The sequence below is a fragment of the Agarivorans sp. TSD2052 genome, from assembly GCF_023238625.1.
Lineage (GTDB): Bacteria > Pseudomonadota > Gammaproteobacteria > Enterobacterales > Celerinatantimonadaceae > Agarivorans.
In genome coordinates this window covers 261,484-319,154 of record NZ_CP096670.1, presented here as the reverse complement: position 1 = coordinate 319,154, position 57,671 = coordinate 261,484, and the positions used below count along the sequence as shown (strand labels likewise).

Here is a 57,671-nt window from a genome sequence, read left to right as displayed (position 1 = left end):
CAGCAAGACAGCGCCCATTGCCTGCATCCCTTTACTAACTTTAAAGAGTTAAATGAGAAGGGTGCGAAGGTTATTGAACGCGGCGAAGGTATCTTTGTATACGACAGTGAGGGCAATAAGTTGCTCGATGCGATGGCTGGCTTGTGGTGTGTTAACTTGGGTTATGGCCGTCAAGAGTTGGTTGATGCCGCAGCCAAGCAAATGCAGCAGCTTCCTTATTACAATTTATTTTTCCAAACTACCCATAAGCCAGCGGTAGAACTGTCTACTCTGCTCGCTGAACTGACCCCTGAGGGGCTAAATCATGCCTTCTTTACTGGCTCAGGCTCAGAGTGTAATGACACGGTAGTTCGCATGGTTCGTCACTACTGGGCAAGCAAAGGCCAACCTGAAAAGCTCAATATTATTAGTCGCAATAACGCCTACCACGGCAGCACAATGGCTGGCGCGAGTTTAGGAGGCATGGGCTTTATGCATGCTCAAGGCGGTTTACCCTTACCTAACATTTGTCATATCGACCAGCCCTACTGGTTTGAAGAAGGCCAAGGACAAGATCCTCAACAGTTTGGTGTAGAACGCGCCCGCCAACTAGAACAAAAAATTCTCGAATTAGGTGAAGATAAGGTGGCTGCATTTATCGCCGAACCTATTCAGGGTGCTGGCGGCGTGATTATTCCACCTGATAGCTACTGGCCTGAAATTCAGAGAATTTGTGATAAATACCAAATTTTATTGATTGTTGACGAAGTCATTTGTGGCTTTGGCAGAACCGGCGAATGGTTTGCCAGCCAAACCTTTAATATTAAGCCCGATTTATTGTGCATGGCCAAAGGCATTACTTCTGGTTATTTACCGCTAGGCGCAGTCATGGTATCAGATGAAGTCGCCAATGGCTTAATTGAGGCCGATACCGAGTTTGCTCATGGCTTTACCTATTCAGGCCACCCAGCCGCTTGTGCAGTGGCAATTGAAAACATCCGCATTATGCAGCAAGAAAACATTGTGCAAAACGTCCGCGAAAAAACGGCGCCTTATTTGGCGAAACGTTGGCAAGAACTGGCCGAGCACCCGCTGGTGGGAGAAGCAAGGACTAAAGGCCTAGTGGGTGCCTTAGAGTTAGTGGCAGATAAAACCACTAAGCAGCGCTTTGCTAAAGATCTTAGTGCGGGCTCGGTATGTCGAGACCACTGCATAAACAACGGACTCATTATGCGGGCTTGTGGTGAAACCATGATTATTTCACCACCGCTAGTAATCACAAAATCAGAAATAGACCAGTTAATCACACTGGCGAAAAAGAGTTTGGATGACACTCTGCAGGCATTGAGTTAATCCGGGTAGCAGTACGAGTAATCACCTCAAGGAATTGGAGAACACAAATGAACAAAGCAACACTGAAGTTTACGCTCGCTTCGATACTAACTGCCACAGCGATGAATCTGCAGGCAGCTGAAGAGAAAGTACTAAACGTTTACAACTGGTCTGATTATATTGCTGACGATACTATCGCCCAGTTTGAAGCCGAAACCGGCATTAAAGTGGTTTATGATGTTTTCGACTCGAATGAAGTACTCGAAGCGAAAATACTTTCAGGTTCAACCGGTTTTGATTTAGTGGTACCGACATCAGACTTCCTAGCTCGCCAAGTACAAGCTGGCGCGTTTATCAAACTGGATAAGTCTAAGTTACCTAATTACAGCAACTTAGATCCTAAAATCATGTCAATGTTAGATGAAACATCCGACCCAGGTAACGAATATGCGGTCCCTTACCTTTGGGGAACTACCGGGCTAGGTTATAACGTTAATAAGGTAAAAGAAGTTCTGGGTGATGATGCACCTCTAGATAGCTGGGATTTAGTTTTCAAGCCTGAAAACATGGAGAAACTGCAACAGTGTGGCGTCGCATTTTTAAATGCACCTACTGAACTATTTGCGGCAGCTTTGCATTACTTAGGCGAAGATCCTAACAGTGTAGATATTAAAGATTATAAAGATGACTCTGAAGCCTTCAAACTGTTAAAATCGGTTCGTCCTTACATCACTTATTTCCACTCTTCGCAGTACATTAACGACTTAGCGAATGGAGATATTTGTGTTGCTGTGGGGTGGTCAGGCGATGTATTACAAGCATCAGATCGTGCTGCTGAAGCAGATAACGGTGTTGAAATTGAATACGTTATTCCTAAACAAGGCGCATTAGCTTGGTTTGATTTGATGGCAATTCCAGCCGATGCACCACATAAAGAGAATGCTCACGCATTTATTAACTTCTTGTTACAGCCAAAAGTAATCGCAGAAGTCTCTAACTATGTTTGGTACGCCAACCCTACCCCTGCATCAAAAGAGTTTATTGATCCAGAGATCATCGGGCACCCAGGTATTTATCCGACCGATGAAACACTGGCGAAACTGTATGGTTCTAAAGTCATGCCAGCTAAGGTCTCTAGAACAATGACCCGCTCTTGGACTAAGTTTTTACAAAACTAGCTTGTACGCTTGTCACCCGCGAGGGTGACAAGCGCGTTTTTGTTTCTTTTTGGAGGGCCTTCGATGGCGGCGGTATCACAAATTTCAACGGCACCCGTGTCTGACAAACCTGACCCGGAACCCTTACTGTATATCGAAAATATCAGTAAAGACTATGATGGCGCGATAGCAGTAGATAACGTTAGCCTTACGATTAATAAAGGCGAGATATTTGCGCTGCTGGGTGCGTCTGGTTGCGGTAAGTCCACCTTACTGCGAATGTTGGCAGGTTTTGAAAAACCCAATGCAGGAAAAATCATCTTAGATGGCCAAGATGTAATTAACGTTCCTCCGCATAAACGCCCAGTAAACATGATGTTTCAGTCTTACGCGCTATTTCCCCATATGACGGTCGAGCAAAACATTGCTTTTGGCCTTAAACAAGACAAACTGCCTAAATCAGACATACAAGACACCGTCGTTAACATGCTAGAGCTAGTGCATATGAAGGCTTATGCAAAGCGTAAACCTCATCAACTCTCTGGCGGACAACGCCAACGCGTAGCGCTTGCTCGAAGCCTCGCTAAACGGCCAAAATTGTTGTTACTTGATGAACCCATGGGTGCTTTAGATAAAAAGCTTCGCGGCCAAATGCAGCTAGAAGTGGTAGATATCTTAGAAAAGGTAGGAGCTACCTGTGTCATGGTAACTCACGATCAAGAAGAAGCTATGACCATGGCGAGTCGTGTGGCGATTATGAATCGTGGCCAATTTATACAGGTCGGCGAACCAGAAGAAATTTACGAATACCCCAACTCTCGCTTTAGTGCCGAATTTATTGGCTCGGTAAACGTATTTGAAGGCGTCGTACGCGACAATGACAACGACAGTGCCACTATTGATAGCCCTGAACTTGGCTACCCAATTAATCTAAACCATGGTGTATCAGCCGCACCAGGGGTGCCATTCATGATTGCTGTTCGCCCTGAAAAAATGAGCATATTTAAAACCTTGAAAGGCCGAAATAGTAATGTATGCCAGGGGATTGTTGAAGACATCGCCTATCTGGGTAACCAATCTATTTACTATGTGCGACTCGCCAGTGGTAAACGCGTGACCGCGGCGATGCCCAATAGCAGTCGCCACCGTAATAATATGCCCACATGGAACGACTCCGTTTATTTATGTTGGCAAGCAGACAGCTGCGTGGTGCTAAAAATATGACCACTATCCCTATATCAAAAACCAAGCAGCGTATTGCTAGGTTAATTCCCACCGGACGTTGCATGGTACTCGCCGTGCCGTACTTTTGGCTGTTACTGTTCTTTTTAATGCCATTTTTTATCGTATTTAAAATCAGTTTCGCCGAGGCGGTAATAGCTATTCCACCTTATACCGAGCTATTGAGCATGGTGGATGAGCAAATCCAAATACTGCTCAATGTAGGTAACTATTACTATTTAATTGATGATGGCCTGTACTTAAGTTCATATTTACAGTCTTTGCGGATCGCCGGAATTTCAACACTACTGTGTTTTATCATCGGCTTTCCGATGGCTTGGGCAATTGTTCACTCCAGCCCAGCCAATCGCAACATTTTACTGATGCTGATTATTTTGCCCTCATGGACCAGTTTTTTAATTCGGGTTTACGCTTGGATAGGCATTTTGAAAAACAACGGCTTTCTCAACAATATTCTTATATATACCGGTATTATTGATGAGCCTTTACGTATCTTACATACCGATACAGCGGTTTATATAGGAATTGTTTACACCTATTTACCGTTTATGATTCTACCTCTGTATACCGCCTTAATGCGCCTCGATTTCTCGCTGATTGAAGCAGCGCGCGACTTAGGGGCATCAACCGCCACGGTACTATTTAAAATACTGCTGCCATTAACTAAAGCAGGTATTATCGCCGGCTCAATGTTGGTATTTATTCCGGCGGTAGGAGAGTTTGTGATACCCGAACTACTGGGCGGTCCAAATTCAATTTTAATTGGTAAAGTGCTTTGGCAAGAATTCTTTAATAACCGAGATTGGCCAGTAGCTGCTGCGGTAGCATCGGTAATGCTACTATTGCTAATGGTGCCAATACTGTTCTTCCACCGCTATCAGAAACGTGAACTGGAGGCCGGCTAATGGACGCAATACCGGTTTATAAAACCAAATGGAAATGGGCAATTTTAGGCTTGGGCTTCTCCTTTCTCTACTTGCCAATTCTTAGCCTGATTATTTATTCATTCAACGCTAACCGTTTAGTAACGGTATGGAGTGGCTTTTCTACTAAGTGGTATGGGGCGCTGTTTCAAGACGATTTGCTGATGAATGGCATTAGCCTTAGTTTAACCATTGGCTTTTTGTCTGCGAGTGCCGCGGTTGTGCTAGGCACATTGGCAGCATTTGTGCTTACTCGCTTTGGTAAGTTTAAAGGCGAAACCAGTTTTGCCTTTATGATTACCGCTCCGCTGGTGATGCCAGAAGTGATCACCGGTTTAAGTTTGTTGTTGCTGTTTATTTCTTTAGGTCAGGTGTTTGACCTATTTAATCAGCGCGGCATGCTCACCATTTGGATAGCCCATGTTACTTTTTGTACGGCTTATGTCTCGGTAGTGGTCAGTTCGCGACTGCGTGAACTAGACCAAAGTATCGAAGAAGCCGCCATGGATTTAGGGGCGACGCCGCTTAAAGTCTTTTTTGTGATCACTCTACCGACTATTTTACCTGCGATTGTAGCTGGCTGGTTATTAGCCTTCACCTTATCGCTAGATGACTTAGTCATTGCCAGTTTTGTATCGGGGCCAAGTGCAACCACTCTACCGATGGTGGTGTTCTCGAGTGTGAGATTAGGCGTAAGTCCTAAAATTAATGCCCTTGCTACATTGATAATTGGTGTAGTATCTGTCGCTACTTTTATTGCTTGGTGGTTGATGGCCAGAGCAGAGAAACGCCGCTTACTCGAATTTAGAGCCAGTAACGCTGGCTAATCGACGTAGATTAAGGAACAAATTGTAATGGATGTTGGCAAACGACTAAAAAGTATCCGTTTAATGCGTGGGATTTCGCAACGCGAACTCGCCAAATTAAGCGGAGTAACCAACAGCATGATTTCGCAGATTGAACAAAATCAGGTTAACCCTTCAGTTGGCTCGATGAAAAAAATCTTGGATGCTATTCCAATCTCTATGGGGGAGTTTTTCACCCTAGAAATGGAAAGTGAAGACAAAATATTTTATACCCCTGAAGAGCTAACCGACCTTGGAGATGGGGTGGTAAAAATGCTATTGGTAGGCAGTAAACATACTGGCCGACAATTGGCTATTCTGCGAGAAGTCTATCCCCCCGGCGCGGATACCGGCACCGAGTTTATTCAACACGAAGGGGAAGAAGGCGGCATCGTTATACGGGGAGAAATTGAAATCACCGTAGGCAGTAAGTCTAAAGTACTTAAAGCCGGCGATTCTTACTATTTCGAGACTCGCAAACCACACCGCTTCCGTAATAAAAGCAAGGAAGAATGTGAGCTGATTAGTGCGGCTACCCCACCAACCTTTTAGGTGTATCACCGTTGATTAAAAAAAGCCGCTTCCTTGATGAAGCGGCTTTTTTGTTGGCCATCATGTATTAGTGAGCGACGGTAGGTTCCCCAACCGATGGGATTTTGCGTTTACCTTTGGCAATTAATGAAAATACCACTGGCACAAAGAAGAAAGACAGCATGGTGGTTAATACTGTGCCGCCTGCAATGGCAACAGCAAAAGGTGGCCAAAAACCACCACCGGCTAAAATCAGCGGTAAGAAGCCCCCCACGGTGGTAATAGTGGTAGAGCTAATATGCCGAGTACAACTTAATACCCCAAAGCAAATCGACTCACTATCACCCGCACAGGCTTTAGCATCAGATTTAAGCTCGGCGACAATCACAATCGCAGCGTTAATGGCTAAACCAATTAACCCGAGTAAACCAATAATCACCGTAAAGCCAAAGGGATAATTACCTAAAAATACGCTTAATAGACCCAAACCCGCCGCTTGAATAGCGGTAAACATGATCAAAAAGCTCAACCTAAATGAGTTAAATGAAAGCACCACTACCGTCACCAGTAACACCGCAATAATGCCCACACTGGCTAATAGGTTGCCAACGGCTTCATTACGCTCGGCGCCTTCCCCGCCAAACTCCAAAGTGTAACCGGCAGGTAACGGTATGTTTTCTTCTATTAGGCGCTCTCTAAACACCTCTAAAACTTGCTCGGGTAAAATATCGGTAGTGAGGTAACCCTCTACCACATTAATCCGCTTACCATTGCGGCGAGGAATCTCTCCTCGGCTTGGTCGAATATCAAACTCGGCCAAAGAAGCCAAAGGAATATTTCCGGCAATCTCGCTGGTTAAGGTGATATCCCCTAAGCTAGCTAACTCTTTACGTTGTTCATCGGCTAGGCGGATCCTTACCGGTAGCGACTCACTGGCCTCTAATACGCTGCCATTAATGCGTCCTTCTAAATTAGCCTGTAATTGCCCCGCAACTTGAGTAAGGGTGACCCCACTCAGGCGTGAAGCATCCTCATTCATTTTCAACCACACTTTAGGAGTCCCTGCTAATAGGGTTGCTCGAGTGTGAATAACATGAGGGATCTCAGCCAATATCCGTCGGTATTGGTCACCTAGTTCTTTAAGCTGATCTAGATTAGGACCATATACCCTAAGTTCGATAGGCGCGTTAAAAGGAGGGCCTTGTTCTAGCTTGCGCACCAAAATTTGCGCTTCAGGGTAGAGTGAGTCTAACTCTGATTGTAATAAGGGAATCAGCCGGTTAGCCGCTCTAAAATCATCGGTAGTAATCATTGCTTGGGCATAGTTTTTTGCCCCTTGTTGACGCAGCATTAAGTTGTAATAGAACGAGGGGGCATTATTGCCGACAAACCAGCTCACTGACTTAATCCCCTCTTTACTGTAGAGATGTTCAGTCACACTCTCGGTTAAGCGCTCAGTGGCATAAATACTGGCTTGAGGCGCCATATACACTTCAATTTGGAACATATCTCGATCAGACGGCGGGAAAAATTGCTCGGTGAGGCTTCCGGCACTATAAAAACCAAACATCGGTAGCGCAGACACCAATAAAATAGTGATTTTAGGATAACGTAAACTGGCTCGTAAGCAGGCATGAAAGCCATTACTTAAGCTGGCTAATTGAATGCCTTTTTCATACCAATGATCAGCGGTTTGCTGCGAAGGTAGAAAATGCCCAGAGAAGGTTGCCACTAGGGTATGCGAGATAAAGTAAGAGCCAATAAGTGAGAAAATAACACTTAAAGCGATGCCCCCCACAAACTCACCAGCGGGGCCTGGCATCAATACGATAGGTAAAAAGGCCAGTATGGTGGTTAAAGTTGAGCCCAATAACGGCAGCCAAAGGTGTTTAATTGACTCCGTTACCGCCTGCAGCCCTGATTTTCCTTGCTGGCGTTTTTGCGCGATGGTATCGGCCATAACAATGGCATTGTCCACCATGATCCCCAATGCCACCACTAAGCCCGTGACCGACATCTGATGAATAGGTAAGCCGTAAAACTTCATGCATGCCAAGGTAAACATTACCGTTAGCGGCAGCGATAAACCTACAATCAATGCCGAGCGCCAACCTAGGGTCAGCAGTAATACCGCGACGATAATGGCAAAACCGATAAGTACGTTAACCACCAGCTCACCCAGTCGCTTAGAGGTATAACCGTCTTGTTCAAAAATGATCTCAGCATTCACGTTACTAGGCAAAATACTGCGAAATTCATCCAAAGTTTTGTCGACGCGCGCGCTCCATAGATCAACGCGGTATTCAGCTAACATTCTGATGCCAACCACTACTGCAGGTTGACGTTCAACGACGGCTATCTGCTCAGGCGGAGACTTAAGCTGTCGGCTAACTGTCGCCAGATCACCCAAGCGATAGACAAAGCCATTTTCAGCACTACTAATGGGGATATCTTTAATGCGTTCTAGCGAGTCCAACTCGCCCTCTAATTCGAGCTGCATTCGGGTGTAGTCGTTGCTTAACTCACCGGCTGACACTTTAGCATCGGCTCCGGCAATCATTTGCGAAACTTGCTCGGTGGTAAGTTTTAACGCGGCCGCTTGGTAAGGTTCTATTTCAACCAGAATTTCTTCTACGCCTTGCCCCTGCAAATCTACAAAATCTGTACCAGAAACATTACGTAAACGGTTTTGTAACTCTTTGGCATAACGGCCTAAAATAGCTAGATCTGCCTCACCGGGCCCTACCCAGCGTAAGGCAACCAAACTGGTAAAGGCATAACCCCGATCGTCATCAACCACCGGCTCAGAAGTGCCCGCGGGTAAAAATGGCGGTAACTCTCCGACTAAGTCTCGAACCCTTGCCCAAATGGGGACAACATCAATCACGTCATCGTTCAGCTCCACTTGCAACACTGAAAACCCAGGACGAGAAGAAGACTGCACGCGTTTAATTTCGGGTAATTTTCTGATTTTGTTTTCAATTAGCTCAGTCACTAAAGCTTCGACCCGCTCAGCTGAAGCGCCAGGGTACTGAGTAACAATGCTAGCAAAACGGCTGGTTATTTTAGGATCTTCACTGCGTGGTAAGGTACTTATTGCTCCTAAACCCGCCACCACTATCAAAGTGATCAGTAGGGCGATAAAACGACCGTTGTTATAAATAGCAGCTATCATTACTGGCTAGCCTCATCGCTAATATTGCTAGGGTTAACCGTTTGACCGGGTACGTAGCGGTGCATGCCGGTGGCAACTATCGCCTCGCCAGGCTTTAACGCTCCGCGGACAAAGGCTTTATCTTCAGTGGCATAACGTACACTCACATCACGCCTCTCTAACTCATAATGACCATCGTCTTTTGCGACTATCGCGTAGATATTCCATAAACCTCGAACACCATCGGTAATGGCGCTAACCGGGATCCAATAGCCGGGTTCATTCACCCGTTCAATGACATTTAGATAAGCCAGTTGACCGCTAATCAAACGGTCATTTTCAGGCAAAGCAAAACGCAATTGTACAGTACGAGTTGCTGGGTCTACTTGCCCCCCCGAGGCGACCAAATCAACACTGTAATCGCGCTTAGCCACCGTGACAGATTTAGGGGTAAGCATGTCTACATGCTCTAGTAGCCGCACTGGCACACCCACTTTAATTTCATTAGCGCCAAGCTGAAGTACCGTAAGCACAGGCTGAGAAGCGCCTATTACCGCCCCTTCAGAAACGGTACGGCTGTCGATAATACCGCTGTAGGGCGCCAGCAGTGTAGACTTTTCAATGCGTGTTCTATTGGCTTTTATCGATGCATCGATACGCGCTTTATTCGCCCGTAACGATTTTTGTTGAGCGATCAGTTCATCAACACTTTGCTCGGAAGCATAGCCTTCAGTTTTCAAGGACTGAACCCGTTTAAGATTGGCTTTTACCAGTGAAGCATCGGCAGCGAGCTGTTGTAACTGAGCTTGTAAATCAATGAACTCGATCTCTAATAGCTCAGTATCTAGCTGCATTAATATATCACCTTGCTCGACCCGCTCTCCTTCATCAACGAAAATTTGCGAGATTTTACCCGCCAATTCAAAGCCAATATCAGCCCGTTGTTTAGCGATAACTTGACCGACAAACTGCCGTTCAACGGAATAGCTTTCACTTAAGACCGGTACAAAACTTTTAACTTGTGCCACGTTTTTTGCCTCCGCAGAATTAACCGCAGCGTCTTGTGCCACGACAATCAGAGGGATAAACAAAAAAGTGAGAGAAAATAGTGACCTAAGCATAGTAACGTCCAATGTAACCAATCTAATGAATGCATTACTCAGTGTAGAAAGAGTGTGCTTGAGTGTCTAGTGTTTGCCCACTCAATCGACAAATACTTATTAAGCTGCCCAACAGCGCACTGATTAGTTTGCCGCTAAATATCGTGCCCAGTGATAGCCACATAAGCATTCTCTCGTGCTCGGTCTTAGACTTAACAAGCTTAACTATAGACCGTTGTTAGCTTGATTAAGCTGAATACGAGGCTAAATAGGCCTTTAGCACTATACTTAAAGCAAGCAATGTGGAGGGCAAACGATGAGTGATTGTAGTTTATTGCCTAAAGGCACCGACTTAGTGAGAGCGGTTAAATACATTGGTGAGCATCATTGTCATGATTATCGCTCGTTAAATGAAGTGGCGTTTCGCTTTGATCTAAACCCCTTGGATCAACAATTTATTTTGGACCATTTTTATGAGGCGCCCAAGCCCGAAGGCTTGGACAAATAGGCTTACTGGCCCACTACGTTAAATCTATCCAGGTAGATTTGAGCTCGGTATACTTATCCAAAGCGTGTAATGACTTGTCGCGGCCATTGCCTGACTGTTTAAAACCGCCAAATGGCATAGTCATGTCTCCACCATCCCAATTATTAACAAACACCGTACCCGCTCGCAAAGCTCGAGAAGTGCGAACCGCTGTATTGAGATCCGCAGTCCATACACCCGCCGCTAAACCAAAGTCGGTATCGTTGGCTAAGGCTATGCCCTGCTCTAAGTCATCAAATACTTGCACCACTAATACCGGGCCAAATATTTCTTGCTTCACAATGTCGAGGCTGGCATCTACATCGTCGAAAATTGTAGGCTGTATATAGAAGCCGCCTGTGTGTTGTAGGGCTTGCTCGCCACCACACAGTAATGTTGCACCTTGGCTTTTTGCTCCTTCAATAAAGCCAAGCACCCGTTGCATCTGCGCTTCATCCACCATGGCTCCCATACTTGTTGTTGGGTCGAGAGGATTACTAGGCTGCCATTGCTCGACTAAATTTAGCATTTTGTCGAGCAATAATTTATGGATACTGCGATGTACAATTAACCGTGAGGCTGCAGTACATACTTCACCTTGGTTATAAAAGATCGACGCTACCGCGGTTGCCGCGGCTTTATCGAGGTCAGCCACATCGGCGCAGACTAAGTTTGGGCTCTTGCCACCACACTCCATAAAAGCGCGCTTAAGGTTAGATTGACCAGAAAACTCTACTAGCTTTTTACCCACCCCAGTTGAGCCTGTGAAGGTAATACAGTCTACATCCATGTGCAGCGCTAAAGCTTGGCCAGCCGTATGCCCATATCCTGGCAGTACGTTAAACACACCATCAGGAATGCCCGCTTGTTGAGCCAATTTAGCCAACATTAATGCACTCAATGGTGATTTTTCAGAAGGTTTAAGAATGACCGAATTACCAGTAGCTAAAGCTGGACCAATTTTCCAAGACGCCATCACTAAGGGAAAATTCCACGGTACGATTGCCGCTACCACCCCTAAGGCTTCTCGGGTCACTAGGGCTAAGGCATCACGGGTGACAGGGGCAACTTCATCATAAAGTTTGTCGATAGCTTCGGCATTCCAAGCTATGCAACGAGCCGCTGCCGACGCATCGTAAGATAGCGCATCAGCGATAGGCTTGCCCATGTCTAAGCTTTCTAACAAGGCTAATTGTGAATGGTGCTGATCGATCAAAGCAGCAAATTTTAGTAACACGGCTTTGCGCTCGGCCGGGGCTTTATTTGACCAAACACCTTGGGTATAGGCATCACGGGCCGCCTTTACCGCAATCTCTACATCGGCGGCATCACACTCGGCAACGCTGGCTAATCGCTCACCGTTCGCCGGATTGATGCAAGCAAAGGTCTTACCAGAAACAGCATCTACGAACTTCCCGTTAATAAATGCTTGTTGCGGAAACTCTAATTGAAGAGCCTGTTGCTGCCAATACTGCACATCATGTTGCGTCATGTTACCTCCGAGTAAACCATCACTGTCATTCAATAATTAACAAAACTACACAAATATTAATTATTATTCTAGGGTTGATACAATTTATTTAACAGTTTATGTTTGAAGCATTGTTTATTTTAGGAATCCAAAGATGCAGATTGCTATTCTTAACTGCGATCGAGTAGACCCGCATTTAGCCAAAACCTTTGGTGAATATCCCGATATGTTCATTCACCATTTATCGGCGCAGGACTCTCGCTTAAGTTATCAAATATTTAACACCCTAGAAGGTGAGTTACCTGAACTGGAGGACTTTGATGGCTTTCTGATCACCGGCAGCCGACATAACGCTTATGATCAGCATCCATGGATATTGCAATTGCAAACTTGGATACAGCAATGCCACCAGCTAAAACGCCCCTTAGCAGGTATTTGTTTCGGCCATCAAATAATCGCCCGAGCACTAGGTGGTGCGGTTAGTAAATCAGATAAAGGTTGGGGTTTAGGCGTTGCTCAAAATAGCTTAACTAAGCCCCCTTCATGGTCTGAGCTAAGTAGCGAAAGCTTTAATATTTTAGTCAGTCACCAAGATCAGGTCAGCCAATTACCCGATGCAGCAGTGCTGTTAGCCAGTAGTGACTTTTGCCCCTATTTCATGTTTCAGATCAGCGAACATATCTTTGCTATTCAAGGACATCCTGAATTTGATAAAGACTACGCCGCAGCGCTAATTGATAAAAGACAACTGATCTTATCGCCCAATCAGTTCGTTTTAGCTAAGTCGAGTCTAAATCATACACTTAACGCAGAGCTGGTGTTTACTTGGATTTTGCAAATGTATCGTCAAAATGTCTGACAAAAAAATCAATTATTCGGCTTTTCTGTAAAGATTGTGTAAAAGCGCGGCATTGGCTATCGACAACACGCTATTGGCAACGTTAAATAACGCTAATAAGGATATTCAATTTAAATAGGGATAAAGATGCAGCGGCTGTTAAGGGCGTGGATCATATTAGGGAGCACGCTGCTACTAGGATGTAGTATGACCGATACTCCTAATCACAACGAGGTTCCTGAAGTTTCAGCCCCTAGTTGGACCAGCAGCTATCAATCAGGCAGCTTTGTTGACCAACGCTTCGAACAAGCCCTGCCTGTCCCCTTGCAAGAGTTAGTCACAGAAGCGCTAAGCAGCAATCCCGCGCTGCGACAAGCTGGTTATTCGCTAGACCAGCAGCTTTATCAGATACAAATTGAAAACGCCCAACAATGGCCTAGTGTTAATGCTTTTGTTAGTGGGCAACGCAGCGGCGCGAATAGCAGCTCAACCTCTCAACTCAGCTTAGGTGTTGATTTCAGCTGGGAGATTGACTGGTTAGGCAAACTCGATGCTCGCCAACAAGCCGCGGTGCTTGATGCAAAAGTCAGTTTTGAACAATGGCAACAACAGCAAATTGATTTAGCGGCTACCACCGCACAACAATGGTACAACGTGCTTGAAGCTCAGCAGCAGCTGGCCTTGATTAACGAGCGTTTTAGCAATCTCAAAGCCAATTTGCAGATTATTGATGAGAGTTACCAAAGTGGCCTTAATAGTGCCTTAGATGTGTATTTAGCCCGAGCCGATTTAAGTGCAGCCCAAGTACAACAAAATAATCGAGTCAACCAACTAAGCCAAGCGCAAAGAGAGCTAGAATTGCTACTAGGGCGTTATCCCAGCGGCACCATTTTAGTCGAGGGTGAGTTAAACGTTCCTTTAGACACCCTTCCTGCCGGTGTACCGTCTGAATTACTGCAACGTAGACATGATATTAAGGCTGCCCAATACCAATTAGCCGCAGCCGACCTGCGGGTGTATGCCGCCTATCGCGATCGCTTTCCTAGCCTCACGCTAACCGCCAGCGGTGGTAGCCAGAGTGAACAACTTAATCAGTTATTAAATGGTGATTCAGTTGTGTGGTCATTATTTGCCGGTATTACAGCGCCCATATTTGACGCCAACCGCCGAGAAAACTTGCAATTACAGCAATATGCCCGCGCTCAATCACTCAACGCAGCCTATCTAGAGCAAGTATTAAGCGGTTTTGCCGAGGTAGAAGAGCGCTTAAATCTTGAACCCAGCCTCTATCAAAATGCCCAATTGTTAGCGGCCGCAGCTGAAGACTCAAAACAAGCGGAAACCCTCGCCTTTGAAAACTATTTAGCGGGTTTAAATGGCTACGTAACGGTACTCGAGTCTCAGCGACGCGCCTTTGACGCTCGAAGCAGCGCGATTAGCGCACTCAATTTACAGTTACAAAACCGTATCGCGCTATACCTAGCCTTAGGTGGCAGCTTGAATCAGCCACAAACTACCCGTGAGGCCTTTGCCTCAGAACCACTATTTGAACCTGGAGCTTAGCCTACAATGGCCAAATTACTGAGATTGAGTTTGCCGTTAATCGTTATCATCATCGGCATTGCGGTTAGCCAATATATCAAAGCAAATAAACCAGAGGCGCAACGCAAGCCCAAGGCACAAATAGCTAAATTATCGGTAGAAGTCAGCCCGCTTCAAGCACAAGACTATGTTGCTAAAGTTAATTCTTACGGCAGCATTCAAGCTCATACCGAAGCTAACTTGATCTCTCAAGTTGCTGGCAGTATTACCTATGTAGCAGCCAACTTTCGTGAAGGAGCCTTTTTTGAAAAAGGTGAAGTACTACTAAAAATTGATGCCAGAGACTATCAGAACGCGATTACCATTGCCGAAGCAGAACTACAGACCACCCAACTGCAATTAGCAGAAGAGTCAGCCAAAGTAGAACAAGCATTGCGTGATTGGAAGCGTTTAGGCAAAGGTAAACCGGCCAATGACTTAGTATTACGTAAACCCCAACTGGCAGCCCAACAGGCGGCTTCAGCCTCGGCAAAAGCTAAGTTAACGAAAGCCAAGTTGGACTTAGAAAGGACCATTATTCGCGCGCCTTACGCCGGTAGAATCATCGACAAAAATGTAGAACTGGGCGAATACGTCAGCAGTGGAACTAAGCTGGCCAGCAGTTATGCCATTGACTACCTAGAAATACGTTTACCGTTAAGCTCACGTGAACAAAGTGTATTAAGCATTCCTGAAAACTACCGCCAACGGGACAGCTCAGAGGCTAAACCCGAGGTTCAAGTCAGTACTCAGTTTGGTAATAAGCAATTTAGCTGGCAAGCACAAATAGAGCGCAGTGAAGCGGCGTTAGACAGCAGCAGCCGACAGCTGTTTGTAGTGGCACAAATTGATGATCCTTATGGCCCAGCAAATGAAGATAAACCACCGTTAAAAATTGGCCAATTTGTTAGTGCAAGCATCACCGGCAATACCCTCAACAATGTGTTTGTAATACCCCGCAGTGCACTTTACTCAGACCAACAAGTCATTATTCTTGAAGATGGATTACTGCAACGTAAAAGCGTGGATGTGGTTTGGCAAGACCCGCAACACTTCATCATTGAAGGCGGCATTGAAAATGGGCAGGTACTGGTCACAACGCCACTGGGCAGAGTGATCAGTGGCACCCCAGCACAAGCGGTAGGAGAGTAAGCCATGCACGGAATGATTGCTTGGTTTACCCGCAACCATGTAGCGGCCAATTTACTCATGGTGCTCATTGTTGGCCTGGGTTTGTACTCGGCTAAATTTCGCTTGCCGCTTGAAGTGTTCCCAGAGTTTGAACTGGACATGGTAAACGTAAGCATCGCCTTACCGGGCTCAAGCCCAGAAGAAAGCGAAGAGAGCCTAGCAATTCGCATCGAAGAAGCGATTAGCGATATCGAGGGAGTCGAGCAAATTTCCTCAGTCTCCCAAGAAGGGGCTGCTCGCGTCAGCGCTGAAATCAATTCACGCTATGACACTCGAGATGTAATGAGCGACATTAAGTCTCGAATCGACGCCATCAATACCTTTCCCAGTGATGCCGAGCGCCCAGTCGTGAGCCTAAGTCAAAGAAAGCGCGAAACGATTACCGTTGCCATCTCTGGCGAGCTGAAACACAAAGAATTACGACTCGTAGCCGAATCTATTCGTGATGAATTGTTACAATTACCTGAGCTAACCCAAGTAGAACTCGATTCGGTTGCCCCTTATGAAATATCCATTGAGGTGTCTGAACAAAAGCTTCGTGAATACGGCTTAGAACTGAGTAAAGTAGCCGAAACCATCCGCCAAGCTTCTCTGGATTTGTCCGCTGGCTCGGTAAAAACCCAAGGTGGTGAAATACTGTTGCGCACCAAAGGACAAGCTTACATTGGTGGTGACTTTGACGATCTGGTGATTATCAGTCGAGCAGACGGTACTCGAATTAAACTGTCGGATATAGCCACAGTTGTGGACGGTTTCGAAGAAACGCCTATCGTTAATCGCTTTAATAATCAGCCTGCGGTAATGATTGAGGTTTACCGAGTGGGTGACCAAAGCGCAATTGCTATCTCAGAAGCGGTAAAACAATACATCGTCGACAAGCAAGCCTTTCTGCCCCAAGGCTTGTCACTCAACTATTGGCGTGATAGTGCCAAGATTGTTAAAGCGCGTCTCAATACCCTCAAAAATAGCGCGATCCAAGGCTGTATATTAGTGGCTTTGCTATTGGCTATTTTTCTGCGCCCAGCCATTGCGGTTTGGGTATGTATAGGTATCCCAATCAGCTTTATGGGTGGCTTATTACTGATGCCAACCCTAGATGTCACCATTAATATTATTTCCTTGTTTGCCTTTATTATGGTGCTGGGGATCTTGGTTGATGATGCGATTGTCACCGGAGAAAATATATACACCCATCTTAAGGCCGGGGAAGAGCCCCTTCACGCTGCAATTAAAGGTACTCAAGAAGTTGCGGTTCCGGTTACCTTTGGGGTATTAACCACCGTGGCCGCTTTTTTACCTTTGATGATGATTGATGGGGTTCGCGGCAAAATTTTTGCGCAAATCCCGCTGATTGTGATTCCAGTGTTGTTATTTTCTCTCGTCGAATCAAAATTGATTCTGCCGGCTCACTTAAAACACATAAAACCGGTAGATCCAAATAAACAGGGCCGTTTTAGCTATTGGCAAAACAAAATTGCAGATGGTTTCGAAAATGCCATTTTGCGCTTTTACCGCCCACTACTAAAACGGGTGTTATCTAGACGCTTACTCAGTGCCAGTGTCGCCATTAGCATTTTCATCATCATTTTATCTTTAGCAACATCAGGCTGGGTGAGGTTCATTTTCTTCCCTAGAGTACCTAGCGAAACCGCGAGAGCAAGCTTAGTGATGCCGGCAGGAACCGCTTTTAATACCACCGACAACTACATCAATCGCATGTTAGATGCGGCCTTAATCCTGCAAGACAAATATCGCGACCCTGATGGCGGTGACAGCATTATTTTAAATATCTTAGCAACCAGTGGTTCGAGTGGAGGCTCAGGTAGCGGTCAAAGTAATGTTGGCCGAGTCATATTTGAGATTGAGCCCCCAGAGTCGCGCACCGACAACGTTACTAGCAGTCAATTAGTCAAAGAATGGCGTCAATTGATCGGCGGCTTACCCGGCGCTGAAAGCCTCACCTTTCGAGCAGAAATTGGCCGCGGAGGATCGCCCTTAGATGTGCAACTAAGCAGTAACGATTTTGCCGCTATGGCACAGGTGGCTAGCTTAACCAAACAAAAGCTGGCGGAGTATCCTGCAGTGTTTGACGTTGAAGACAGCCTCGCCAATGGCAAACTTGAGTTACAGCTAAATATTAAGCCACAGGCACAAGCCTTAGGGTTGAGCCTAAACGACTTAGCACAGCAAGTACGTAGTGCTTTCTTCGGCTACCAAGTACAACGAATTCAACGCGGCAAAGAAGATGTAAAAGTGTATGTTCGTTACCCTGCCAGCGAACGGCGTTCACAGTACAATTTAAATACTATGCTAATTCGAACGCCCACCGGAGCGGAGCTTCCATTTAGTGAAGTGGCCACCATTACGCCTTCGCAAAGCCCGGCCACCATCACCCGTATTGATCGCTTACGTACGCAAAACATTCGTGCCGACGTTAATAAAGCACAGGCCAATATCGAAGTAATAAAAAGTGAGTTACAACAATGGCTAAGTGACACCTTAGTGGCTTATCCGCAGGTTAATGCCAGCTTAGAGGGCGAAGCCAAAGAGCAGCGTGATTCTTTTTCAAGCTTAGGCTTGGGTTTGATATTTGTGCTGTTTGTGATTTACGGACTATTGGCGATACCGTTTGGCTCTTACTGGCAACCTTTAGTTGTGATGTCGATTATTCCCTATGGCGCGGTGGGCGCTGTAGTCGGTCATATGATCATGGGCATGCCATTAACCATTATGAGCATGATGGGGATGCTTGCCTTAACTGGGGTTGTAGTTAACGATAGCTTGGTGTTAGTTGACTACATAAACCGCCAACGCGCTAAAGGTGTCGAATTGCTCACGGCAGTGACCAATGCTGGAGTGGCCCGCTTCAGAGCGGTGATTTTAACGTCTTTAACTACCTTTGCCGGTTTAATGCCGTTAATTTTTGAGAAAAGTACCCAAGCTCAATTTTTGATTCCTATGGCGGTATCCTTAGGCTTCGGTATTCTCTTCGCCACCATGATCACTTTATTGATAGTACCAGTGAACTATTTACTGCTAGAAGATGCGAAGCGCGGTTTACATGGATTAAAAGCGTGGTGGCGACAAGGATTTGAAAAATCAGCTAGCTAAACCCAAGGTAGATAGTGCCTCTAGGTTTAGATGAGCCTAATGAGGCAAAATGTGGATATAAAAAAGGGCTTAGGCAGCCCTTTTTTAAAACAAGATGTATGTCTGCTTAAACCACACTGGCAGAGACCATGTCTTCGGCTTGCTCTAATGCTTCCTCAACAAATAGAGTGGCATTATCTTTATTGAGGCCAACTAGCTCACATAACGGAGCCGGTAAGTTGCTGCATACCATCTCAGCACTTAAACCTGCATCAAGCGCATGATGCGCGAAAATAGCCAAACGAATTAATACCGCAGGTTGAGAAACCTCATCATAATCCATCGGGTTAAGTTGCTGTTCGATCGCATCGGTGACTAAAGGAGAGAAATTCCAACGATGGGCTAACTCACCGCCAATTTGCGCGTAGTCTAAGCCCAAGGTTTGCCTTTGCGCCGATACCCGGGTTTCGCCACTCTCAAGGCATAACTCTATTAAACCAGCCTCTTCAGGTGTGGCACTCGCGATCAGCAATTCACCAAAGTTATGCAACATACCGCAGGTAAAAGCGGTGTCAGGGTCAACCTCGGTACATTTGGCAAGGGCCTGAGACAGCAAGGCTACGTACATAGCTTGTGACCAAAACTGCTGCTGGTCGAAGCCTTTAGTTGGCATCATGCCATTTAAACCTGCGGCAACAACGATAGAGCGGACCCGCTTTAAGCCCAAACGGATAGCGGCGGCTTCTATAGAATCAATCTGCTTCACCCCTCGAAAAGCAGCCGAGTTTGCCATTTTAAGTACGTTTGCTCCCAACGACTGATCAGTGGCTAGCTTTCTTCCTAAGTGGTGAAGATCAACGCTATCATCATTTATGCTGGTTAATAATTCCTGCATGATTTGTGGCATCACCGGAAGTTTTTTAACTTGCTGGAAAAAGGCTTCCAGTTCCATGGGTAACTCTCCTAAAAATATTGTGTGAAGCAAATCTGGCTTTGGCACACAAAACGGTCAAAAATTAAGCACCACTTCACAATACGACAAGTCATGAATTAGCTTTTTGCTTAATTGACCCACACTAAAGATGTATTCGGAATAGTTTGACCTTATAGGCGCGGAAAATACAGTGACGATCGCACAAAATGACAGGAAATCTTGGCCCAGCTGTAAACCTATCACTCAAGGTTTGTCTGAACAGGTACTGAAAGAATTAATTCTAGGAGACGAAACCTTAGATTATGGTTCTTGGCTTCACTGCTTAGGCGCAGAAAAACTGGTAGACGCACAAGAATACCCAAGTACCAGTCAAGCGCATATGATCAGTGACGCACTAGCGTAAAAACTGCGTCGGCACTGCCTGCTTTAGTACCAACTCACGAAGTCTATCTAGCATAATTTGATACCAGGCAAACTGATGGTGCAGCTCTTCGGCAGTAATGCCAATGGTTCCAGCCATGAAATTTCTAGTAAAACCATATAGGTAAAGACAAACACTGGTTAAGGCTTCATCATCCCAGTTAGAGCCATTCTGCCTAAAAGAGGCTTTGGTATGCTCGATGAGAATAGAACGGTGCCAATTTTCAAGGGCTTTAAAGTCTTTGTCATGCGTAAATAACTCGTGAAAGCTTACCAACATCACTTCTGTTTCAGCTAAAGCGTTAATTTTAATCTGACCACTATTAGCATAATCAACAATGTTACCCACCGCTTGCTGAAAATTTGACTCTTCAACAACCCGTTGTACTTTTTTAAACCAACGATGAGCCAAGGCGAAAAAAATGGCTTCTTTGTTTTTAAAAAAGCGGTACAAAGAAGCAATATCAATAGCGCAACTTTGGGCGATCAGATTAGTATTAACGGCGGCTAGGCCTTGTTCCTTTATTAACACGAGAGTGTTATCTAAAATGTCTTCAACTAGTCGTCTAGTGCGCTCTTGGCTCGGTTGGTTACGCATGGCCAAATGGTCTGGGACAACATAGTTCTCCATATTTACCTCTAGAAAATTAAAATTACCTATCAAACCGTTGATTTGATAAAAATTAAATGACGCGGTCATAAAATAACACAGCATGCTTATACGCTACCTTGCCGCTGTAAACAACTCCCAGCCAAAGAGCAATGCTATAATCATCCGCTTATCGAGAAAATTAACACTCGACAATATTGTAGACTATGCAACAATATCACTATATTTGACTTTTTAGTCGAATCTAACAAATAGTTATTCACGGAGAAGACATTGGACCGCTCTGCCGAAGATTTAGTCAGCTGGTTTCGCCAGTCTGCCCCCTACATAAATGCCCACCGCGGCAAAACATTTGTTGTCATGTTAAGTGGTGAAGCGAGTAGCAGTGACAATTTCAGTAATATTATCCAAGACATTGCCCTACTAAAAACCTTAGGGGTAAAAATTGTCTTGGTTTGTGGGGCTAGGCCACAAATTGATGCCTTGCTCGCCGCTCATCAACATAGCTGCCTATTCGCCGGGGAGCAACGCATCACCGATGAACGCAGCCTAAACATCATAAAACAAGCTGTTGGCCAGATTCAAATGGATATCGAAGCCCAGCTTTCGATGGGCTTAGTTAACTCTCCTTTGCACCAAGCCCATATTAACGTCGTGCGTGGTAACTTCGTGGTTGCTCAGCCTATTGGTGTTGAAGACGGCATTGATTTTTTGCATACCGGAAAAGTAAGGCGTATCAACCATCAAAGTATTCAACGTCAGTTAGAACATGGCGAGATTGTCATGGTATCGCCGATAGGCGTATCAGTTACCGGCGAACTATTTAATATTTGTTCTGAAGACATCACTACCGAGATTGCTGTATCGCTAAAAGCAGACAAGGTTATCTATTTTTGCCCAGAGCAAGGTATTCATGATCAACATGGCCAACTGGTTAGCGAACTACTCCCCGACACCGCCAATCAGTTAATGCGCTCAGAGCAATTCTTAAGAACCACCGATAAAGACACATTGCGGTATTTAAGTGCAGCAATACAATGTAGCGACCGCGGCATAGAACGTTGTCACTTAGTCAGTTATCAGCAAGATGGTTCGTTACTTCAAGAACTGTATACTCGTGACGGCAGTGGTACGCAATTAGTTCAATATAGTTATGAACGGGTGCGGCTAGCGAGACTGGATGATATCAACGGTATTATTGAATTAATAAGACCCCTAGAAGAAGAAGGGATCTTAGTTCGTCGCTCACGAGAACTGCTGGAGATGGAGATTGAACGCTTCACCATTGTAGAACGAGATGGAATGATTATTGGCTGCGCAGCCCTTTATGCCTTCGCTGAAGAAAACATTGGTGAGCTAGCTTGTTTGGTTAGCCACCCCCAATATCGCCAAGCAAGCCGAGGCGATCGCTTGCTACAAGCCATCATCAAACGCGCTCGCCAACAAGGTTTAGGCCAGCTATTCGTTCTTACCACCAAGAGTATTCACTGGTTTAGAGAACGTGGCTTTTCACCCGCTGATTTTGAAGATTTACCCACCGAGAAACAAGCTATATATAACCTACAGCGGCGTTCTAAAATTTTGCTGATGGATATTGAGAGCTAAGAACCCCATCAAATAAGAGTGAGAACGAAGGAAGGTTAAGGCCTTCCTTTTTATTGGCAGGCATGTGGTGCAAGCGACCAACAAAAAGCCAGCTCTAGGCAGAGCTGGCAAAAAACAAACATACGCAGAAATAAACAAACACACTAAGTTAGGCACTTAGTGTGTAATACACCCAATTAGAAGTCATAACGAGCCGCGAAGTGCAACTCGTTTTCGGCATCATCGATGTTGTTAAGTTGGTAAGCCGCTACGATACGCAGTTGCTTAGTGAGGTCGTAGCGACCTTCGATGGTGTAGTAATCAACATTGTCATACTTATCGCCATCTTTTGGATCAAGCTCTGATTTGTTCCACATGACTTGGGCACGGAAGGCCTTGGTGAACTTGTAACCCGCCACTAATTCATATCCGGTGTAATCACCTTGTTTATCAGCAGAGTGTTGCTTGAAAGCTTTGTTGTTAGTACCCGTTGAGTAGTTCGCTGCCGCGTAAACACCGTTTGCATCGTAGTTAACGCCAACTAAGGCCATTTTGCTATCGTCAATACCGTCAGCATTACTCGCCATGTTGTAACCAGCACCGAGACCTAAACCGAAGTCAAAAGTGTAAGCCAAGGCCAAGCCATAAGCCGAGTTATCTTGGCTGGCGCCAGTCTCGTCTTTCTGATTATCGTTAAACTTGTAAGAAGCATGAATATCAAAACCACTGAATTCGCCCGCGTACTTTAATACGTTATCTGAACGACCAATGCCTTCTTCACGGCTAGAGCTAATGCCAATCGCTGAGTTGCCGTAAGGGTTAACATAACTTGAGTCTGTCCAATCAGCGATTAACTCTAAAGCGCCGTAGTTACGACCAAAAGTGACCTGGCCAAAGTCGCCGCCAAACCCAGCATAAGCTAAGCGCGCCTTAGTGGCAGAGGTATTATCACCTTCACCGTTATTCTCCATTTGCAGCTCATAACGGGCTAAAGCGTAATTTGACTCACCGAAGTTAGATTTAGCTTTAGCGCCAAAACGAACATATTGATCTGCACCAAAATTATCTGACTTACCAGCGTCATCACCCGCAGTATAACCCGCATAAACACGACCATATAAATCAACAGCGTGTTTTTCGTCTTGATATACTTTAGCGGCTTGAACCGAACCGGAGGCGGTAGCAACCGCTAGCGCAATAAGAGTAAGCTTTTTCATTTGAATCCCTAAAAAATGTGAACTACATCAACTAAATAAGTTGAGCAAATTCTAGGGACGAAAAATGACAGTTAGGTGACTGAATCATTAAAGATTAATGACAAAGGAACTTTATGAAAATCACCATAAACACATAATTAATAAGCATTTTACTTTTTCATAAGTTAATCAATAACAACTTAAAAAAGAATAAAGATGCATTATAAACAGAGGCTAAAAGCGGTAGTTTAAACCCAAATTCAAACCCAGTTGCGACCAGTAACTGCCTGTAAATGTGACTTCACAACCGGGACCACATTGGATCTTGGTGCCTTCGTTGACAAAGGTGCTATAAAGACGCCCCTCCAGTTTTAAATCTAGGTTTTTGCTTAGATGATAAAAATACCCCCCACCAATACTAATAGAGAAACGTTGCTTATCGCTGCCAGGGCTTGCCGCAAAGTGTGTCATTCCGGCCCCACCGCTAGCGAAGGTCTCAAAGTTTTCATAATGCCAACGACGAGAAGCCGTTAGGTGGGCATAAACAACATCAACATCGGTTGACTGCTGATCGTCCATCTCGGTGTTTTGCCACGACACTAAAGCGCCAACGTAATTATCGAAGCTTTCTCGTTTACGAGTTTCGCCAGAATTAGTAGCAAAATCGAAGGCAGCCATATAGGAAGGAGATGAACGGACGGAATAGGTTTGTTCAGTATTTAGGTCATCCATTTCGCCACCAAAGGTGTAGCCGGCTCCCACACTCACATCTGCTAATGCGGGTAACGATACCAATAAACCGAGAAACAAAAATCCTTTTTTAAGCATAAGTCACCTCCAGTAGACACGGTATCAGTGTCTACTATTCAGTAACTTATGCCAAGTCTAAATAAGCTTAACTTGGAATAACCTAAGCCTCACTCACCTAACAGTCGCGCGTTTTTCAATAATCCCAGTAGCCGCTATATGGCTTTAAACTGATTGGTGATTACATCATAGTGGTAACCAATGGTTTCTAGCCGGCGAGACAATGAGCGCTCTTCAAAACCGAATGTTAGCGCCAAATCTTCTAGACTGTCGCATTCTAGGCGTAGCTTTTCATTGACGATCCCCAAAATAATGCTGGGCTCTAAATTAAGTAAATAACTCGCATCCATCATCCGCTCCTCATGTAAATGGTCACACCATCTCATTTCAGCTTAGTTAAGATTTTTCGATTAATGGAATTATTTTAGGCTGATAGCTCAGTGCTTATTTGTATTGTTTAGTTTACTAGAAACAGCAAAGCCAGACCGGAGCCTGGCTTTGTTGTTAACAAAAGAGAGTACTTAGATATCGAACTGTTCGCGCATTAGGGCTTCATATTCGGTGCATCCACCTACGTGCGCTTCATCGACAAAAATTTGCGGTACCGTTTCCACTGGCTTGCCTACGGTTTTTTCTAAGTCAGCTTTAGAAATACCCTCAGCATGAATATCCACATAACGGTAGTTATAATCTTCATGGGCGGCACTCAATTGCTCTGCAATTTGCTTAGCACGAACACAATATGGGCAACCAGGACGACCAAAAATTACTGCAAACATTATTACACTCCAAGGGAATTAAACTGGTTCTACTATAACGGCTAATTAAAAAATTAAAAATCGAATATGTCGTTACTTGTAATAGGCGCTACCTATCAAAGTAAGCTGAATCACTTCAGAAATAACTAATCTGCTCGTGAATCTGATAGCAAGGCTAATAGCTCATGGCGAAACGAATCGATAAATCGACGGCGCATACTGGCAGATACTCCCGGCGCTACGCAATTGAGAGTGATAGACAATTGATCGTTAACCGTTTGCGCCCCCAGCCAAAAGATAGAACCAACCACATGCTGCGCGGCGGTAAAATAATAGTGTCGCAGCGTTAGGTCGCCCTCAGTCAAGTTAAATAGATGACTGATATTACCCAAATTGGATAGATGAATGGCATTAAAACGCCCTTGGCATTGAGCAAAATCATCGCCTAAGCGGCGCGGTGGTTGTGCCTTCCACCAATCATCATTGCAACTCGCAAGGTGAAGCCCTGAAGCCACTTTTTGTTGATAGCCCGCTTTCACTTTAGCGGCCCGTTGCCAAACGTTATCAGATAAATCAGCGTCAACCGTAAATGAAAACATCGAGACGAAGCAGGCGAGCTCTTGCTCAGTAACAGGGGGCTCAACCAGTGGGCGAACATTAGCATTACCACCGGCACTAAGGTGACTGGGTGGGTATTCAGCTAAAGCCAAAGCAACCCCCAAAGCCACGCTGTACAGCACAATATTTAGGCTAAACCCACGCTGACGACAAAGCACCAATAATTGCTGAGTTTGCCGCTGAGAAAAATAGCACAACTCTAGACAGTTTATGGCCTCGACCAGCGGTTCTGATTCAAGGGGTGCATTTAACCATGCCAACGCATCTTTAGTACTAATTGGCACGCAAAAAGGACTATCATCAACGGAGAAATCAGGTGGATTAAGGCTTGCGTGTAAGCCTTCTCTGATAGCAAACCTGCTCGGCGACGCGCAAACATCTTGCTTTAACTGGTTATATCGCTGGATCCATTCCCCTAGCAAAGCAGCCGCAGACAAGCCATCGCAAATACTGTGATGAATGCTAATGATTAACGCAGATTGTTCAGCGCCATTTAACACACTAACCCGCCAAAGAGCCCCACCAAGCTTTAGTGGGGTATTACACTGAAGCTGCATTATTTCGCCCAGCTGCTGCTCAAACTCAGCGGGCTTAATATCTGCCTCTAATACTTCTACCAAAGGCTCACCACTCGCTTCAATCCAGTTCCATTGCAGTGCCGTTTTACTTAGGCTTACATTGAGTAAGGGGTGACGTTGCTGTAATAAACCTTGGATCTGGGGAATAAGGCCAGTATCTATCTTTCCCTTAATGCTGGCGGCATTAACCACCAACATCGCTCCGCTGACAGTGAATTCAGCAAACAGACTTTCGGTAACCCCCAGTGGACGATACATTTTGTGCACTCCATAACTGCGCAATACAGCGGCTAACCTACAACAAAAACAATGCCCTTATCATTGCATAGAATACACTTTCACTTTTAGCGCTTGGATCACTATGTTTAGTGCTAATCCTATCCCCATCAGCATAAATATGATCGCCATCGCGCTAGGGCTAGGCTCCAATAATGTAGTCAGGCCTGCAATTGCCAGTGCCGTTAAGGTCATTTGCGTGGTGCCGCTTAAAGCTGAAACCGTGCCAGCTTGAGCTGAAAAATAACGAAATAAACCAGACTGAGAAACAGGGTAGATCGCACCGACACTGACACTAATAAGCACCATGGCCAACATCACCATCGCTAAGGACTGACCCCAATTAAGCAATATCAAACTAGATATTATCGGTAAACACCCCGCCAGCATCAGTAGTTGTTGCTCGGGTAAACTTTCACCAAAACGCCGAGTAAATGCACTACCGAGTGCTAAACCAGCAGCCGGAATAATCATAATGAGGCCAAAATCATCGGCGCTCAAACCAAAACCACGCTGTAGAATAAAAGGAGCGCTAGTAATCATATACATTAAGCCAATACTGGCTATCCAAGCAAAACTAGCATAACGAATAAAATTGCCATCGATCGCCAGATTCATGTAGCGAGTAATCACCCGCTTGGCTTGTAAAGCTTGGCCCGGTTCAGTTTGCGTTTCAGGCAATAGTTTAGCCGCCACGATCATCAGGCCAGCGGCTGCAACACCAATGATAATAAATAGATAATGCCAGCCCCAATAGGCTGTAATTATCCCGCCGATCACCGGACCCAAGATGGGTACCACAGAGGCCGCCATGCCCAACCAAGCAAATCCATGCCTTAAGTGGGAGCCTCGGTAACTATCACTGAGCAAACAACGCGCTAGAATTTGATTACTACCAGCACCTAGACCTTGGATAACGACCCCCGTTAAAAGGATATTTAGGTTATTAAAACCTAAAAAAGTCACTACGTTACCGACTAAAAAAATGCTTTGTCCTAGCCAAAATACCCTACGCCGCCCATAACTATCCGCTAGAGGGCCATAGAACAACTGTGATACCCCTAGGCCAAGGATAAAGCCAACGATAAGCTGCTGAACCAAATGTTCATCCACGCTAAAGTGCAGCGCCATTTCGGGCAGTGCAGGGGTGAGTAAACCATTGGTTATTTGCGAACAGGCAATGAAGGCGATTGAGAAAAACAATGGAATGCGCGAATCAGTCACTCATAACCTCCAAAAGGGAAACGGGCTGTATTGTAAATTAATCACAAAAGAAGATAATCATTCATCAAAGACACGCTTTATTTCCCAACAGGAAACAATCTTAAGGAATACCCATATGGATTGGCTAAACGCAGTTCAAACCTATGTGGCGGTGGTAGACAGTAATAGCTTTGTACAAGCAGCGACACATTTGGATATCACCACCTCAGCTTGCAGTAAACGAATCTCCTGGCTAGAGTCGCAACTACATTGTCAATTGTTATTGCGCACGACTCGGCGGATCCGCACCACCGAGCAAGGCCAGCAGTTCTATTTACAAAGCCGAGATTGGCTCAGTCAGTTTGCTAGCATGCGCCAACAACTAAGCCCTTCCATTCAAGGTTTAAGCGGAAGTCTAAGTATTGGCGCGCCAGCAGTATCAGGTAGCTTGTTTGTAACGCCACTGATTGCGTCTTTTCTACCTAAGCATCCTCATTTAAGAGTTGAACTGCATGAAGTAGACCCTGGAGTCATCCCCGACCTATCTTTAGATATTGTAATAAGTCGCCAAATCGATAATTTTGATAGCACCAGCTATCGAATGCTGCATTTGTTTGATTACGCGGTTAAGTGTTTCGCCAGCCCTCAATTTTTAGCCAGTCATGGGCCTGTGCAAAACGCAAAACAACTAAAGAACTTGCCATTACTGTTAGTGCAAGGACAAATAAAAGCTGGCGGGGTTAAATTTAATGAGGGGACCGTGCTCAACCAAGCATCTCGTTTTATTACTCACGATCCGCTGGCTGCGATTCAAGCAGCCGTTCACCACATGGGGGTGGTATTAGTCTCTGAGGATTTAGTTCAGCAACAACTATTAGACGGGAAATTAATAGAAGTAGTGCCGGGGCTATTATCAGAGCAACGCAGCGTATGTGCTTATTATCCGGCGCAACGTTTTGAAAACCCCAACCTCAGCGCATTTTTGACACATCTTCGACAACAGATTTAGGTATAAAAAAACCGCTAACCAAGTGGCTAGCGGTTTGTGATGTAACAAGCGTAAATTAAGTCGCGAGTTATTAAAGGCAACTACAGAGGTAGTTTACTCGGCCGCTTCAACATCTGATTCACATTCTTTTGCTTCAATTTCTTCATTGATAGGTAGGCGTACAAAAAAACCTTTACCTGTGGCAAAACAGCGCATCGTTTGCTTTTGTTCTTGTTCCATTTGGATAGTTCTCCTAAGTTGTTGCAAGTATAAAAAAGTTCGATTTTTTCGTTTTTCTTCGTCATAGCCACTTGCGTAAGTAAGGCTAGCTAGTGAATAAAAATTGCACAAGCCATTATCGGCGAAAAGTACTTTTAGCTGATAATTTCTTGATCTAGCTCAGTCTTGCGGGGAGTAATTTATAGGCTTTTTGCCAAAATGTGAAGTACTAATTTACTACTTTGGAGGCAGCCCCTAAAAACCAATAAAAAAATAACCTTAAAAAACAAAGGCTTAACAAATACCAAAAACTTACTTTTATTAGATATAGCCAAGTATTCTAGCGCTGTGTTGCTTGGGAATTTGCCATTGAATACGCTAAAAATAACCCAGAAAATAAAAACTATTGAATCAACTACTTAGCGTAGCGCTTTAGACCATTGTCTATACACGCATAAATATTCAATTAAACCATTAAAAATAAATGAGTCATTATGAGATTGCAGCTACAGCCCTTTACTGATAAGGCTTAGCGCTTTTTCATCTTAGTAATGTCTAGTAGAACCCATAGACCAACAATAACTGCTGATACGGTGACACCATACTCAAGGTAAATGTGGATATATCCTAATAAGAAGCTAACAAACGGGAGAGCGAAAACCAGTAAAAAGGCCAACAACAAATAGCCCACAATGATTCCTTATGAAGTTTTTGGCTATTATACCTAGGGTACAGCAAACGAAACAGCTTATTCGAAATAAGATTTCAACTGTAATTGCACGTGACCGTCTTTCCAAACAGTGGTATCTAAATGTGTTTTGCAAATTGCACATAAAAATTTGGTAGGTACCGTTAAATGACCAGACAGTCGGTTCCCTTTCACTTTGAACATTAAGTTCTTCTGCGCTTGCCAGTTCACCCCACCACGCCAACTTGAGCGCCATTGAGGTACTTGCTGATATTGTAGAAAAGCACTGTTGTTATTAAGGTTTGAAGTTGAAATATCGGAGTCTGTAGGCGAGTGGCTAGGTGCTAGCTCTTGATCTTGTAACCAATTAATATCACTAAATAATTGCTTAGCCGCTTGAGGCTGTCGCAACTCATTATCTACACTAAATTCCAACTTTAGGGCTGGCTTTGCTTGCACACTACTCACCCCAAATAACATGGCAACGATTAATGATAAATAAATCCCCATAACAAGCTCCTCACTCGTCGATTATGCATCAGGCTACTTCCCCTTACTTAGCTGATAGTGAACCAACGAAATATGCGAATTAGGCATATACCTAATATAAAGAGTAGTAGATACTCTTACTTGTAGCTATTTACGTGCCAGATCTTGAACAAGCATTCGCACCCTTACATTTCACTAACCAAAACACACATCGAACTAACCTATCACACCAATAATCTTTACAAATTGGTTTGACCATTAGAAATAAGCGATACTTTTTCCCAAAGTTACTTGACTGTTAGGCCGTAGTTATCTTTCATATCACACCAAATGCATAAAGTTGGCTTTAGATGTCTGGCTAACATTTATGTAATAAACAGAAAGTGTTGTCTAAATAGCAACTCAACATAACCACCATTAGCAGGAACACACTATGCAAATCGGAATACCTAAGGAGATCTTCGATAAGGAGAGCCGGGTAGCCGCCACCCCAAAAACCGTAGAGCAGCTCTTAAAAATGGGCTTCTCTGTGGCAGTGGAAAGCGGTGCAGGAACAGCAGCCAGCTTTAATGACGAAGCTTACGTTGAAGCAGGCGCTGAAATCGTCACTAAAGAGCAAGCTTTTCAAGCTGACCTCATCTTTAAAGTTAATGCCCCTCTTGATGGCAGCAACGATACCACTGACGAACTCGCTCTAATAAAAGAAGGTGCTACAGTAGCCAGTTTTGCATGGCCCGCGCAAAATCCTGAACTACTTGAAAAGTTCAAAGCCGCTAAAATCAACCTACTCGCCATGGACATGGTGCCACGTATATCTCGCGCTCAATCGCTGGATGCGCGTAGCTCATTAGCCAACGTAGACGGTTACCGTGCAGTTATCGAGGCCGCTAATCACTTTGGTCGTTTCTTTACCGGTCAAATTACCGCCGCAGGTAAAGTCCCCCCCGCAAAAGTACTTATTATTGGTGCTGGTGTAGCAGGTTTAGCCGCCTTGGGTACCGCCGGCAGCCTTGGCGCAATTGTTCGCGCCTTTGATACTCGCCCAGAAGTAAAAGAACAAATTAACTCTATGGGTGCTGAGTTCCTTGAGCTTGAATACGAAGAAGAAGACACCGGCAGCGGTGATGGTTACGCCAAAGAAATGAGCGCAGCCTTCATTGAAGCTGAAATGGCCTTGTTCCGCGAGCAAGCGAAAGAAGTAGACATCATCATTACTACCGCGTTAATTCCTGGTCGCCCAGCGCCTAAGCTGATTTTGGCTGACATGGTTGAATTAATGAAGCCTGGTAGTGTGATTGTCGATTTGGCTGCCGCCACTGGCGGTAACTGTGAATTAACCGAGCCCGGTGAAATTGCAGTAAAACACGGCGTAACCATTATTGGTTTAACCGACATCTCTCGTCGTTTGCCAGCGCAAGCGAGCCAACTTTACGGCACTAACTTAGTTAACTTACTGAAGTTACTATGCCCAGAGAAAAACGGCGAAATCGACATCAACTTCGAAGACGAAGTATTGCGTGGCGTCGCCTCGGTGAAAGACGGTGAAATCACCTTCCCACCACCTGCTATTCAAGTAAGCGCCCAACCGAAAGTTGAAGCGCCTGCTGCGGCACCCGAAGTGGTGGTAGAAGACAAGCCGAAGAAACCATGGGTAAAACCATTAATTGCGGCAGCGGGTTTAGCCGCTTTTGCTTGGGTCGCCGATGCTGCACCGAGTGACTTCTTACAACACTTCACCGTATTTATGTTGGCCTGTGTTGTAGGTTACTACGTGGTATGGAACGTCAGTCATTCGCTACATACTCCGTTAATGAGCGTCACCAACGCCATTAGTGGCATCATTATTGTGGGTGCCTTAGTACAAATGAAAGCCGACACCTCCTGGGTAGTATTACTGCTTTCAGGGATTGCCGTGCTTATCGCCACCATCAATATAGCCGGTGGTTTTACTGTGACTCAGCGGATGCTGAAGATGTTCCGCAAAGACAACTAGGAGAAATAGTCACATGTCTCAAGGTATTGTATCAGCAGCCTATTTAGTGGCTGCGCTATTGTTTATTTTTAGCCTCGCAGGCTTAAGTAAACAAGAAACCGCTCAACGCGGAAACATATTTGGCATTATTGGTATGGCCATTGCGGTCATCGCAACGCTCGCTAGCACTCAAGTAACGGGTGGTAGCTGGATCATCACCCTAGCGATGGCTATTGGTGCAGCCATTGGTATTCGCCTAGCGCTTAAAGTTGAAATGACCGAGATGCCTGAACTAGTTGCTGTTCTACACAGCTTCGTAGGTATGGCAGCGGTACTAGTCGGTTTCTCTAGCGCTATCGACCACAGCTCGTTAATGGATGCGGTGACCGGTCTTATCGACCCAGTCGCTAAAAACATTCATGACGTTGAAGTATTCTTAGGTATTTTCATTGGAGCGGTCACCTTCACCGGTTCAGTTGTCGCCTTTGGTAAGCTTCGTGGCATCATCAGCAGTGCCCCTAAAGCGCTCCCAGGAGCTCACTGGCTAAACTTAGCCATGATTGTGGTATCTATCTACTTAGGCAGCATGTACATGGACAGCGGCTCTATGTGGCCACTGATCTTTATGACGCTAATTGCCTTTGTATTTGGTTACAACCTCGTGTCGGCCATTGGTGGCGCAGATATGCCTGTAGTGGTATCTATGCTTAACTCATACTCTGGTTGGGCAGCAGCAGCGGCTGGTTTCATGCTAGGCAACGATTTACTTATCGTTACCGGTGCACTAGTAGGTAGCTCAGGGGCGATTCTGTCTTACATTATGTGTAAAGCCATGAACCGCTCATTCATCAGCGTAATCTTAGGTGGTTTTGGCGCAGAAGGTGGCACAGTTGTCGCCAGCGATGTTGACCAAGGTGAACACACTGAAGTACAAGCTGAAGACGTAGCCGAAATGCTAAAAGACGCAAACGAAGTCATTATTGCCCCAGGTTACGGTATGGCGGTTGCGCAAGCCCAATACCCGGTGGCAGAAATTACGCAGAAGTTACGTGATAAAGGCATTAAGGTTCGCTTTGCGATTCACCCTGTTGCCGGCCGTTTACCTGGCCACATGAACGTGCTGTTAGCCGAAGCCAAAGTTCCTTACGATATCGTAATGGAAATGGACGAAATTAACGAAGACTTCGCGTCTACCGACGTAGTGCTAGTCATTGGCGCCAACGACACGGTTAACCCTGCGGCTAAAGAGCCAGGCAGCCCAATTGCCGGTATGCCAGTGCTTGAAGTATGGGATGCGAAGAAGGTGGTGGTGTTTAAACGTTCAATGGCGACGGGTTATGCTGGTGTTCAAAACCCATTATTCTTTAAAGAGAATACTGACATGTTGTTTGGTGATGCTAAAGAAACGGTTCAGAAGATCCTTTCTCATATCTAAGCAGATAGCTTGTTAAATATGAAAGCCGCTCCTAGAGCGGCTTTTTTGTGTGAGGATTGAAGTTATTCTCTATACTGCGCTACAACTCTATCCGCATCTTTCTCCGCAGCCCCAGACGCTAACAATACCTCTTTATGTTTGGCTAAAGTACCGTAAGGAGTAATAGGTTTAACTATCTTTTCGTCTGTTTTTGATAACCTAGAAAACCAAGATTTCCAGAATAGAATGTACAGACCGGACAATATTATCGCTGATATAAAAGGACCCAGTATTGGTCCCCAGCCAAAAAACACATTTAAAAACCATTCAAAAGGAGCTGGAACTCCCCAGTCACAGCTCACAACAGTGTTCTGTCGTTTACTCAAAATAAAACTACTGCAGATCGGGTTAAATACCTCAAGCACCAGCCACGATATAACCTGGTAACACAATAAGTAACCGATAAAAGAAACTATCGGGTGCTCATCAATAAACCGACTAAACCTTTTCATGATTCAACACATTATGACTTCTATTGGGAATTACTTACTGGTTATAACAAAGATTGAAATCGAACGCTGTTAGAGAACGGGTTTATGAAGGATTAACTATACCTTTAAGCCCGATTTCGCCCTGACGGCGACTCCATTTTTCTTTGAACAGCCAAAGAAAAGTAGAGGAAAAAGAAAGGCTGCCCCAACATCATCTTCTTCCTCCGTTGCTCACTCACTGCGGCGTCAAAACAACTCGCTACGCTCAAACAGGTTTTGCCTTTATCCGCCGCTCGCTTGCGCTACTCGGCGATGATGAGGGGAGTGAAGTTCAAGAGCCTACACTGACTGCTCTGTGCCCCATCATTCCCGCTGAGTATCGCAGTAAATCAGCGAATAAGCCGAGGACTGTTTGAGCGAAGCGAGTTTCCGTAGGCGCGTTGATTTATGAGAAACGCAAGATTCAAGGGAATGCGGGGTGGCCTTTCTTTTGTGTCCTTTTCTTTGGCCAAGCAAAGAAAAGGACATCGCCAGCAAGGCGAAATCATTATGAACAACAAACACTGGCGTAAAGTGGAGCAACAAGGTCAGCAACTCTCGCGATTACATTCTCAAACATTTAAGCCCTAGCGCTAGCTTTACTTGCAGATTTCGCCCTGACGGCGACTCCATTTTTCTTTGAACAGCCAAAGAAAAGTAGAGGAAAAAGAAAGGCTGCCCCAGCATCATCTTCTTCCTCCATTGCGCACTCACTGCGGCGTCAAAACAACTCGCTACGCTCAAACAGGTTTTGCCTTTATCCGCCGCTCGCTTGCGCTACTCGGCGATGATGAGGGGATACCAAGATCAAGAGCCCACGTTATTAGTTAAATTACTAATTCACCACTCCTACTCTTTGCTCTTTGCTCTTTGCTCTTTGCTCTTTGCTCTTTGCTCTTTGCTCTTTAGGACCATCACCTCCGCCGAGTAGCGGAGTAAACAAGGGATTAAACCGAGGACTGTTTGAGCAAAGCGAGTTTCCGAAGGTACCCTTGCTTACGAGCAACGGAGGATTTAAGGAGGTGCGGGCGGCCTTTCTTTTGTACACTTTTCTTTGGCCGCGCAAAGAAAAGTGTATCGCCGGCAAGGCGAAACCTGAACCAACACCAAGCATTGGTTCAAATGAAGCTAATAAAAAATCAAGCTCGCAGCTCTGCTTTCAAAACACCATCACCTCCGCTGAGTATCGCTGTAAATAAGCGAATAAGCCGAGGACTGTTTAAGCGTAGCGAGTTTCCGTAGGCGCGTTGATTTATGAGAAACGCAAGATTCAAAGGAATGCCGGGTGGCCTTTCTTTTGCTACTAAGCTTTGCCCAGCGAAGCTTAGGACATCGTCGTCAAGACGAAACCAAATCCAACAACACATTCCAGCACTGGTGAGTTATTAATACTGCTAACAAGCGTAATTACCCTCTTAGGAGTGATACTGAGAGCAACCCGCTACCACGCAAGCAAAACCGTAAACAACATGCTAAACCCACAAAAAAGCCGCTTTATCAGCGGCTCATAATCCCAAAAGTAACAACCTACCCTTTGGCTTCTTTTAGCTTCTTCGCTAATTCACGGCGTTCTTTCGACAAGTCAGCATTTTTGATGGTGTACTCGTCAACACGATCTTCGTAGTCGGCACGCATGTTCTCGATAATCGCTTTAACATCGCTAACACTCATGCCTTCTTGAATGTAGTTACCTAAGTTATCCAGTAACTCTACACGCTTTCGGTTATCACGAATTTTTTTATCTACATCGACCATTTCACGTTTTAGCTTATTGCGTCTGCGACTCATAGAAACAAACTCCAATACCTTAGATACATTACTCGCAGTTTGATTTTCCATTACTTCTCCTAAGTGGTGATAATTCATAAAGGCACACTTGTGATCAACTTACTCGCTTAAGTTTTTTCGGCAATAAAATTTTATAAAAAATGCTATATCTCCGAACATAGATCAAACGGCGCGATAGTTAGAGCCTAGCTTAAAACAAAAAAGCCGCTAAATTAGCGACTCTTTCTGATGCATTTTTGCTTACCACATCAAATCATCGGGGATTTGATAGTCAGCGTAGGGATCATCTTCATCAATCACATCTTGGCTGGGGTCATTCACCAATACCACCACGCTTTCATCTCTTTGGGCGATTTTCTCGGCGACAATGCTCGGAACCACTTCATAAGCTTCACCGAGAGTAACAATGGCTAAACGACCATTACTCAATTGCTTGCGTAGCTCTTCTGTAACATAAACCTTTTTAATTAAGCCTTCATGGGTGAAATTATAAGACTCTTGGCCACGAGAACGGTCTAGCTTATTCATTTCAATAAGCTGTTTAATTTGTGCGGCAACGGCTTTTTTCGCTTTTTCAGCATTTTGCTGCTGAGCTAACTCGGCGTCACGTTGTTGTTGCTCAGTGCGAGCTTGCTCAGCGGCGGCTTTCACTTCTTTGGCTAAAGTTCGTGATTTTTTGTTAGTTTTGCCGACTTTTTTCGCTTTTTTCTTATCAACTAAACCAGCTTTAAGCATCTGCTCTTGCAGGGATAACTTGGCCATGGGAAATGCACACCTTTCAATCTATTAGTGAGTAGTAAAGAATCGTTTAGCGTATCTGCTAGTGGCGTAGATGATACGCCAAGCAACGCAAAATTTGAACCGTTAGCACCACCACTGGCCCTTATTCTGCTTCTGGAGCCAAAGTAAGAGACACAGCCTGATCCTGGGGGTAAGTCGATAAGTCAATATCGCTGCCATTTAGCTTCAAACTAAAGCCGTGAACTTCTGAAAAGTATAACGATGCGGGGTGCACCACTTGCCAAGTACGTAAATCGCCCATGCCTAGCCAGCCATCAAATACCACTTTATCACGGCCATCAATCAGTAGTAATTCGGCTCGGTCGTTAGCTTCAATTTCTACTTCAATCACTTGGTCTGGCCGTAAGCTTTGAGGCTGCCATTGCTCGCTGGGGGCAACCCAGTAGTAAGTTCTGGCACCTTGCCAACGGTGAGGCAATTGCGCTGGAGGTCGAATCGGTAAGATAGGTCTCACAGGGCGCTCAATAGGGTGACTTGGAATGGGTCGCTCTATTGGTTGCTCAGGTCTGTGGATAATTGCCGGCTGGGCAGTTTGCTCTGCCATACTCACGCCAACCAAACTAATCACTAACTGTATGGCTAGAGCAACCTGACCCCAAAATCTCCGCATGTCTTCGTCCTAGAATAGCTTAAACCCTTGATGACTAATAATAGCCGAAAAATTCATATATACTGCTAGTACATGATCATACTTACAGTAGTTTAAGTGGAATTAAGCAGCTTAGCGATCACCGCACTAAAAGGTGTTGGTGACAAACTTGCCGAAAAGCTCCATCGTTTACAGATTTTTACTGTAGGCGATTTACTGCTGCACTTGCCGCTTCGCTATGAAGACCGCACCCGCATTTGGCCCATCAACGACTTGCTACATGGTGCCCATGTTTCAGTGCATGGCGAAATCAGCAAAGTTGAACTCATTCATGCTCGCAGGCGCATGCTTACTTGCCGCATTAACGATGGTAGCGGCAGTATTACTCTGCGTTTTTTCAACTTTAACAACGGCCAAAAAGCCGCCATGCAACAAGGCTTATGGATGCGCTGTTTTGGCGAGGCAAAACGAGGCAAGCACGGCTGGGAAATGATCCACCCAGAATACAGCATTGTGAGTGATGCGGGCGCGCCGCTGATGGATGAAAAGCTAACGCCGGTGTACCCTACTACCGAAGGCTTAAAGCAACTCAACTTACGTAAGTTAAGCGAGCAAGCTTTTAAGCTATTAGAGCAATATCCGCTTATCGATTGGCTACCGCCAGCGCTGCGCCCCCATGGCTTAAACCTTAATCAAGCCTTGATGCAACTGCACCGCCCCGAACCTGATACCGAGTTAAGTTTACTAGAAGAAGGTAAACACCCTGCTCAACAACGCTTAGTCATTGAAGAATTAGCCGCCCATCAACTAAGCATGTTAAAACTTCGTCAAGAGCAGCAACGCCAAGCAGCTATAGCCTTACCTTTGGCCAGTGAACTAGAACGTCAGTTTTTAGCACTGTTACCCTTTAAACCCACTAATGCACAGCAGCGAGTAATCGCAGAGATTAAAACCGACACTCAGCAACCTCATGCAATGATGCGTTTGGTTCAGGGTGATGTGGGCAGTGGTAAAACCTTGGTTGCCGCCATGGCCGCAGTGCAAGCTTTAGCCAATGGTTATCAAGTTGCTTTGATGGCACCCACCGAAATATTAGCCGAGCAGCATGCGCTAACCTTCGCCGGTTGGTTCGAGCCTTTAGGCATTAAAGTAGACTGGCTTGCTGGCAAACAAAAAGGCAAAGCCCGTAGTGAAGCCATGGCCAGAATTGCCAGCGGTGAAGCACAAATGATCCTAGGCACTCATGCCATCTTTCAAGAACAAGTACAGTTTGCCAAGCTGGCTTTGGTCATCATTGACGAACAGCACCGTTTTGGGGTGCACCAACGTATGGCTTTGCGTGAAAAAGGCGCAGCAATAGATGGCAGCAATACGCTGCCACACCAGTTGATAATGACGGCCACCCCTATTCCACGAACCTTAGCCATGACCGCTTATGCCGACTTAGAGCTGTCGATTATTGATGAGCTGCCACCTGGGCGAACACCGATTAAAACGGTAGCCCTGCCTGATACCCGTCGCGAGCAAGTCATTGAACGGGTCTACCAAGCGTGCCATAACGACGGCCGCCAAGCCTATTGGGTATGCACCCTAATTGAAGAATCGGAAGTATTGCAGTGCCAAGCCGCCGAAGATACCGCTGATACTCTGCAAAAGCAGCTGCCCGATTTACGTATTGGTTTAGTGCATGGGCGAATGAAGCCCCAAGAAAAACAGTGGGTCATGGAGCAGTTTAAGACTCATCAATTGGATTTACTGGTGGCCACTACCGTGATTGAAGTCGGCGTAGATGTACCCAATTCCAGCCTGATGATTATCGAAAACCCTGAGCGCTTAGGTTTAGCTCAATTACACCAGCTGCGTGGCCGGGTGGGCCGCGGCCAAGTAGAAAGCCACTGTGTATTGATGTATCACAGCCCTTTATCAAAAACGGCGAGTTCGCGCTTAAGCGTATTACGCGACAGTACCGATGGTTTTGTGATTGCTCAACGCGATATGGAAATTCGTGGCCCCGGAGAATTATTAGGCACTAAGCAAACCGGTTTAGCCGAATTTAAGATTGCCGACCTAGTGCGAGACCAAGTATTGATTGGAGAAGCGCAAGCGCTGGCTAAACAATTGTTACAGCAAACACCTGCCAGCGTAGCGCCCCTAATTGAACGTTGGCTTGCTGGTCGAGAGCAATTTGCACAGGCTTAAAAACGCCTAAGCAAGGCTGCAGCTTTCATCGCGGCAGTGCTCAAGCAAAATTGTTTGTAGCCACATATACAAGGGGTTTTGTCTATTTCGATAATGAAATACATAACCAGCATCATACTTAAGCGCCAAGTCGACAAAGTCATCACTTAATGCTAAACGCCTAATACCGGGAATATCCTCCGCAGGGTAAAAAGTAACGCAGGGATAAATAAGGTCACTAACGCGAAGAACATCTAAAATAGAACCCGGTAATTCCGAGCGAAAACCCACGCTGATATCTACATGATGACTTGCCAAGAACTTTTCAGCCTCACTACGCGCAGCGCTCCAACCCGGTACGTGGATTAATGCCGTAGGGTAAGTGGCAAAATCTTGAGGGGATACCGGATGATTACCAATCGGGTGACCCTCTCTAGCATATATGTAAACCGGTTGACGCCACACCCGCCGCTGTACTAACTCTTTAGAGCCCTCTACAGGCAGTAAACACAGGCCAAAGTCGATTTGCCCTCGTTGGATCAATTCGCAGGTATCTGAGCCCCAAGTGGTCACTTGTAAGCGCAAGTCGGGCGCGTATTGCTGCAACACCACAAACAAACGCTTAGCCACAGAGGCTAGCAACATCGGGTGCATTGCCACTTTTAATAGGCCTTCTAAGTCAGCTGGATTAAAATCATTATGATGATCAACAACATTTGCGAGTTCAGACAAAATGCTCGGTACACTCAGCGATAGTTGCTCTGCCTTTGGGGTGGCAATTAAACCGTGTTGGGCGCGCACAAACAGTTCATCACCAAAATGCTCACGCAGTTTTTGTAATGAGCGGCTTATCGCTGGCTGGCTGACACTCATTCGTTCTGCGGTGCGCCGAGTATTTAGCTCTTGGGCCAATACCACAAATACTTTAAGTAGATTTAGATCGAGCGTTGCAAATGAACTGCTAGTCATTGGGTCCTCTCTCTGCTTTACGCTACTTTAATCGCAAGACATTAAGTCGATTAGATGATCAATAGAATTGGTATAACAGTAGCAGTGAATACCGCTAAGCTCATCATAATTCAAAGACAATAGGCGTTTAATGAGCAAGTTAACATAAGCCGGTACAGATACAAAAAAACCGCTAAGAACACCACTTAGCGGTTGATTATATGCGCAGAGGCTTACCCATCGAGCTCTTTGTCGTACCACCCTCTACTGCACTCTACTGCGCGCTTCCAGCCTTTATACAAGCGTTCTCGCTTATGTTGGTCGCCTTCAGGAACAAAACAGCGGTCTGGCACATGGCTTTCAGCTAAGCTTTCAATACTGTCCCAGTAGCCTACAGCCAAACCCGCTAAGTAAGCCGCTCCTAAGGCTGTTGATTCAATCAAGGCAGGGCGCACCACTTCTGTGCCTAAGGCATCAGCCTGAAACTGCAATAGAAAGTCGTTGGCCACCGCTCCGCCATCAACCCTTAGTTGTTTAAGTGAAATGCCCGCATCAGCTTGCATGGCCTCTAATAAATCACGACTCTGATAAGCGATAGATTCTAAAGCGGCGCGAATAATGTGGTTACGATTTGCGCCACGGGTTAAGCCCACTATGGTTCCCCGCGCATAGGGGTCCCAATAAGGCGCACCTAAACCGACAAAGGCGGGCACCAAATAGACACCGTTAGTATCGTCTACTTTCGAGGCAAAATACTGGGTATCAGAAGCATCACGAATCAAGCCCATTTCATCACGTAACCATTGAATTGTAGCGCCCCCCATAAATACACTGCCTTCCAGCGCATAATTCACCTTACCGTTAATTGAAAAGGCAATGGTGGTTAATAAACCATGGGTTGACTTGACCGGCGTTTCCCCAGTATTCATCAATAAGAAGCAACCGGTACCATAAGTATTTTTAGCCATTCCTTTGCGGTAGCATTGTTGACCAAACAAGGCTGCTTGCTGGTCACCAGCGATACCCGAAATAGGGATTCGCGTGCCTCCTTTACCACCGATGTTGGTTTGACCATACACTTCAGAGCACGATTTCACCTCAGGTAACATGCTCTTTGGAACCCCCAATAAATCTAGCAGTTTTTCATCCCACTCAAGGGTATGAATATTAAACATCATGGTGCGTGATGCATTGGTGTAATCAGTGACATGCACTCGGCCATTGGTGAGCTTCCATACCAGCCAGGTATCAACGGTGCCAAACAGCAGGTCACCCGCTTCGGCTTTTTCACGGGCTCCTGCTACGTTGTCGAGGATCCATTTAAGTTTTGAGCCTGAAAAATAAGCATCAATGACCAAGCCTGTAGATTCTTGAATGTAGTCTGCCCAGCCTTGCTCGCGGAGTTGTTCGCACAGCTCAGTCGTACGGCGACACTGCCAAACAATGGCGTTGTAGATAGGTTGTCCAGTATTTTTGTCCCAAACAATGGTGGTTTCACGTTGGTTAGTGATACCAATGGCGGCAATCTGATCGCTGCGGATGCCGGTTTTAGCCAATACTTCGGTTAATGAGGCGCTTTGGCTAGCCCATATTTCCATCGGATTGTGCTCGACCCAACCTGATTTAGGGAAAAACTGGCTAAATTCGCGCTGTACGCTGCCAACGATTTCCGACTGTTGGTTAAAGATGATCGCTCTTGAGCTAGTCGTGCCCTGATCAAGAGCAACAATATAACGCGCCGTGTCCATTGTGAGATTCATTCCAGATTATCATTTCCAGTTATTATGCTCGAAAACGAACATTTTAGAACATTTTTTTAACCGTTACGTGACATAAACTTAATTTTATCGCTGCGATTACTTCTCACTAAGTTGCTTTAACCTAGCCTGTATCACTTTGTTAACCGTGACAAAAACGAGTTTTTAAGTAGACTTAAGCCAGTGCCACACTCCATAGCAATAACGGAACCCAGTTGTGAAGCAGACCCAACGCCACCAGCAAATACTGCAAGTGATTAAAACCCAAGGTTTTGTCGCGACAGAAGAACTCGTTGAAACGCTAAATGTAAGCCCGCAAACCATTCGCCGAGACTTAAATGTATTGGCCGAGCAAAAACTCATTCACCGCCACCATGGCGGGGCATCGCTGCTAGCTAGCAGTGTAGTAAATGATTCATATTCCAACCGTAAAATTAAACAACACTTAGAAAAAGAGAGCATCGCCTTAAAAATTGCGGAACAGATCCCCAATGGTGCTTCGTTGTTTTTAGATATCGGGACCACTGCAGAAACTATTGCTCGCGCCCTACTTAATCATCGAGACCTACGCATTATCACCAACAATATTCATGTTGCAGCGTTGCTCATGGTGAAAGATGATTTCAACGTCATTATGGCGGGAGGGGCCTTGCGAAATAAAGATGGCGGCATAGTGGGCGAGGCCACCATCGACTTTATTAAGCAGTTTCGCTTAGATTATGGCGTGATTACCGTCAGCGGCATTGATTTGGAAGGCTCGTTACTCGACTTCGACTACCATGAAGTACGGGTAACTCAAGCGATTATTGCTTGTTCTCGCAATGTTATTTTAGCCGCAGACCACAGTAAATTTGGCCGTAATGCAATGATCAACATTGGCAACATAGCGCAGGTTGATCAGCTTTATACCGATAAGTCAGTCCCCCAAGATATTGCCGATATTTTAAAGCGTGAAGAAGTTCAATTACGTTTATGTCCGCCAGCACTAAACGGTCAATCAAGCGAAGCGCTTACGTATTAAGCTACCTAAAAAACCTTTATAAGTGCTTGGAGAGTTTGGGCAAAGTTGTTGTAAGGCGCTCAGTTCTTCACTACTAATCACTCCCCCTTGGCCATGTGCCAGTAAGTACTGGCTAACCTCCAGCGGACGATATCGCTCTAAAGATGCCCGATAGGCGGCCGGTTGGCTTATTGGAAAAGGACATATCAACTTTCCTTTTACCCGTAAAATAGTATCTGCCACGTACAAGGTTTGGCTGGTAGGGTGATACAAGGATAGATCGCGGTCGGTGTGACCTGGGGTAAACAGGACTTGCCAATCATTAAATCCCGGTATTAGCTGACAATCATGCAAGCGGTGATCGGCTTTGATGACCGGCGGATACCACAAATTAGCACGGCGACGTTGATGGCGTCGCCCTACGTAATAGGCCAAGCCTAAATCAACGAGATGCTGACAGCGCCCAGCAACACCTTGATACCACTCTCCAGGACAATTTGCAGCAGCCACATCGATAGCGTAGTGACGCTGTAAATAGCTAGCACCACCGGCGTGGTCGGGGTGCATATGGGTAACCATAATCAACTTAAGCTGCTCAAATGGTCTACCTAGGTCTTGGGTGATAAAGCTTTTTACTAACGGTACATCTGCACGACAACAGCCATCGAGCAGCAGTAACTTATCGGGGTACTCCACTAAAAAAATATTTTGAATAAAGCCTTCAAGCTGGTGAATCTTCATTAAACACCGATCAATTGTTAATAGAATGTAACACTCTAGAGCAATTACTCCACACTGACAATCTTGGGTTAAAGTAGTTTCCCCCTTTAACACAAGATTTTTTACATTGGCGGTTGTTTTTTAATCTCATAATGCTCTATTATGCTCGATAACGAAAGTAAACGAACTTTACATAAAGGATCGCAAGCAATGGAACAAGCAAACGACCAATATAACTATGACTTGATTGTAATAGGCGGTGGCATCAACGGTGCAGGTATCGCAGCTGATGCCGCAGGCCGTGGTCAACGTGTCGCCTTGTTTGAACAAAATGATCTGGCTAGCGCCACCTCCTCTGCCAGCTCTAAGTTAATTCATGGTGGTTTGCGATATTTGGAGCACTATGAGTTTCGTTTAGTCAGTGAAGCCCTTAAAGAGCGAGAAGTGTTATTAAAAATGGCTCCTCACATCGTAGAGCCAATGCGCTTTCGTTTGCCACACCGCCCACACCTTCGGCCATGGTTACTGATCCGCATGGGTTTATTCCTCTACGATAACCTGGCTCAGCGCGGTACGTTACCCGGCTGCACGGGGTTACATTTTGGTAACGATAGCGTACTAAAAGCCGACATTACCAAAGGCTTTGAATACTCTGATTGCTGGGTCGATGACGCCCGCTTAGTAATTAGCAATGCCCTATTGGCGGAAAAACACGGCGCCTACATTGCACCGCGACAGCAAGTGGTGGCGGCAAAACGCCAAGCCCAGCATTGGTTAGTAGAGGTGCGCGATACGCATACCGGAATACAGCAACAATACCGTTGTAATACTTTGGTAAATGCTGCTGGGCCGTGGGTACAGCAATTTATCGAACAACACATGCACCAAACACCACCTCGCACTATTCGTTTAGTCAAAGGCAGTCACATCGTTGTACCAAGGCTACACCAAGAGGAACAAGCTTATATCCTGCAAAATACCGACAAACGCATCGTATTTGTCATCCCCTATCAACAAGACTACTCCTTAGTCGGCACAACCGATGTCGAGTACCAAGGTAACCCAGCAAAAGTAGCGATCTCCGAACAAGAAATTAGTTATCTTTGCGATGTGGTGAATCAGCACTTTAAACACCAAATTTCACCTAGTGACGTTATTCACTCGTTCTCTGGCGTTAGACCACTGTGCCAAGATGAATCAGACGATCCCTCAGCGGTGACTCGCGATTACACCTTAGAGCTCAGCGAAGAAAGCGAAGGTGCGCCACTATTATCGGTATTTGGTGGCAAACTGACCACCTATCGAAAACTCGCAGAAGCGGCCTTGTTAATGCTAGAACCTCGAATCAATAATCTTGGCCCAGCCTGGACAAAAGCCACTTGCTTACCCGGCGGCTCACTACAGTGTTCAAGAGACACCTTTATTAAGCAGCAGCAAAACAAATACCCGAATCTTGATACGAAATTGGTCGAGCGCTGGTGTATGCAATTTGGCAGCAATGCTGGTCAGCTATTGCATACTGCTGAACAACAGGGCTTAGGTAAGCTATTTGCCGGTACACTGTACCAAGTAGAAGTGGATTACTTGTATGATAAAGAATGGGCTTATCAAGCTGAAGATATTCTATGGCGACGTACAAAACAGGGTTTGCACTTTAACGCTGAGCAACAACAAGCATTGTCTAATTATGTGCAGCAAAAGCCCCCCTTAGCGCTGGTAGAGAATACCCGTGCTAACAGGGCTCAGGCTAGCTAGCACGCCTTAGAACAGCTTGGTTGTAACTATTGAATACCGCTTGTAGAGATGCCCTCTGCAAGCGGCCTGTGCTTAGCCTCAGAAGTACCGCCCTACCCAACGCTACGCAATACTTCCTCAATGTTACAATGGTTGTTGTCGTACACCACTTGAGCCATAGCCCGCGCTTCTTCTTTACCGCTATCATGCTCTACCGCATGCAAGCCCATTGAAGCTTCTCCCAAGGCATAACTTAACACTGTCATAAACCCAATAGACTCGCGATTGATCCGCTGGTCCGGCATGTTGGCGATCATTTGCAACAACGCTTCACGTTCATCTTTATCATTAATATAAGCATGAGCAGCTAGGCAGCGAGCACTGCTATTTGCAAGCTCTGCTCCGGCCTGCAGCTGTTCAAGTTCAGGTTGCTTAGCGGAAGCCGACATAGAGGCCAACGCGGTGGTAGCAGCAAGCGCTAGAATGGTTAACTTTTTCATTGATATTTACCTTTAGCAATAAATGCCTATTCAAAACCGAGTTTTACCTATCAACTCACTTGGATGATGAGGTAAAGCGTAACGAAAGCAGAGAAACACGCTTTATATGAGCATTGTTACATGGCCTGATAAGTTGATTAACCCGTGCTGATGGCCCGCATTGTTTCACTCAATGCAACAACCGATTTCCCCCTGCGGCCCGTTTTTTTACACCTAAGCTCAACCGCTGAACAGCTCACTTTATGTGGATATTTTTAGTAAACGACGCGTCACACGAAGTCGCCTAAAACATGCTAAGAGAAGCGAAATACAACAAACACTTACAGAAATTAACCTTTTTACTGAAAGACCGCATAACAGCGGTATTCATCCTTTCATTCACGCCCTTGCACGGGTAGAATTTGCAGCACTTTGGTATGGATAAGCTGACTGAATAATGAATCAAACATTTTTACCCTTAAGTCGCCCAGCTATTGAGCAGCAAGAAATCGATGCTGTAGTTGACGTACTAAAATCAGGGTGGATAACCACGGGGCCGAAAAACGCCGAGCTAGAAACGGCGATAAAAGACTATACGGGCGCAGAACATGCCGTTGCTTTAAGCAGTGCCACCGCGGGTTTACACCTTACTTTAGTTGCTCTAGGCATTGGCCCCGGCGACGAAGTAATTACGCCTTCGATGACTTGGGTATCTACGGTAAATCTAATTACGCTAATGGGCGCTAAGCCGGTATTTGTCGATGTCGATGCCGATACCTTGATGACCACCGCCGATCGTATAGAAGCACTTATCACCGACAACACCAAACTGATTGTACCGGTGCATTATGCTGGTGCTCCACTTGATCTGGATGCTATTTACGCGTTAGCGGAACGTTTCAATATACCAGTGGTCGAAGATGCAGCCCATGCAATTGGTTGTGAATATAAAGGCCGCCCTATTGGTAAAACAGGTCACTGTATTTTTTCTTTGCATGCAATCAAAAACGTGACAACCGCTGAAGGCGGCATATTCACCACCAACGATGGGCAGTTAGCCGACAGGATCCGCCGACTCAAGTTTCATGGTTTAGGGGTAGATGCCTTTGATCGGGAAACCCACGGTCGTGCACCTCAGGCCGAGGTGATAGAACCCGGCTATAAGTACAACATGCCCGATATTTGCGCTGTACTGGGGCTAGGCCAAATGCAACGCTTAGCGCAAATCACTAAGCAGCGGCAAAATTTGGTGGCCCACTATCGGCAGTTGTTGAGTACGGTTGATGGAATTAGCCCTCTGAGTATTCCGGATTACCCGCATACTCACTGCTGGCATTTAATGATAGTAAGAGTAGAACCTAGTATTTGTGGTTTCGACCGTGATCAACTGATTAGTATGCTAAAACAAGTTGATATAGGTGCAGGCATTCACTTTAAAGCCTGCCATAGTCAAAAATACTATCGCGAAAATTATCAAACACGTTTTGGCGCAATAAACCCAGATCTGAACAATACTGAGTTTAACAGTCAACGAATTTGCTCATTACCACTGTTCCCAGACATGCAGCTAAGCGATGTTGAAAGAGTGGTAGCGGCTATAACTAACTTTATTGGTACCCTTCATGAGGCATAAGCAACAGATAAACTTCGTATCTATCGTCATTCCGGTATATAACGAAGCCGACAGTTTACAAGAGCTGATCGAACGCACCTGCGCTGCAGCAGACACCATGGGCAAAGACTATGAAGTTTTGCTGGTTGATGATGGCAGTAAAGATAATAGCGCAGACATTATTGAAGCCGCATCAGCCAATGAAGGCAGTCACATTGTCGGTATTATCCTAAACCGTAACTACGGCCAACATAACGCCATAATGGCCGGGTTTGAGCACGTTCGCGGTGATTTGATCGTTACCCTCGATGCCGATTTACAAAACCCTCCTGAAGAAATCCCTAACTTGGTGGCAAAAGCAGAAGAAGGTTATGACTCAGTCGGTACAGTGCGTAAAAATCGCCAAGACAGCCGCTTACGTCGCTACCCGTCAATGCTAATCAACAAAATAGTCAAGCGATCTACTGGCGTTGAGATGAACGACTATGGCTGCATGTTACGTGCTTATCGTCGCCATGTTGTTGATGCTATGCTGCAGTGCCACGAGCGCAGTACCTTCATTCCTATTTTGGCGAATGGTTTTGCTCGCCATACCGTAGAAATCGATGTAGAACACAGTGAACGCCAGCAAGGTGAGTCAAAGTACAATGTATTAGGTTTAATCAACCTGATGTTTGATTTACTGACCAGTATGACTACCGCGCCTCTAAGAATGCTAAGCCTTGTGGGCGGTGCTATTGCCGCTTTAGGCAGCTTGTTTGGTCTAATTTTGCTGGCTATGCGCTTACTTTATGGCGCAGAGTGGGGCGTAGATGGGGTATTCCCCTTATTCGCGATCTTATTCATCTTTATTGGTGCGCAATTTGTCGGTTTAGGCTTACTCGGTGAGTATATTGGCCGAATTTATTCCGATGTCAGGGCCCGCCCTCGCTACTACGTACAAGACGTTTTAGTAGGAGAAGCAACCCAACAGGCCCGTACATCCAACGAATCCAAGTCATCGCCTAGCGAAAGCTAAGCTTGACCAATAACTTTAAGGAATATCCCATGAAAGCAGTGGTTTTCGCCTATCACAACATTGGTTGTGCTGGTATTCAAAGTCTTCTAGATGCGGGTGTAGACATCGCCGCCGTATTTACTCACCTAGATGACAGCAATGAAAACGTATTTTTTGATTCAGTGGCTAAATTGGCCGCACGCAACGGTATTGCAGTGTTTGCACCTGAAGATGTGAACCACCCTCTGTGGATAGAGAAAATCAAGGCGATGCAGCCAGATGTATTCTTCTCGTTCTACTACCGTTCAATGATCAGCCAGGCTTTGCTAGATATTGCGCCTAAGGGTGGCTTTAATCTACATGGCTCGCTACTACCAGCTTATCGTGGACGCGCGCCCGTAAACTGGGCCTTGGTAAAAGGTGAAACTGAAACCGGCGTCACCTTGCATGCAATGACAGCGAAAGCCGATGCCGGCGACATTGTCGCTCAAGACAAATTAAGTATTGCGCTAGATGACACCGCAGCCACTTTGCATAGCCGACTAACCCAACTAAGTAGTCAATTGTTAGCTAAAACCGTTCCTGCAATTGTTGCCGGTACGCATACCCTAACGCCACAAGATGAAAGCCAAGCCACCGTGTTTGGACGTCGCACCCCAGCAGATGGTGAAATTAAGTGGGCCGACAGTGCCCAAACGATTTTCAACCTGTGCCGTGCGGTAACAGAACCCTTCCCTGGCGCCTTTACCTTTTTAGGTGAGCGTAAGGTAATTTTCTGGAGCATGGCCACCAGCGAACAAAATTACGATGCAACCCCTGGTACTATTGTGGCTACTTCGCCGCTAACCATTGCTTGTACTCAGGGCTCTATCGTCGTGACCGCAGGTCAGGCCGAAAGTGGTTTGTACTTAAACGGAGAGCAATTAGCCAGCGAAATGCACCTGGTAGCAGGTATGCGTTTTGGTCCTCAAGCCAGTGCTATTATCGCCGCTAAAAAACGCCAAAAAGTCCTGATTTTGGGTGCTAATGGTTTCATTGGTAACCACCTAACCAAACGTCTATTAGATGACGGTAAATACGAAATCTACGCCATGGACATGAGCGCTAATCAAATTGAGCAGCACTTAGACCATCCTGACTTTCATTTCGTTGAAGGTGATATCACCATTCATAGCGAATGGATTGAATACCACATTAAGAAATGTGACATCGTATTACCGCTGGTAGCGATTGCTACACCGATTGAATACACCCGTAACCCTTTACGTGTATTTGAGTTGGACTTTGAAGAGAACCTGAAAATTGTTCGCGAATGTGTGAAATACAATAAGCGCATTATCTTCCCTTCAACTTCTGAAGTATACGGCATGTGTACCGATGAAGAGTTTAACGAAGATACCTCTCCGCTAATCACCGGCCCAATTAACCGCCAACGTTGGATCTACTCAACGTCGAAGCAGTTATTAGACCGAGTGATTTGGGCATACGGCAAGAAAGACAACCTAAAATTCACCTTGTTCCGTCCGTTTAACTGGATGGGCCCGCGCTTAGACAGCTTAAACTCAGCCCGTGTTGGTTCTAGTCGCGCCATTACTCAGCTAATTCTAAACTTAGTGGAAGGTACACCGATTAAGCTGATTGATGGCGGCGAGCAAAAACGCTGTTTTACTGATATCTCTGAAGCGATTGAAGCCTTATTCCGTATTATTGAGAACAAAGATGGTTTGTGTGATGGTCAAATCATTAACATTGGTTCACCAGACAACGAAGCTAGCATCAAACAGATGGCTGAAACCTTAGTCGATAAATTTGACGCTCACCCGCTGCGTGAAAAATTCCCACCGTTTGCCGGCTATCACTTAGTAGAAAGTAAAACCTTCTATGGTGATGGTTACCAAGACGTACAACACCGTCGCCCAAGTATTCGCAATGCTAAGCGTCTACTAGACTGGGAACCGACCATTATGATGGAAGATACCATTGAAGAGACTTTAGACTTCTTCTTAAAAACGGCCGTAGACGAGTAATAATGAGTTCGAAAGATACGATTAAAGTAGGCTTAAGAATAGATGTAGATACCTTTCGTGGCACGCGTTTAGGCGTGCCCAAGTTATTAGACATTTTTCAACGCCACAACATTAAGTCGTCATTTTTCTTCACCGTTGGACCCGACAACATGGGGCGCCATATTTGGCGCCTTCTGCGTCCAGCCTTTTTGAAGAAAATGCTCCGTTCTAAAGCGGCTAGCCTTTACGGCTGGGACATTATTTTTCGCGGTACGTTTTGGCCAGGCCCGGTGATCGGCAAGAAACTCGCGTCGGTGATCAAAGATACCGACCAAGCCGGTCATGAAGTGGGGTTGCATGCTTGGGATCATCATAAATGGCAGATGAAAACCGATAGCATGTCGCCAGCTGAGCTGGCGAATGAAATCCGTAAGGGCTATCAATTACTGGCTGATATAACCAGTAAAGATGTTCAGTGCAGTGCGGTGGCAGGTTGGCGTTGTACCGAAACAACCCTAGATGAAAAGGAAGCTTTTCCCTTTCGTTATAACAGTGATTGCCGCGGTGAGTCGATTTTCGTCCCTAAACCAGGCATGGCACCACAGATCCCTGTGACCCTCCCTACCTACGATGAGCTAATTGGCCAAGACGGGATAGACGAAAGCAATTATAACCAAGCCATTATTAGCCGAATTAAAGCCGATGCTTTGAATGTGTATACCATTCACGCCGAAGTAGAAGGCATTGTTTGCGCCGAGATGTTTGAACAGCTAATTATTGCCAGTAAACAACAAGGTATTGAGTTTGTGCCGCTTTGTGACTTACTTGACCAAGATTACGTAAACTGGCCCAAAGACAGCATTATTAATATAGAAATGGACGGACGCGAGGGCTGGCTAAGCCATCAAGCGTCAACGATTCGATCTCAACCGAGTTAAACCAGGATAAACATGCGCCACTTACGAATTAACCTAGCCACTTGGGTACCGATTTTCTTCATCATTCTGTACTTATTACCCTTAGGTTTACGCGATTTATGGTCGCCTGACGAATTGCGTTACGCTGAGATATCACGCGAAATGGTGGCCAGTGGTGACTGGGTTGTACCGCGTTTTAATGATCTACGCTATTTTGAAAAGCCCGTCATGGGCTACTGGATGAATGCCGTATCACAGTTGGTATTTGGTGAGACTAATTTTGCAGTACGTGCGGCGTCAGCCTTTAGTGCCTTAGGCGCAGCCTTCTGTATTTTCTTGCTACTTGCACGGTTTGCTTCTCGGCCAGTGGCATGGTTAAGCTCAGGCATTTATTTAAGCATGTTTATGGTGTCGGGAGTGGGCACCTATAGTGTATTAGACAGCATGCTTAATCTTTGGCTCACTGCCAGTTTCACCGCTTTCTATTTCGCTATTCGCAGTGAACAAGCTCAGCAACGCGCCAAGTATTATGGCCTAGCCGGTTTTTATTGTGGCTGTGCGGTGCTCACTAAAGGCTTCTTGGCGCTAGCCTTGCCAGTCATTGTCGTGGTGCCTTATATGCTTTGGACCAAGCAACTTACCGCCATTTTAAAGTGGGGTTGGTGGGTCATGTTGTTTGCCCTATTAACCTGTTTGCCTTGGGCTTTAGCGATCCATGCCGCAGAACCAGACTACTGGCATTACTTCTTTTGGATTGAGCATATTCAGCGTTTTGCTGCAGATAACGCCCAGCACTCAGCGCCAGTTTGGTACTACCTGCCATTCTTAGCCGCTGGCGTTTTGCCTTGGTTATTTTGGTCGCCCAGTGCAATTGGTCACTTAAAAGGGCAAATGCATTCTCCCTTGTTACGCTACGCTTTATTGTGGGCCATATTACCGCTGTTATTCTTCTCCATGGCTAAGGGCAAACTCGCTACCTATATTTTGCCAATAATGGCACCACTCGCTATCTTGTTTGCTTTTGGTATTCAACAGGCTTTTGCCAAATCTTGTAAAGGTTTGAAGTGGGGAAGCTGGTTAAATGCAGTTTTCTTTGCACTACTAGCCGTTACTACCTTGGTATTGCATTACGCCGGCAAACTGCCATTAGACGCCGAGGAAGCTTACCGCCCATGGCTGCTATTTAGCATCTTTGCCTTTTGGTCAGCGATGGCCTTTGTCGCTTTAAAAGCCAATAGCTTAAATGGCAAGGTAGCCAGCTACATGTTGATGCCTCTAGGCCTATTTATGTTGGCTTGGGCAACCTTTCCTAATGTTAGTATTTACTCGAAGATGCCGGCAAAATTCATGCAGCAGGTATCCCACTTAGTTGAGCCAAATACTGTTTTGGTTGCCGACTACCCCGATACTATGTCGGCCTTCAATTGGTATTTTAAGCGGGCAGATGTTTACTTAGTCGGTCAAAAAGGCGAGGTGCGTTACGGGCTGGAGTACCCTGACGCACAACACCGCTTTATTGAAACTAAACAATTAGCCGCTTTTATCGAACAACAGCGCCAGCAAGCTCCGGTGATGATCTATTTCCGCGATAAACCTAATATGGGTAACGGCTTACCAGAGACCGACCAACGCATCGAGAAAGGCCGTTATACGGTGTTGTATTATCAAGCATTAAACCAATAACATGATAAGTTGGTTGTTAGTTATCGCCTCAATATCTTGTAGCTCGCTGAGCCAATACTGGCAAAAGCGAGCGGCGCTATTGTTTACTGCCGAACCCAATTTAAGTACTCGCCAGAAATTACTCTGTAAACCTTTATTGCTGGGCATTATTTTTTTAGGCTTAGGGGCCGTTTTTTGGTTAGGTGTACTAAGCCAATGGGACGTATCAGTCGCTTACCCCTTGCTCAGCAGTAACTTTGTCATCATGCTACTGGTATCAAAATGGGTATTTAATGAAGACGTCAGTCGACGCCAATGGCTTGGTGTGGCCTTCATCGTGCTTGGTGTTGCCATTCTTGGTGGAGTAAGCCAATGGTTTTAAGAACGCAGCCTAAAAGCGTGGCCTTGGCGCTACTGAGTGTTATGTTTATCTCACTAGCCCAACTCGCCATGAAATGGGGTATGAGCCAACTCAATTTACACTTTCCTGAGGTCAGCGAACTATGGCAGCTACAACGTTATAGTGAGCTACTTAGCCGCTATTTACCCTATTATTTTAGCGTGTTTGCAGGATTAGTGTTTTATGCACTTTCAATGTTATGTTGGGTAATAGCCTTAAAACGCTTAGCCTTATCGGTCGCTTACCCTTTGCTAAGTTTAAGTTACGTGATCGTGTATTTTGCAGCGATAGCGTTACCGTGGATAGGCGAACAGTTTAGCTGGATTAAAGCCCTTGGCATTGTGTTTATCTTAGCCGGTATATACTTGGTATTTCCCCGAAGTACCGCCAAGGAATAGCTGACTTTACGCGTAAAGTCAGGGCTTTTACTAAAAGGAGTGAGCCTAGCGCTATTAAATGTGTGAATACTCAAGTATTGTTGCATCATCTACCCATTAACATCGCATAAATTAGTCGCATGGAGTTTGCGCCAACATGAAACGCATATTTGACCTACTTGCCATTGTTTTATTGCTATTACTGGCAACCTCGGTCTTTTTCTTGTTTTCATTTCATCCTGATCGCTACAAAAGCGATTTTCTGCACTGGTTCAACCAACAAAGTGATTGGCAGCTTGCCTATAAAAGTTCTAGCTGGTCCTTAAAGAAGCCACTTAGCCTACAAGTTAACGGCGTAGAACTGGCGAAATCAGGTCAGGCAGCCATATTGGCTGATCAGATCCAGCTGACGGTTGCGGCCCTACCAATGCTAAAAGGCAGTATAGACTTTAGCTCTATCTCTGCTGAACGCTTACAAATAGCGATTACCCCGACGTTATTCCAACACAGTGATAAGCCGGTAAGCCAAGCAGAAGATAATCAAGCCTTTGACATGCCTTGGTTTGATCACATTACGGTGCAACAGTTGTTCATCAAAGACAGCGACTTTACTTGGCAACAGGCTAAACAAAGCTACCAGCTAGAGCGCTTTGAATTAGCCATCGAAGATTGGCGCATCGATTTGGCCAAGCCACAGCTACAAGATTGGCAGTTTAATTTACATAGCAGCGCGCAACGCCTAGTAGGGCCTAATCAGGAATACATATTACCTCAGGTAAGTCTTGCTTATGCCGAACAGCAATTGGTAATAGACCATATTGGCGCCGACCTATTGCAAGGTTCACTATACGCCTCAGCAGAGCTCAGTAACAAACAGCTACGGATACGTGAGTTGGCCTTTAGTGATGCCCGAATAGAGTACTTACCCAATGAAGATGCACTCAGCCAGCAACCAACAGAAACGTCCAATACACTCAGCGTCAATTTGCCTGAGCTAAGCTGGCTAGAAAGGGTGCGAGTGGATAACTTGCTATTAAATCAAATCAGCATTGCCGCCCAAATTGGCGGGCATAACTTCACTTTAAATCGGTTTACTGGTGAACTCGAAAATCTCGATACGCCTTGGCCAATCGATAGCCAACACATCGCAGCGGATTATGCCTTTATCGCTGATGAATTTGGGATTGACCATATTCAGTTTAATCAGCTAACCGCCAGCGGAAGCATCGCCCAAGGAAGTGCACATTTAGCCGCCTTGCGCAGTGAAGTGTTTGAAGGACAGTTAAGCCTTGCGCTCAGTTACCAATGGCAACAGCAAGCTTTAACCATTCACCAGCTAGGTCTAAGCAATACCGAGATCCCTATCCAGCCCAGTTGGGTTAACAATCTATCCACAGATTCATTGGAAACAGACTCTAGAGCCCCCTTACAGCAGCTTAACATCGAAAAAGTAGAGCTTAAACAGGTCAAATTATTATCGTATGTCGACCAATTACCGTTCTCTGCTGAAGGCTTAAACCTAGAGCTCCGTCAGCTCATGTTAATTAGACAGGGGCAATGGCAAAATATAGAACAGCTTTGGCAACCTAACAGCCAAGCTTTTGTTGAAGCGCCAGAACTAGCCTTTCGTGGTTTAGTATTAAGCCATGTAAACATGGACATCGGTAGCGAACAGCAAGTTGGGTATTTTAATTTATATGGCGAACTGCCCTTAGGCCAATTTGAGCTTCAGGGACAAGTATTATTGGATCAAGAAAATAAGCCTTGGCAAGCCGAATTATCAGGTCTGCTGCTAGACATTAGCCCGCTGGGTAGGCTGGCTAACCATAGAGATTTCAAATTAATTGGTGACTTAGAAATTGCCGGTAAGCTACGTGGAAAATTAACTGATTTTGGTGCCAATATAGATGGGTCGGTCGACATCCATAGCCAACTCATTCAAATACCGGGAGCAGATTTAGAGACGACGCTTGACCAAATCATAGAGAGCCCACGCCAATACTACGAAGACCCTAACCCGCTCATCAGCATGGGCTGGCCGGTACTTTGGCAAGCCCCCAATAGCTTGCCAAAAGGTATCACCCAATTAACTAATCTCAATCTCAAGGCCGAGTTAGAACAAGGTAAACTGACCATTGCGCCACAGCCGCTAAACGGGCTACGTTACCAACTAACGCTAGCCGGCGAAGTAAATCTAGCCAAACAACGATTTAACCAACTAAAACTGATTGTCTCGGACCAACCTTGTTGGCGTTTAGCGCATATCATCCATGGCCCATGGGAGCAGCCAGCCGTGAGCTTTGATCATTACTTATCACCACGTCGCTACTTAGTGAAACAGCAAGAATTTGTAGCAGCGCCCAGCATTCCAAACTGCCGCTACCCTCTAGATGTAGCCAGCACAGCGCAGTAAAACAAGGATTTAAGGATTTAGCTTTAATTCTAAGGCGTGTTCGATAAAGCAATCTCGCAAAGGGTTTTGACTACTATCCTTACGCCATACAAAGTTAAATGTACGTCGCATATCTAAGTCAGGCGTATTTAGCGCTACCAACTCACCCGCCTGTATCGCCTGCTCAACACTGCGTAACGGCAAGCAGCTCAAATATGCCCCGTTAGCCACCAACGCAATTAAGCTCGCTACATGGTTATATTCCCGCCATACCTTTAATTTGCTTATCTTGCCGTGGATCGCTCCATTGAAAATATCTCGAGTACCAGACCCGCCCTCTCTAAGTACCCAACGGGCTCGACTCAAACTGGCTAGATTAACCGCTTGCTTGGCAGCTAAAGGGTGCGATAAACCCGCCACTACAACTAACTGATCTTCACACCAAACTTGCTGGGCGATGCGGCTATCGACACAATGTCCTTCGATCAACCCCAGCTGTAAACGATAATCAAGCAAGCCCGCCACCACCACTTCACTATTACTAATTTGTGGGCTGACCACCAGATCAGGGTAGTCCTTATCTAAGCGAGAAATAATCTGAGCAAGAAAATATTCAGCGATGGTCTGGCTAGCGCCTACGGCCAGCTCTCCACTAATGATTTGCTGACCCGCAAAGCCTTGCATGATATGTTGGCTTTCCATTAATACGCGTTTTGCTCTGGGCCGCAACCAGTGCCCCCAGTGATTAAGTCGTAAACGCTTGCCTTGACGCTCAAACAATCGCTGCCCTAGCCCCGTTTCTAACTGACTTAACGCCATACTCGCGGCTGATTGGGTCATGGACAGTTGCTGTGCAGCGATACTGACACTCTGAGTTTCAGCGATACAAACAAATACCGATAGCTGCTTAAGACTAAAGCGATAAAGATGCTGCATATAAGTATTCCTGATGAATTGTTGTCGATGAAGTTAGCCGCTAAATATACTACGGACAACAACAAAGAAATACCGGTAGGTATGCTAGCTGATAGGCTTTAGGCTTTAGGCTTTAGGCTTTAGGCTTTAGGCAA

Annotated in this window: 51 protein-coding genes (2 of these 51 only partly in view); 28 read left to right on the top strand and 23 right to left on the bottom strand. The window is 45.5% G+C overall.

What is annotated here, in order from left to right; all coding sequences use genetic code 11:
• The 6 genes from M0C34_RS01490 to M0C34_RS01465 form a co-directional block, all read left to right on the top strand.
• Nucleotides 1–1,332 carry the 3' portion of an aspartate aminotransferase family protein gene (locus M0C34_RS01490; RefSeq protein WP_248713903.1) on the top strand. Its footprint begins 27 nt before the window's first position, so 1,332 of the gene's 1,359 nt are visible here — the last part of the coding sequence; its start codon lies beyond the left edge, outside the window; it ends in the stop codon at nt 1,330–1,332.
• 47 nt (nt 1,333–1,379) lie between these two features.
• Entirely contained in the window at nt 1,380–2,489 is a 1,110-nt protein-coding gene (locus tag M0C34_RS01485) for an extracellular solute-binding protein (RefSeq protein WP_248713902.1), read from the top strand.
• Nucleotides 2,490–2,552: 63 nt separating this feature from the next.
• A complete protein-coding gene (potG, locus tag M0C34_RS01480) occupies nt 2,553–3,692 on the top strand; it encodes a putrescine ABC transporter ATP-binding subunit PotG (protein WP_248713901.1) in 1,140 nt (379 codons plus the stop codon).
• A complete protein-coding gene (gene potH, locus M0C34_RS01475) occupies nt 3,689–4,615 on the top strand; it encodes a putrescine ABC transporter permease PotH (protein WP_248713900.1) in 927 nt (308 codons plus the stop codon). The genes potG and potH overlap by 4 nt, the downstream gene beginning before the upstream one ends.
• Nucleotides 4,615–5,460 carry an ABC transporter permease subunit gene (locus tag M0C34_RS01470; RefSeq protein ID WP_248713899.1) on the top strand — a complete coding sequence of 282 codons (846 nt, stop codon included), beginning with the start codon at nt 4,615–4,617 and terminating at the stop codon, nt 5,458–5,460. Before potH ends, M0C34_RS01470 begins: the two co-directional genes overlap by 1 nt.
• Before the next feature lie 27 nt (nt 5,461–5,487).
• The gene (locus M0C34_RS01465) at nt 5,488–6,030 is read left to right on the top strand and encodes a cupin domain-containing protein (protein WP_248713898.1); all 543 of its coding nucleotides are present in this window, start codon (nt 5,488–5,490) and stop codon (nt 6,028–6,030) included.
• Between the two features lie 67 nt (nt 6,031–6,097).
• On the opposite strand, the gene M0C34_RS01460 is transcribed toward M0C34_RS01465, so the two are convergent.
• Together M0C34_RS01460 and M0C34_RS01455 are read right to left on the bottom strand one after the other, a co-directional pair.
• On the bottom strand, nt 6,098–9,184 hold the full coding sequence (locus M0C34_RS01460) for an efflux RND transporter permease subunit (RefSeq protein WP_248713897.1): 3,087 nt from the start codon (nt 9,182–9,184) through the stop codon (nt 6,098–6,100).
• Nucleotides 9,184–10,284, bottom strand: coding sequence for an efflux RND transporter periplasmic adaptor subunit (locus M0C34_RS01455; RefSeq protein WP_248713896.1), 1,101 nt, complete (start codon nt 10,282–10,284; stop codon nt 9,184–9,186). The genes M0C34_RS01460 and M0C34_RS01455 overlap by 1 nt, the downstream gene beginning before the upstream one ends.
• 295 nt (nt 10,285–10,579) lie before the next feature.
• On the opposite strand from M0C34_RS01455, the gene M0C34_RS01450 reads away from it, so the two are divergent.
• A complete protein-coding gene (locus tag M0C34_RS01450) occupies nt 10,580–10,771 on the top strand; it encodes a hypothetical protein (RefSeq protein WP_248713895.1) in 192 nt (63 codons plus the stop codon).
• A gap of 13 nt (nt 10,772–10,784) precedes the next feature.
• Here M0C34_RS01450 and M0C34_RS01445 read toward each other — a convergent pair whose 3' ends face one another.
• Nucleotides 10,785–12,281, bottom strand: coding sequence for an aldehyde dehydrogenase (locus M0C34_RS01445; RefSeq protein ID WP_248713894.1), 1,497 nt, complete (start codon nt 12,279–12,281; stop codon nt 10,785–10,787).
• Between the two features lie 133 nt (nt 12,282–12,414).
• Here M0C34_RS01445 and M0C34_RS01440 point away from each other — a divergent pair, with 133 nt between their 5' ends.
• The 4 genes from M0C34_RS01440 to M0C34_RS01425 all read left to right on the top strand — a co-directional run bounded on the left by M0C34_RS01440 (nt 12,415) and on the right by M0C34_RS01425 (nt 18,981).
• Nucleotides 12,415–13,119, top strand: coding sequence for a glutamine amidotransferase-related protein (locus tag M0C34_RS01440; RefSeq protein ID WP_248713893.1), 705 nt, complete (start codon nt 12,415–12,417; stop codon nt 13,117–13,119).
• 186 nt (nt 13,120–13,305) lie between these two features.
• On the top strand, nt 13,306–14,661 hold the full coding sequence (locus M0C34_RS01435; RefSeq protein WP_248713892.1) for a TolC family protein: 1,356 nt from the start codon (nt 13,306–13,308) through the stop codon (nt 14,659–14,661).
• 6 nt (nt 14,662–14,667) lie between these two features.
• Complete coding sequence (locus M0C34_RS01430; RefSeq protein WP_248713891.1) at nt 14,668–15,831, top strand: efflux RND transporter periplasmic adaptor subunit; 1,164 nt, start codon at nt 14,668–14,670, stop codon at nt 15,829–15,831.
• A 12-nt stretch (nt 15,832–15,843) separates the two neighbouring features.
• A complete protein-coding gene (locus M0C34_RS01425) occupies nt 15,844–18,981 on the top strand; it encodes an efflux RND transporter permease subunit (RefSeq protein ID WP_248715577.1) in 3,138 nt (1,045 codons plus the stop codon).
• A 106-nt stretch (nt 18,982–19,087) separates the two neighbouring features.
• Here the strand turns inward: M0C34_RS01425 and M0C34_RS01420 are convergent, their stop codons facing one another.
• Nucleotides 19,088–19,912: an HDOD domain-containing protein gene (locus M0C34_RS01420; RefSeq protein ID WP_248713890.1), complete on the bottom strand. Its 825-nt coding sequence runs from the start codon at nt 19,910–19,912 to the stop codon at nt 19,088–19,090.
• Nucleotides 19,913–20,084: 172 nt separating this feature from the next.
• Here M0C34_RS01420 and M0C34_RS01415 point away from each other — a divergent pair, with 172 nt between their 5' ends.
• Nucleotides 20,085–20,297, top strand: a complete 213-nt coding sequence (locus M0C34_RS01415; RefSeq protein WP_248713889.1) for a hypothetical protein — start codon at nt 20,085–20,087, stop codon at nt 20,295–20,297.
• Here the strand turns inward: M0C34_RS01415 and M0C34_RS01410 are convergent.
• Entirely contained in the window at nt 20,289–21,029 is a 741-nt protein-coding gene (locus tag M0C34_RS01410; RefSeq protein ID WP_248713888.1) for a TetR/AcrR family transcriptional regulator, read from the bottom strand. The genes M0C34_RS01415 and M0C34_RS01410 overlap by 9 nt on opposite strands.
• Before the next feature lie 168 nt (nt 21,030–21,197).
• Between M0C34_RS01410 and argA the strand changes: the two genes are divergently transcribed.
• A complete protein-coding gene (argA, locus tag M0C34_RS01405) occupies nt 21,198–22,529 on the top strand; it encodes an amino-acid N-acetyltransferase (protein WP_248713887.1) in 1,332 nt (443 codons plus the stop codon).
• 176 nt (nt 22,530–22,705) lie between these two features.
• Here argA and M0C34_RS01400 read toward each other — a convergent pair whose 3' ends face one another.
• The 6 genes from M0C34_RS01400 to M0C34_RS01375 all read right to left on the bottom strand — a co-directional run bounded on the left by M0C34_RS01400 (nt 22,706) and on the right by M0C34_RS01375 (nt 27,965).
• Nucleotides 22,706–23,725: a porin gene (locus tag M0C34_RS01400; protein WP_248713886.1), complete on the bottom strand. Its 1,020-nt coding sequence runs from the start codon at nt 23,723–23,725 to the stop codon at nt 22,706–22,708.
• A gap of 213 nt (nt 23,726–23,938) precedes the next feature.
• Complete coding sequence (locus M0C34_RS01395; RefSeq protein WP_248713885.1) at nt 23,939–24,532, bottom strand: hypothetical protein; 594 nt, start codon at nt 24,530–24,532, stop codon at nt 23,939–23,941.
• Nucleotides 24,533–24,666: 134 nt separating this feature from the next.
• Complete coding sequence (locus tag M0C34_RS01390) at nt 24,667–24,864, bottom strand: DUF4250 domain-containing protein (protein WP_248713884.1); 198 nt, start codon at nt 24,862–24,864, stop codon at nt 24,667–24,669.
• Nucleotides 24,865–25,032: 168 nt separating this feature from the next.
• The gene (locus tag M0C34_RS01385; protein ID WP_248713883.1) at nt 25,033–25,290 is read right to left on the bottom strand and encodes a GrxA family glutaredoxin; all 258 of its coding nucleotides are present in this window, start codon (nt 25,288–25,290) and stop codon (nt 25,033–25,035) included.
• A gap of 125 nt (nt 25,291–25,415) precedes the next feature.
• Nucleotides 25,416–26,723 (bottom strand): phthiocerol/phthiodiolone dimycocerosyl transferase family protein, encoded by a 1,308-nt coding sequence (locus tag M0C34_RS01380; protein WP_248713882.1) that lies wholly within the window; start codon nt 26,721–26,723, stop codon nt 25,416–25,418.
• 60 nt (nt 26,724–26,783) lie between these two features.
• Nucleotides 26,784–27,965 carry an MFS transporter gene (locus M0C34_RS01375; protein ID WP_248713881.1) on the bottom strand — a complete coding sequence of 394 codons (1,182 nt, stop codon included), beginning with the start codon at nt 27,963–27,965 and terminating at the stop codon, nt 26,784–26,786.
• Between the two features lie 115 nt (nt 27,966–28,080).
• Between M0C34_RS01375 and M0C34_RS01370 the strand changes: the two genes are divergently transcribed.
• Nucleotides 28,081–28,953 carry a LysR family transcriptional regulator gene (locus M0C34_RS01370; RefSeq protein ID WP_248713880.1) on the top strand — a complete coding sequence of 291 codons (873 nt, stop codon included), beginning with the start codon at nt 28,081–28,083 and terminating at the stop codon, nt 28,951–28,953.
• A 93-nt stretch (nt 28,954–29,046) separates the two neighbouring features.
• Here M0C34_RS01370 and M0C34_RS21180 read toward each other — a convergent pair whose 3' ends face one another.
• Together M0C34_RS21180 and M0C34_RS01365 are read right to left on the bottom strand one after the other, a co-directional pair.
• Entirely contained in the window at nt 29,047–29,172 is a 126-nt protein-coding gene (locus M0C34_RS21180; protein ID WP_256469312.1) for a hypothetical protein, read from the bottom strand.
• A 727-nt stretch (nt 29,173–29,899) separates the two neighbouring features.
• Complete coding sequence (locus M0C34_RS01365; protein WP_248713879.1) at nt 29,900–30,349, bottom strand: hypothetical protein; 450 nt, start codon at nt 30,347–30,349, stop codon at nt 29,900–29,902.
• A gap of 412 nt (nt 30,350–30,761) precedes the next feature.
• Between M0C34_RS01365 and M0C34_RS01360 the strand changes: the two genes are divergently transcribed.
• Both M0C34_RS01360 and pntB read left to right on the top strand, forming a co-directional pair.
• Nucleotides 30,762–32,321, top strand: coding sequence for a Re/Si-specific NAD(P)(+) transhydrogenase subunit alpha (locus M0C34_RS01360; protein WP_248713878.1), 1,560 nt, complete (start codon nt 30,762–30,764; stop codon nt 32,319–32,321).
• A 13-nt stretch (nt 32,322–32,334) separates the two neighbouring features.
• Complete coding sequence (gene pntB / locus M0C34_RS01355; protein ID WP_248713877.1) at nt 32,335–33,735, top strand: Re/Si-specific NAD(P)(+) transhydrogenase subunit beta; 1,401 nt, start codon at nt 32,335–32,337, stop codon at nt 33,733–33,735.
• A 62-nt stretch (nt 33,736–33,797) separates the two neighbouring features.
• Here the strand turns inward: pntB and M0C34_RS01350 are convergent, their stop codons facing one another.
• A complete protein-coding gene (locus M0C34_RS01350; protein WP_248713876.1) occupies nt 33,798–34,226 on the bottom strand; it encodes a hypothetical protein in 429 nt (142 codons plus the stop codon).
• 426 nt (nt 34,227–34,652) lie between these two features.
• Here M0C34_RS01350 and M0C34_RS01345 point away from each other — a divergent pair, with 426 nt between their 5' ends.
• Nucleotides 34,653–34,835: a hypothetical protein gene (locus M0C34_RS01345; protein ID WP_248713875.1), complete on the top strand. Its 183-nt coding sequence runs from the start codon at nt 34,653–34,655 to the stop codon at nt 34,833–34,835.
• 936 nt (nt 34,836–35,771) lie between these two features.
• Here M0C34_RS01345 and M0C34_RS01340 read toward each other — a convergent pair.
• From M0C34_RS01340 to M0C34_RS01330, 3 genes are all read right to left on the bottom strand, one after another.
• Entirely contained in the window at nt 35,772–36,083 is a 312-nt protein-coding gene (locus M0C34_RS01340) for a DUF496 family protein (protein WP_248713874.1), read from the bottom strand.
• Between the two features lie 189 nt (nt 36,084–36,272).
• Nucleotides 36,273–36,794, bottom strand: coding sequence for a DUF2058 domain-containing protein (locus M0C34_RS01335; RefSeq protein ID WP_248713873.1), 522 nt, complete (start codon nt 36,792–36,794; stop codon nt 36,273–36,275).
• Between the two features lie 121 nt (nt 36,795–36,915).
• Nucleotides 36,916–37,443, bottom strand: a complete 528-nt coding sequence (locus M0C34_RS01330) for a DUF4115 domain-containing protein (RefSeq protein ID WP_248713872.1) — start codon at nt 37,441–37,443, stop codon at nt 36,916–36,918.
• 96 nt (nt 37,444–37,539) lie between these two features.
• On the opposite strand from M0C34_RS01330, the gene recG reads away from it, so the two are divergent.
• Nucleotides 37,540–39,621 (top strand): ATP-dependent DNA helicase RecG, encoded by a 2,082-nt coding sequence (gene recG / locus M0C34_RS01325; protein WP_248713871.1) that lies wholly within the window; start codon nt 37,540–37,542, stop codon nt 39,619–39,621.
• A gap of 6 nt (nt 39,622–39,627) precedes the next feature.
• Here the strand turns inward: recG and M0C34_RS01320 are convergent, their stop codons facing one another.
• Together M0C34_RS01320 and glpK are read right to left on the bottom strand one after the other, a co-directional pair.
• Nucleotides 39,628–40,569, bottom strand: coding sequence for a LysR family transcriptional regulator (locus tag M0C34_RS01320; RefSeq protein WP_248713870.1), 942 nt, complete (start codon nt 40,567–40,569; stop codon nt 39,628–39,630).
• A 212-nt stretch (nt 40,570–40,781) separates the two neighbouring features.
• Nucleotides 40,782–42,296 (bottom strand): glycerol kinase GlpK, encoded by a 1,515-nt coding sequence (gene glpK / locus M0C34_RS01315; RefSeq protein ID WP_248715576.1) that lies wholly within the window; start codon nt 42,294–42,296, stop codon nt 40,782–40,784.
• A 226-nt stretch (nt 42,297–42,522) separates the two neighbouring features.
• Here glpK and M0C34_RS01310 point away from each other — a divergent pair, with 226 nt between their 5' ends.
• The gene (locus M0C34_RS01310) at nt 42,523–43,326 is read left to right on the top strand and encodes a DeoR/GlpR family transcriptional regulator (RefSeq protein WP_248713869.1); all 804 of its coding nucleotides are present in this window, start codon (nt 42,523–42,525) and stop codon (nt 43,324–43,326) included.
• Here M0C34_RS01310 and M0C34_RS01305 read toward each other — a convergent pair.
• On the bottom strand, nt 43,303–44,046 hold the full coding sequence (locus tag M0C34_RS01305; protein ID WP_248713868.1) for an MBL fold metallo-hydrolase: 744 nt from the start codon (nt 44,044–44,046) through the stop codon (nt 43,303–43,305). The genes M0C34_RS01310 and M0C34_RS01305 overlap by 24 nt on opposite strands.
• A gap of 189 nt (nt 44,047–44,235) precedes the next feature.
• On the opposite strand from M0C34_RS01305, the gene glpD reads away from it, so the two are divergent.
• Nucleotides 44,236–45,780 carry a glycerol-3-phosphate dehydrogenase gene (glpD, locus tag M0C34_RS01300; protein WP_248713867.1) on the top strand — a complete coding sequence of 515 codons (1,545 nt, stop codon included), beginning with the start codon at nt 44,236–44,238 and terminating at the stop codon, nt 45,778–45,780.
• A gap of 92 nt (nt 45,781–45,872) precedes the next feature.
• On the opposite strand, the gene M0C34_RS01295 is transcribed toward glpD, so the two are convergent.
• Nucleotides 45,873–46,259 carry a hypothetical protein gene (locus tag M0C34_RS01295; protein WP_248713866.1) on the bottom strand — a complete coding sequence of 129 codons (387 nt, stop codon included), beginning with the start codon at nt 46,257–46,259 and terminating at the stop codon, nt 45,873–45,875.
• Nucleotides 46,260–46,695: 436 nt separating this feature from the next.
• Here M0C34_RS01295 and arnB point away from each other — a divergent pair, with 436 nt between their 5' ends.
• The 8 genes from arnB (at nt 46,696) to M0C34_RS01255 (ending at nt 56,622) form a co-directional block, all read left to right on the top strand.
• Nucleotides 46,696–47,871 (top strand): UDP-4-amino-4-deoxy-L-arabinose aminotransferase, encoded by a 1,176-nt coding sequence (gene arnB / locus M0C34_RS01290; RefSeq protein WP_248713865.1) that lies wholly within the window; start codon nt 46,696–46,698, stop codon nt 47,869–47,871.
• Nucleotides 47,861–48,868: an undecaprenyl-phosphate 4-deoxy-4-formamido-L-arabinose transferase gene (gene arnC / locus M0C34_RS01285; RefSeq protein ID WP_248713864.1), complete on the top strand. Its 1,008-nt coding sequence runs from the start codon at nt 47,861–47,863 to the stop codon at nt 48,866–48,868. The genes arnB and arnC overlap by 11 nt, the downstream gene beginning before the upstream one ends.
• Before the next feature lie 29 nt (nt 48,869–48,897).
• On the top strand, nt 48,898–50,874 hold the full coding sequence (gene arnA, locus M0C34_RS01280) for a bifunctional UDP-4-amino-4-deoxy-L-arabinose formyltransferase/UDP-glucuronic acid oxidase ArnA (protein WP_248713863.1): 1,977 nt from the start codon (nt 48,898–48,900) through the stop codon (nt 50,872–50,874).
• A 2-nt stretch (nt 50,875–50,876) separates the two neighbouring features.
• Nucleotides 50,877–51,791 (top strand): 4-deoxy-4-formamido-L-arabinose-phosphoundecaprenol deformylase, encoded by a 915-nt coding sequence (gene arnD, locus M0C34_RS01275; RefSeq protein ID WP_248713862.1) that lies wholly within the window; start codon nt 50,877–50,879, stop codon nt 51,789–51,791.
• Nucleotides 51,792–51,803: 12 nt separating this feature from the next.
• Complete coding sequence (gene arnT, locus M0C34_RS01270; RefSeq protein WP_248713861.1) at nt 51,804–53,453, top strand: lipid IV(A) 4-amino-4-deoxy-L-arabinosyltransferase; 1,650 nt, start codon at nt 51,804–51,806, stop codon at nt 53,451–53,453.
• 1 nt (nt 53,454) lies between these two features.
• On the top strand, nt 53,455–53,814 hold the full coding sequence (locus tag M0C34_RS01265; protein WP_248713860.1) for an EamA family transporter: 360 nt from the start codon (nt 53,455–53,457) through the stop codon (nt 53,812–53,814).
• The gene (gene arnF / locus M0C34_RS01260; RefSeq protein WP_248713859.1) at nt 53,805–54,230 is read left to right on the top strand and encodes a 4-amino-4-deoxy-L-arabinose-phosphoundecaprenol flippase subunit ArnF; all 426 of its coding nucleotides are present in this window, start codon (nt 53,805–53,807) and stop codon (nt 54,228–54,230) included. Before M0C34_RS01265 ends, arnF begins: the two co-directional genes overlap by 10 nt.
• 136 nt (nt 54,231–54,366) lie before the next feature.
• On the top strand, nt 54,367–56,622 hold the full coding sequence (locus tag M0C34_RS01255; RefSeq protein ID WP_248713858.1) for an AsmA family protein: 2,256 nt from the start codon (nt 54,367–54,369) through the stop codon (nt 56,620–56,622).
• 9 nt (nt 56,623–56,631) lie between these two features.
• Here the strand turns inward: M0C34_RS01255 and M0C34_RS01250 are convergent, their stop codons facing one another.
• Together M0C34_RS01250 and M0C34_RS01245 are read right to left on the bottom strand one after the other, a co-directional pair.
• On the bottom strand, nt 56,632–57,537 hold the full coding sequence (locus M0C34_RS01250; RefSeq protein WP_248713857.1) for a LysR substrate-binding domain-containing protein: 906 nt from the start codon (nt 57,535–57,537) through the stop codon (nt 56,632–56,634).
• A 119-nt stretch (nt 57,538–57,656) separates the two neighbouring features.
• On the bottom strand, nt 57,657–57,671 hold the end of the coding sequence (locus tag M0C34_RS01245; protein ID WP_248713856.1) for a bifunctional GNAT family N-acetyltransferase/hotdog fold thioesterase. The gene runs 885 nt beyond the window's last position; 15 of the gene's 900 nt are visible here — the last part of the coding sequence; its start codon lies beyond the right edge, outside the window; it ends in the stop codon at nt 57,657–57,659.

What these genes read in the sequence shown, in the direction of transcription:
- M0C34_RS01320 (WP_248713870.1), bottom strand. Translation starts at nt 40,569, where the DNA reads ATGACTAGCAGTTCATTTGCAACGCTCGATCTAAATCTACTTAAAGTA.
- M0C34_RS01330 (WP_248713872.1), bottom strand. Translation starts at nt 37,443, where the DNA reads ATGCGGAGATTTTGGGGTCAGGTTGCTCTAGCCATACAGTTAGTGATT.
- potG (WP_248713901.1), top strand. Translation starts at nt 2,553, where the DNA reads ATGGCGGCGGTATCACAAATTTCAACGGCACCCGTGTCTGACAAACCT.
- M0C34_RS01365 (WP_248713879.1), bottom strand. Translation starts at nt 30,349, where the DNA reads ATGGGGATTTATTTATCATTAATCGTTGCCATGTTATTTGGGGTGAGT.
- M0C34_RS01250 (WP_248713857.1), bottom strand. Translation starts at nt 57,537, where the DNA reads ATGCAGCATCTTTATCGCTTTAGTCTTAAGCAGCTATCGGTATTTGTT.
- arnC (WP_248713864.1), top strand. Translation starts at nt 47,861, where the DNA reads ATGAGGCATAAGCAACAGATAAACTTCGTATCTATCGTCATTCCGGTA.
- arnB (WP_248713865.1), top strand. Translation starts at nt 46,696, where the DNA reads ATGAATCAAACATTTTTACCCTTAAGTCGCCCAGCTATTGAGCAGCAA.
- M0C34_RS01485 (WP_248713902.1), top strand. Translation starts at nt 1,380, where the DNA reads ATGAACAAAGCAACACTGAAGTTTACGCTCGCTTCGATACTAACTGCC.
- M0C34_RS01425 (WP_248715577.1), top strand. Translation starts at nt 15,844, where the DNA reads ATGATTGCTTGGTTTACCCGCAACCATGTAGCGGCCAATTTACTCATG.
- M0C34_RS01455 (WP_248713896.1), bottom strand. Translation starts at nt 10,284, where the DNA reads ATGCTTAGGTCACTATTTTCTCTCACTTTTTTGTTTATCCCTCTGATT.
- M0C34_RS01335 (WP_248713873.1), bottom strand. Translation starts at nt 36,794, where the DNA reads ATGGCCAAGTTATCCCTGCAAGAGCAGATGCTTAAAGCTGGTTTAGTT.
- arnD (WP_248713862.1), top strand. Translation starts at nt 50,877, where the DNA reads ATGAGTTCGAAAGATACGATTAAAGTAGGCTTAAGAATAGATGTAGAT.
- arnA (WP_248713863.1), top strand. Translation starts at nt 48,898, where the DNA reads ATGAAAGCAGTGGTTTTCGCCTATCACAACATTGGTTGTGCTGGTATT.
- arnF (WP_248713859.1), top strand. Translation starts at nt 53,805, where the DNA reads ATGGTTTTAAGAACGCAGCCTAAAAGCGTGGCCTTGGCGCTACTGAGT.
- M0C34_RS01430 (WP_248713891.1), top strand. Translation starts at nt 14,668, where the DNA reads ATGGCCAAATTACTGAGATTGAGTTTGCCGTTAATCGTTATCATCATC.
- pntB (WP_248713877.1), top strand. Translation starts at nt 32,335, where the DNA reads ATGTCTCAAGGTATTGTATCAGCAGCCTATTTAGTGGCTGCGCTATTG.
- M0C34_RS01380 (WP_248713882.1), bottom strand. Translation starts at nt 26,723, where the DNA reads ATGTATCGTCCACTGGGGGTTACCGAAAGTCTGTTTGCTGAATTCACT.
- M0C34_RS01390 (WP_248713884.1), bottom strand. Translation starts at nt 24,864, where the DNA reads ATGATGGATGCGAGTTATTTACTTAATTTAGAGCCCAGCATTATTTTG.
- M0C34_RS01255 (WP_248713858.1), top strand. Translation starts at nt 54,367, where the DNA reads ATGAAACGCATATTTGACCTACTTGCCATTGTTTTATTGCTATTACTG.
- M0C34_RS01370 (WP_248713880.1), top strand. Translation starts at nt 28,081, where the DNA reads ATGGATTGGCTAAACGCAGTTCAAACCTATGTGGCGGTGGTAGACAGT.
- M0C34_RS01400 (WP_248713886.1), bottom strand. Translation starts at nt 23,725, where the DNA reads ATGAAAAAGCTTACTCTTATTGCGCTAGCGGTTGCTACCGCCTCCGGT.
- M0C34_RS01420 (WP_248713890.1), bottom strand. Translation starts at nt 19,912, where the DNA reads ATGGAACTGGAAGCCTTTTTCCAGCAAGTTAAAAAACTTCCGGTGATG.
- M0C34_RS01470 (WP_248713899.1), top strand. Translation starts at nt 4,615, where the DNA reads ATGGACGCAATACCGGTTTATAAAACCAAATGGAAATGGGCAATTTTA.
- M0C34_RS01305 (WP_248713868.1), bottom strand. Translation starts at nt 44,046, where the DNA reads ATGAAGATTCACCAGCTTGAAGGCTTTATTCAAAATATTTTTTTAGTG.
- M0C34_RS01395 (WP_248713885.1), bottom strand. Translation starts at nt 24,532, where the DNA reads ATGCTTAAAAAAGGATTTTTGTTTCTCGGTTTATTGGTATCGTTACCC.
- M0C34_RS01385 (WP_248713883.1), bottom strand. Translation starts at nt 25,290, where the DNA reads ATGTTTGCAGTAATTTTTGGTCGTCCTGGTTGCCCATATTGTGTTCGT.
- M0C34_RS01350 (WP_248713876.1), bottom strand. Translation starts at nt 34,226, where the DNA reads ATGAAAAGGTTTAGTCGGTTTATTGATGAGCACCCGATAGTTTCTTTT.
- M0C34_RS01410 (WP_248713888.1), bottom strand. Translation starts at nt 21,029, where the DNA reads ATGCTGTGTTATTTTATGACCGCGTCATTTAATTTTTATCAAATCAAC.
- M0C34_RS01340 (WP_248713874.1), bottom strand. Translation starts at nt 36,083, where the DNA reads ATGGAAAATCAAACTGCGAGTAATGTATCTAAGGTATTGGAGTTTGTT.
- potH (WP_248713900.1), top strand. Translation starts at nt 3,689, where the DNA reads ATGACCACTATCCCTATATCAAAAACCAAGCAGCGTATTGCTAGGTTA.
- M0C34_RS01450 (WP_248713895.1), top strand. Translation starts at nt 10,580, where the DNA reads ATGAGTGATTGTAGTTTATTGCCTAAAGGCACCGACTTAGTGAGAGCG.
- M0C34_RS01435 (WP_248713892.1), top strand. Translation starts at nt 13,306, where the DNA reads ATGACCGATACTCCTAATCACAACGAGGTTCCTGAAGTTTCAGCCCCT.
- M0C34_RS01360 (WP_248713878.1), top strand. Translation starts at nt 30,762, where the DNA reads ATGCAAATCGGAATACCTAAGGAGATCTTCGATAAGGAGAGCCGGGTA.
- M0C34_RS01440 (WP_248713893.1), top strand. Translation starts at nt 12,415, where the DNA reads ATGCAGATTGCTATTCTTAACTGCGATCGAGTAGACCCGCATTTAGCC.
- M0C34_RS21180 (WP_256469312.1), bottom strand. Translation starts at nt 29,172, where the DNA reads ATGGAACAAGAACAAAAGCAAACGATGCGCTGTTTTGCCACAGGTAAA.
- M0C34_RS01460 (WP_248713897.1), bottom strand. Translation starts at nt 9,184, where the DNA reads ATGATAGCTGCTATTTATAACAACGGTCGTTTTATCGCCCTACTGATC.
- arnT (WP_248713861.1), top strand. Translation starts at nt 51,804, where the DNA reads ATGCGCCACTTACGAATTAACCTAGCCACTTGGGTACCGATTTTCTTC.
- M0C34_RS01265 (WP_248713860.1), top strand. Translation starts at nt 53,455, where the DNA reads ATGATAAGTTGGTTGTTAGTTATCGCCTCAATATCTTGTAGCTCGCTG.
- glpK (WP_248715576.1), bottom strand. Translation starts at nt 42,296, where the DNA reads ATGGACACGGCGCGTTATATTGTTGCTCTTGATCAGGGCACGACTAGC.
- M0C34_RS01465 (WP_248713898.1), top strand. Translation starts at nt 5,488, where the DNA reads ATGGATGTTGGCAAACGACTAAAAAGTATCCGTTTAATGCGTGGGATT.
- M0C34_RS01295 (WP_248713866.1), bottom strand. Translation starts at nt 46,259, where the DNA reads ATGAAAAAGTTAACCATTCTAGCGCTTGCTGCTACCACCGCGTTGGCC.
- M0C34_RS01345 (WP_248713875.1), top strand. Translation starts at nt 34,653, where the DNA reads ATGAGAAACGCAAGATTCAAGGGAATGCGGGGTGGCCTTTCTTTTGTG.
- glpD (WP_248713867.1), top strand. Translation starts at nt 44,236, where the DNA reads ATGGAACAAGCAAACGACCAATATAACTATGACTTGATTGTAATAGGC.
- M0C34_RS01445 (WP_248713894.1), bottom strand. Translation starts at nt 12,281, where the DNA reads ATGACGCAACATGATGTGCAGTATTGGCAGCAACAGGCTCTTCAATTA.